This window comes from Mycobacterium sp. DL440 (genome assembly GCF_011745145.1).
Lineage (GTDB): Bacteria > Actinomycetota > Actinomycetes > Mycobacteriales > Mycobacteriaceae > Mycobacterium.
Genome location: NZ_CP050191.1, coordinates 5186147 through 5243589 on the forward strand (window position 1 = coordinate 5186147; position 57443 = coordinate 5243589).

The 57443-nt window shown below is 65.1% G+C and carries 57 protein-coding genes and 2 pseudogenes (1 of these 59 cut by a window edge); 32 read left to right on the top strand and 27 right to left on the bottom strand.

What is annotated here, in order from left to right:
• From HBE63_RS25305 to HBE63_RS25335, 7 genes and pseudogenes are all read left to right on the top strand, one after another.
• A pseudogene (locus tag HBE63_RS25305) lies at positions 1-459 on the top strand (hypothetical protein); the annotation flags it as partial.
• Positions 456-911 (top strand): roadblock/LC7 domain-containing protein, encoded by a 456-nt coding sequence (locus HBE63_RS25310; protein WP_243858276.1) that lies wholly within the window; start codon positions 456-458, stop codon positions 909-911. The pseudogene HBE63_RS25305 and the gene HBE63_RS25310, both read left to right, overlap by 4 nt.
• Positions 908-1285, top strand: coding sequence for a DUF742 domain-containing protein (locus tag HBE63_RS25315; RefSeq protein ID WP_166907310.1), 378 nt, complete (start codon positions 908-910; stop codon positions 1283-1285). The genes HBE63_RS25310 and HBE63_RS25315 overlap by 4 nt, the downstream gene beginning before the upstream one ends.
• Entirely contained in the window at positions 1266-1850 is a 585-nt protein-coding gene (locus HBE63_RS25320; RefSeq protein ID WP_208301208.1) for an ATP/GTP-binding protein, read from the top strand. The genes HBE63_RS25315 and HBE63_RS25320 overlap by 20 nt, the downstream gene beginning before the upstream one ends.
• Positions 1851-1890: 40 nt before the next feature.
• On the top strand, positions 1891-2673 hold the full coding sequence (locus tag HBE63_RS25325) for an MHYT domain-containing protein (protein WP_166907311.1): 783 nt from the start codon (positions 1891-1893) through the stop codon (positions 2671-2673).
• Between the two features lie 290 nt (positions 2674-2963).
• The gene (locus HBE63_RS25330; RefSeq protein ID WP_166907313.1) at positions 2964-3905 is read left to right on the top strand and encodes a hypothetical protein; all 942 of its coding nucleotides are present in this window, start codon (positions 2964-2966) and stop codon (positions 3903-3905) included.
• Positions 3902-4534 carry a DUF305 domain-containing protein gene (locus tag HBE63_RS25335; protein WP_166907314.1) on the top strand — a complete coding sequence of 211 codons (633 nt, stop codon included), beginning with the start codon at positions 3902-3904 and terminating at the stop codon, positions 4532-4534. Before HBE63_RS25330 ends, HBE63_RS25335 begins: the two co-directional genes overlap by 4 nt.
• 10 nt (positions 4535-4544) lie before the next feature.
• Here HBE63_RS25335 and HBE63_RS25340 read toward each other — a convergent pair whose 3' ends face one another.
• The 3 genes from HBE63_RS25340 to HBE63_RS25350 all read right to left on the bottom strand — a co-directional run bounded on the left by HBE63_RS25340 (position 4545) and on the right by HBE63_RS25350 (position 5915).
• Complete coding sequence (locus HBE63_RS25340; RefSeq protein WP_166907315.1) at positions 4545-5003, bottom strand: hypothetical protein; 459 nt, start codon at positions 5001-5003, stop codon at positions 4545-4547.
• Between the two features lie 84 nt (positions 5004-5087).
• Positions 5088-5573, bottom strand: coding sequence for an SRPBCC domain-containing protein (locus HBE63_RS25345; RefSeq protein ID WP_166907317.1), 486 nt, complete (start codon positions 5571-5573; stop codon positions 5088-5090).
• Between the two features lie 3 nt (positions 5574-5576).
• Positions 5577-5915 carry a helix-turn-helix transcriptional regulator gene (locus HBE63_RS25350; protein WP_055119049.1) on the bottom strand — a complete coding sequence of 113 codons (339 nt, stop codon included), beginning with the start codon at positions 5913-5915 and terminating at the stop codon, positions 5577-5579.
• A gap of 171 nt (positions 5916-6086) precedes the next feature.
• Here HBE63_RS25350 and HBE63_RS25355 point away from each other — a divergent pair, with 171 nt between their 5' ends.
• On the top strand, positions 6087-7940 hold the full coding sequence (locus HBE63_RS25355; protein ID WP_166907318.1) for a hypothetical protein: 1854 nt from the start codon (positions 6087-6089) through the stop codon (positions 7938-7940).
• On the opposite strand, the gene HBE63_RS25360 is transcribed toward HBE63_RS25355, so the two are convergent.
• A complete protein-coding gene (locus HBE63_RS25360) occupies positions 7930-8349 on the bottom strand; it encodes a nuclear transport factor 2 family protein (protein WP_166907319.1) in 420 nt (139 codons plus the stop codon). The two genes, HBE63_RS25355 and HBE63_RS25360, sit on opposite strands and share 11 nt — an antisense overlap.
• A 103-nt stretch (positions 8350-8452) precedes the next feature.
• Between HBE63_RS25360 and HBE63_RS25365 the strand changes: the two genes are divergently transcribed.
• Positions 8453-9028, top strand: a complete 576-nt coding sequence (locus tag HBE63_RS25365; RefSeq protein WP_166907321.1) for a PadR family transcriptional regulator — start codon at positions 8453-8455, stop codon at positions 9026-9028.
• 281 nt (positions 9029-9309) lie between these two features.
• Here HBE63_RS25365 and HBE63_RS25370 read toward each other — a convergent pair whose 3' ends face one another.
• On the bottom strand, positions 9310-9630 hold the full coding sequence (locus tag HBE63_RS25370) for a hypothetical protein (protein ID WP_166907322.1): 321 nt from the start codon (positions 9628-9630) through the stop codon (positions 9310-9312).
• Between the two features lie 170 nt (positions 9631-9800).
• Between HBE63_RS25370 and HBE63_RS25375 the strand changes: the two genes are divergently transcribed.
• Positions 9801-10832: a fused (3R)-hydroxyacyl-ACP dehydratase subunits HadA/HadB gene (locus tag HBE63_RS25375; RefSeq protein WP_166907323.1), complete on the top strand. Its 1032-nt coding sequence runs from the start codon at positions 9801-9803 to the stop codon at positions 10830-10832.
• Positions 10833-10842: 10 nt separating this feature from the next.
• Here the strand turns inward: HBE63_RS25375 and HBE63_RS31195 are convergent, their stop codons facing one another.
• The 5 genes from HBE63_RS31195 to HBE63_RS25395 form a co-directional block, all read right to left on the bottom strand.
• Positions 10843-11652 carry a peptidoglycan-binding protein gene (locus tag HBE63_RS31195; protein WP_208301209.1) on the bottom strand — a complete coding sequence of 270 codons (810 nt, stop codon included), beginning with the start codon at positions 11650-11652 and terminating at the stop codon, positions 10843-10845.
• Between the two features lie 210 nt (positions 11653-11862).
• Complete coding sequence (locus HBE63_RS31200; RefSeq protein WP_208301210.1) at positions 11863-12822, bottom strand: peroxidase family protein; 960 nt, start codon at positions 12820-12822, stop codon at positions 11863-11865.
• Positions 12823-12915: 93 nt separating this feature from the next.
• Complete coding sequence (locus HBE63_RS25385; protein ID WP_166907325.1) at positions 12916-13563, bottom strand: maleylpyruvate isomerase family mycothiol-dependent enzyme; 648 nt, start codon at positions 13561-13563, stop codon at positions 12916-12918.
• Between the two features lie 12 nt (positions 13564-13575).
• Entirely contained in the window at positions 13576-14334 is a 759-nt protein-coding gene (locus tag HBE63_RS25390; protein WP_166907326.1) for an evbL, read from the bottom strand.
• 22 nt (positions 14335-14356) lie between these two features.
• A complete protein-coding gene (locus tag HBE63_RS25395) occupies positions 14357-15136 on the bottom strand; it encodes a DUF1906 domain-containing protein (protein ID WP_166907327.1) in 780 nt (259 codons plus the stop codon).
• A gap of 143 nt (positions 15137-15279) precedes the next feature.
• Here HBE63_RS25395 and HBE63_RS25400 point away from each other — a divergent pair, with 143 nt between their 5' ends.
• A complete protein-coding gene (locus HBE63_RS25400) occupies positions 15280-17331 on the top strand; it encodes an AMP-binding protein (protein ID WP_371814815.1) in 2052 nt (683 codons plus the stop codon).
• Positions 17332-17534: 203 nt separating this feature from the next.
• Positions 17535-18458 carry a serine hydrolase gene (locus HBE63_RS25405; protein WP_166907330.1) on the top strand — a complete coding sequence of 308 codons (924 nt, stop codon included), beginning with the start codon at positions 17535-17537 and terminating at the stop codon, positions 18456-18458.
• A gap of 40 nt (positions 18459-18498) precedes the next feature.
• Here HBE63_RS25405 and HBE63_RS25410 read toward each other — a convergent pair whose 3' ends face one another.
• A complete protein-coding gene (locus HBE63_RS25410) occupies positions 18499-19095 on the bottom strand; it encodes a hypothetical protein (RefSeq protein ID WP_166902205.1) in 597 nt (198 codons plus the stop codon).
• A 6-nt stretch (positions 19096-19101) separates the two neighbouring features.
• The gene (locus tag HBE63_RS31575) at positions 19102-19281 is read right to left on the bottom strand and encodes a hypothetical protein (RefSeq protein WP_243858278.1); all 180 of its coding nucleotides are present in this window, start codon (positions 19279-19281) and stop codon (positions 19102-19104) included.
• 121 nt (positions 19282-19402) lie between these two features.
• Between HBE63_RS31575 and HBE63_RS31585 the strand changes: the two genes are divergently transcribed.
• The 3 genes from HBE63_RS31585 (at position 19403) to HBE63_RS25425 (ending at position 22328) form a co-directional block, all read left to right on the top strand.
• Positions 19403-21436 (top strand): cellulase family glycosylhydrolase, encoded by a 2034-nt coding sequence (locus tag HBE63_RS31585; protein ID WP_305848711.1) that lies wholly within the window; start codon positions 19403-19405, stop codon positions 21434-21436.
• A gap of 13 nt (positions 21437-21449) precedes the next feature.
• A complete protein-coding gene (locus tag HBE63_RS25420; RefSeq protein ID WP_371814816.1) occupies positions 21450-21617 on the top strand; it encodes a hypothetical protein in 168 nt (55 codons plus the stop codon).
• Between the two features lie 159 nt (positions 21618-21776).
• Positions 21777-22328 carry a YaeQ family protein gene (locus HBE63_RS25425; protein ID WP_166907332.1) on the top strand — a complete coding sequence of 184 codons (552 nt, stop codon included), beginning with the start codon at positions 21777-21779 and terminating at the stop codon, positions 22326-22328.
• 101 nt (positions 22329-22429) lie between these two features.
• On the opposite strand, the gene HBE63_RS25430 is transcribed toward HBE63_RS25425, so the two are convergent.
• A complete protein-coding gene (locus HBE63_RS25430; protein WP_243858280.1) occupies positions 22430-22999 on the bottom strand; it encodes a TetR/AcrR family transcriptional regulator in 570 nt (189 codons plus the stop codon).
• 153 nt (positions 23000-23152) lie between these two features.
• Here HBE63_RS25430 and HBE63_RS25435 point away from each other — a divergent pair, with 153 nt between their 5' ends.
• Positions 23153-24853, top strand: coding sequence for an NAD(P)/FAD-dependent oxidoreductase (locus HBE63_RS25435; RefSeq protein ID WP_166907335.1), 1701 nt, complete (start codon positions 23153-23155; stop codon positions 24851-24853).
• 78 nt (positions 24854-24931) lie between these two features.
• On the opposite strand, the pseudogene HBE63_RS25440 reads toward HBE63_RS25435, so the two are convergent.
• The 4 genes and pseudogenes from HBE63_RS25440 to HBE63_RS25460 all read right to left on the bottom strand — a co-directional run.
• A pseudogene (locus tag HBE63_RS25440) lies at positions 24932-25030 on the bottom strand (MerR family DNA-binding transcriptional regulator); the annotation flags it as partial.
• Between the two features lie 534 nt (positions 25031-25564).
• Positions 25565-26746: an epoxide hydrolase family protein gene (locus HBE63_RS25450; protein ID WP_166907337.1), complete on the bottom strand. Its 1182-nt coding sequence runs from the start codon at positions 26744-26746 to the stop codon at positions 25565-25567.
• A 4-nt stretch (positions 26747-26750) separates the two neighbouring features.
• Entirely contained in the window at positions 26751-27926 is a 1176-nt protein-coding gene (locus HBE63_RS25455; RefSeq protein WP_166907339.1) for a carboxymuconolactone decarboxylase family protein, read from the bottom strand.
• A gap of 391 nt (positions 27927-28317) precedes the next feature.
• Entirely contained in the window at positions 28318-28794 is a 477-nt protein-coding gene (locus HBE63_RS25460) for a MarR family winged helix-turn-helix transcriptional regulator (RefSeq protein WP_166907341.1), read from the bottom strand.
• 126 nt (positions 28795-28920) lie between these two features.
• Between HBE63_RS25460 and HBE63_RS25465 the strand changes: the two genes are divergently transcribed.
• From HBE63_RS25465 to HBE63_RS25475, 3 genes are all read left to right on the top strand, one after another.
• A complete protein-coding gene (locus HBE63_RS25465) occupies positions 28921-29661 on the top strand; it encodes an SDR family NAD(P)-dependent oxidoreductase (protein WP_166907343.1) in 741 nt (246 codons plus the stop codon).
• 46 nt (positions 29662-29707) lie between these two features.
• On the top strand, positions 29708-30763 hold the full coding sequence (locus tag HBE63_RS25470) for an SDR family oxidoreductase (RefSeq protein WP_166907345.1): 1056 nt from the start codon (positions 29708-29710) through the stop codon (positions 30761-30763).
• A gap of 328 nt (positions 30764-31091) precedes the next feature.
• On the top strand, positions 31092-31295 hold the full coding sequence (locus tag HBE63_RS25475) for a hypothetical protein (protein ID WP_166907347.1): 204 nt from the start codon (positions 31092-31094) through the stop codon (positions 31293-31295).
• Positions 31296-32179: 884 nt separating this feature from the next.
• On the opposite strand, the gene HBE63_RS25480 is transcribed toward HBE63_RS25475, so the two are convergent.
• The 5 genes from HBE63_RS25480 to rpsF form a co-directional block, all read right to left on the bottom strand.
• Entirely contained in the window at positions 32180-35254 is a 3075-nt protein-coding gene (locus HBE63_RS25480) for a replicative DNA helicase (protein WP_208301211.1), read from the bottom strand.
• A 516-nt stretch (positions 35255-35770) separates the two neighbouring features.
• The gene (gene rplI / locus HBE63_RS25485; protein WP_166907349.1) at positions 35771-36226 is read right to left on the bottom strand and encodes a 50S ribosomal protein L9; all 456 of its coding nucleotides are present in this window, start codon (positions 36224-36226) and stop codon (positions 35771-35773) included.
• 11 nt (positions 36227-36237) lie between these two features.
• On the bottom strand, positions 36238-36498 hold the full coding sequence (gene rpsR, locus HBE63_RS25490) for a 30S ribosomal protein S18 (protein ID WP_135459648.1): 261 nt from the start codon (positions 36496-36498) through the stop codon (positions 36238-36240).
• A gap of 36 nt (positions 36499-36534) precedes the next feature.
• A complete protein-coding gene (locus HBE63_RS25495; protein ID WP_166907350.1) occupies positions 36535-37041 on the bottom strand; it encodes a single-stranded DNA-binding protein in 507 nt (168 codons plus the stop codon).
• Between the two features lie 69 nt (positions 37042-37110).
• Positions 37111-37401 (bottom strand): 30S ribosomal protein S6, encoded by a 291-nt coding sequence (gene rpsF / locus HBE63_RS25500; protein ID WP_166907352.1) that lies wholly within the window; start codon positions 37399-37401, stop codon positions 37111-37113.
• Between the two features lie 155 nt (positions 37402-37556).
• Here rpsF and HBE63_RS31590 point away from each other — a divergent pair, with 155 nt between their 5' ends.
• Complete coding sequence (locus HBE63_RS31590; protein ID WP_243858282.1) at positions 37557-38234, top strand: hypothetical protein; 678 nt, start codon at positions 37557-37559, stop codon at positions 38232-38234.
• Between the two features lie 44 nt (positions 38235-38278).
• Complete coding sequence (locus tag HBE63_RS25510) at positions 38279-38830, top strand: hypothetical protein (protein ID WP_166907353.1); 552 nt, start codon at positions 38279-38281, stop codon at positions 38828-38830.
• Between the two features lie 79 nt (positions 38831-38909).
• Here HBE63_RS25510 and HBE63_RS25515 read toward each other — a convergent pair whose 3' ends face one another.
• The 3 genes from HBE63_RS25515 to HBE63_RS25525 are packed head-to-tail and all read right to left on the bottom strand — an operon-like array spanning position 38910 to position 43541.
• Positions 38910-40571, bottom strand: coding sequence for a glycosyltransferase family 87 protein (locus HBE63_RS25515; protein WP_166910201.1), 1662 nt, complete (start codon positions 40569-40571; stop codon positions 38910-38912).
• 32 nt (positions 40572-40603) lie between these two features.
• Positions 40604-43126 carry a transglycosylase domain-containing protein gene (locus HBE63_RS25520; RefSeq protein ID WP_305848712.1) on the bottom strand — a complete coding sequence of 841 codons (2523 nt, stop codon included), beginning with the start codon at positions 43124-43126 and terminating at the stop codon, positions 40604-40606.
• Positions 43119-43541 carry a DUF5318 family protein gene (locus HBE63_RS25525; protein WP_166907354.1) on the bottom strand — a complete coding sequence of 141 codons (423 nt, stop codon included), beginning with the start codon at positions 43539-43541 and terminating at the stop codon, positions 43119-43121. The genes HBE63_RS25520 and HBE63_RS25525 overlap by 8 nt, the downstream gene beginning before the upstream one ends.
• 69 nt (positions 43542-43610) lie before the next feature.
• Between HBE63_RS25525 and HBE63_RS25530 the strand changes: the two genes are divergently transcribed.
• The 9 genes from HBE63_RS25530 (at position 43611) to HBE63_RS25570 (ending at position 52127) form a co-directional block, all read left to right on the top strand.
• Positions 43611-44483, top strand: a complete 873-nt coding sequence (locus HBE63_RS25530) for a DUF1707 domain-containing protein (RefSeq protein ID WP_166907355.1) — start codon at positions 43611-43613, stop codon at positions 44481-44483.
• 209 nt (positions 44484-44692) lie between these two features.
• A complete protein-coding gene (locus HBE63_RS25535; RefSeq protein WP_055120968.1) occupies positions 44693-45238 on the top strand; it encodes a PadR family transcriptional regulator in 546 nt (181 codons plus the stop codon).
• 57 nt (positions 45239-45295) lie between these two features.
• Positions 45296-46387, top strand: a complete 1092-nt coding sequence (locus HBE63_RS25540) for an inositol-3-phosphate synthase (RefSeq protein WP_166907356.1) — start codon at positions 45296-45298, stop codon at positions 46385-46387.
• Positions 46388-46477: 90 nt separating this feature from the next.
• Positions 46478-47380 (top strand): alpha/beta fold hydrolase, encoded by a 903-nt coding sequence (locus tag HBE63_RS25545; protein WP_166907358.1) that lies wholly within the window; start codon positions 46478-46480, stop codon positions 47378-47380.
• 38 nt (positions 47381-47418) lie between these two features.
• Entirely contained in the window at positions 47419-48249 is an 831-nt protein-coding gene (locus HBE63_RS25550; protein ID WP_166907359.1) for an LLM class F420-dependent oxidoreductase, read from the top strand.
• A 98-nt stretch (positions 48250-48347) separates the two neighbouring features.
• The gene (locus tag HBE63_RS25555; RefSeq protein WP_166907360.1) at positions 48348-49013 is read left to right on the top strand and encodes a GntR family transcriptional regulator; all 666 of its coding nucleotides are present in this window, start codon (positions 48348-48350) and stop codon (positions 49011-49013) included.
• 45 nt (positions 49014-49058) lie between these two features.
• A complete protein-coding gene (locus HBE63_RS25560) occupies positions 49059-50831 on the top strand; it encodes an ABC transporter substrate-binding protein/permease (RefSeq protein WP_166907361.1) in 1773 nt (590 codons plus the stop codon).
• A complete protein-coding gene (locus HBE63_RS25565; RefSeq protein ID WP_166907363.1) occupies positions 50831-51568 on the top strand; it encodes an amino acid ABC transporter ATP-binding protein in 738 nt (245 codons plus the stop codon). Before HBE63_RS25560 ends, HBE63_RS25565 begins: the two co-directional genes overlap by 1 nt.
• 76 nt (positions 51569-51644) lie before the next feature.
• The gene (locus HBE63_RS25570) at positions 51645-52127 is read left to right on the top strand and encodes a MarR family winged helix-turn-helix transcriptional regulator (protein WP_166907364.1); all 483 of its coding nucleotides are present in this window, start codon (positions 51645-51647) and stop codon (positions 52125-52127) included.
• 5 nt (positions 52128-52132) lie between these two features.
• On the opposite strand, the gene HBE63_RS25575 is transcribed toward HBE63_RS25570, so the two are convergent.
• Positions 52133-53473, bottom strand: coding sequence for an amylo-alpha-1,6-glucosidase (locus HBE63_RS25575; RefSeq protein ID WP_166907365.1), 1341 nt, complete (start codon positions 53471-53473; stop codon positions 52133-52135).
• Positions 53474-53550: 77 nt separating this feature from the next.
• Here HBE63_RS25575 and HBE63_RS25580 point away from each other — a divergent pair, with 77 nt between their 5' ends.
• Positions 53551-54234, top strand: a complete 684-nt coding sequence (locus HBE63_RS25580) for an SDR family oxidoreductase (protein ID WP_166907366.1) — start codon at positions 53551-53553, stop codon at positions 54232-54234.
• 50 nt (positions 54235-54284) lie between these two features.
• Here HBE63_RS25580 and leuS read toward each other — a convergent pair whose 3' ends face one another.
• On the bottom strand, positions 54285-57149 hold the full coding sequence (gene leuS, locus HBE63_RS25585; RefSeq protein WP_166907368.1) for a leucine--tRNA ligase: 2865 nt from the start codon (positions 57147-57149) through the stop codon (positions 54285-54287).
• Positions 57150-57360: 211 nt separating this feature from the next.
• Here leuS and HBE63_RS25590 point away from each other — a divergent pair, with 211 nt between their 5' ends.
• Positions 57361-57443: the 5' portion of an LpqN/LpqT family lipoprotein gene (locus HBE63_RS25590; protein ID WP_166910205.1), read on the top strand. 829 nt of this gene lie beyond the right edge of the window; 83 of the gene's 912 nt are visible here — the first part of the coding sequence; its start codon is at positions 57361-57363; its stop codon lies off the right edge, out of view.

Below are 57443 nucleotides of genomic sequence, written 5' to 3' on the forward strand. Positions count from 1 at the left end.
CAGCGGGGCAATCCGCTTTCGTACTTCAGCTCCGGGACTTCGGCCTCGGCTGCCGAGGCTGCACCCGAACCGGCTACCGAATCCGAGCAGCCGCGCATCGAGGCGGAGAGTTTGGAGAGTGCGCCGATCTTCGAGCGGATGGCCTCGGAGTGGCTGATGGATCCCACCGCGCCCGAATCCCGCAACCGGGAATGGTCCAGCGCCGCCGATGCCGGCTGGGCAGCTGCAGCAAAGGCTGTCGAACAGGAACCGAAGCGGCACACCGCATCCGGACTTCCGATTCGCGAACGCGGAGCGCGCCTGGTGCCCGATGAGGCAAGATCAGAACCCGAAACCAAGGCCAACCGGGGCAACGATCCCGCGGCGGTCCGCGACATCTTGAGCCGACAACTGGCCGGCGTTCGCAGGGGCCGAGCCGAAACTGACGCAGCACACCGCCGAATCGAAGGAGACCGATGAACACCGGCACGCAACCACACGATCGGTCCGCGGGCTCTGCTGCATCACCGTCAGGGACCTCCGGCACCCTCGACTGGTTCGTGTCCAACTTCGTCCGTGACGTGCCCGGTGTGTCACACGCGATCCTGGTGTCGGCCGACGGGCTGCTGATGGCCTCGAACTCCCATTTGCCGGCTGACCGCGCCGAGCAATTGGCCGCTGTGACATCGGGTTTGGCGAGTCTGTCGACAGGCGTCGCCCGGTTGTTCGAGGCCGGCAACGTGCGCCAGTCGATCGTCGAGATGGACGACGGCTTCCTGCTGTTGATGGGCGTCGGCAACGGCTCGTATCTCGCCACCCTGGCGTCGGTCGCGTGCGACATCGGACAGGTGGGGTACGAGATGGCCCTGCTCGTCGACCGCGTCGGCAAGACCGTGGAGGCGACCCCGCGCGCCACCCATGGAGCTCGATGACGCTCAGCATGGACAGACCCGAGCAGAAGCAGACCGCCAGCCGCGCCCGGCCGTACACACTCACCGGCGGACGAACCCGCGCTCGGGTCGAGATCCCGATCGAAGCTCCGGTGGAGGCATTGCTGGCGTCGAGTGAACTCGATTGCGCGCCAGGCGACATACCCGCCGTCATCGTCCGGCTGTGCGGCAGCCGACCGTCGATCGCCGAGATCTCGGCCCACGCCGGTCTGCCGATCGGGGTGGCCCGGGTGCTGGTGAGCGATCTGGTGGACAGCGGCCACCTCCGTGTTCACGCCACATTGACCGACCGCTCGACCGTTGCAGAACGGCGCCTATTGATCGAAAGGACCCTCAGTGGTTTACGCGCACTCTGACTCCGGCGCCACGGTGTCGTCGACGAAGATCGTGATTGCCGGCGGCTTCGGCGTCGGCAAGACGACGTTCGTCGGCGCCGTGTCGGAGATCGTGCCGTTGCGCACCGAGGCCCTCGTCACGAACGCATCGCAGGGCCACGATGACCTCGAAGCGATCCCTGGCAAGGAAACCACCACGGTTGCCATGGATTTCGGCCGCATCACAATCGCAGACGACCTCGTGCTGTACCTGTTCGGCACACCGGGGCAACGGCGGTTCTGGTTCATGTGGGACGACCTGGTCCATGGCGCGATCGGCGCTGTGGTGCTGGTCGACACCCGCAGGCTCGAGGACAGCTTTGCCGCCGTCGACTTCTTCGAGGCCCGCAGCCTGCCATTCCTGGTCGCCGTCAACGAGTTCGACGACTCCCCGATCCACACCATCGAGGAGCTACGCGAGGCGATGTCCGTGTCGCCGAACGTACCGATCATCAATGTGGATGCACGGCAACGCGATTCGGCGAAGAACGCCTTGATCGCCATCACCTCGTTTGCGCTGGAACGCCTTCCGAGCACAGCGCCCTAGATCCACAGCCCGTCAGTCTCACAGTCTCGAGGAACCCGTCATGAACCACCAAGTACATCACTTCGACATGGGCCTCTGGCTGCTGTTTCTGGCATACATCGTCTCGGTGACCGGATCGGTCGTCGGCCTGGCGTGCACCCGGTGCGGTGCAACGGCCACCAATGAACGCGACCGCCTCCGCTGGCTGCTCATGGCCTCGGTCGCCATCGGCGGGGTGGGCATCTGGCTCATGCACTTCATCGCAATGCTCGGCTTCGCGATCCCCAACAGCATGGTCCGCTACCACCTCGGTTGGACGGTCGCATCGGCTGCGATCGCCATCGCGGCGGTGTTCGTCGGGCTGATCACCATCGGCCGCACCTTCGATCTGCGGCGGCTGCTCGCCGGCGGCGTCATCACCGGCCTCGCCGTCGCCCTGATGCACTACACCGGCATGTGGGCAGTCCAGATGCAGGGCACGATGACCTACGACACCACCCTTGTCGTCCTGTCCTTCGTGATCGCCGTGGTCGCCGCCACGGCCGCGCTGTGGTTCACCCTCGTCCTCGAATCGCGCGGCCTCCGATTCGTCGCCGGCCTCGTCATGGGCGTCGCTGTCGTCGGCATGCACTACACCGGAATGGCGGCCGTGCGCGTCGATGTCGATCACACGATGCCGGTTCCCGGTGGGCCCGAAGTGTTCTCGTTCCTGTTCCCGGTCTTCGTGATCGGCCTGCTCGCGCTCGTGGTCCCGATCACCGCGGTGATGCTGGCACCTGATCGCAGCGCCGAGCAGGCCGAAGCCGATTCCCACCCGGTGGCTGCGGCCGGACGGCACCGGTAGGACGGCTCCCACAGGCGCAACACTTCGCCGCCTGACTGTAAAAACTGTCCGAATCTGACAGTTTTTGTCCGCCGCGACGCTCCGCAATGCCATGATGCGGTCGAGCCGGCGATGGTCGGCGGAACCTGGGAGTCCCTGAAGGTACACGCCCGCCGGGGTTTGCTGGTCGGAACGGGCGTTCCCCTGTTGTTCGGGGTGGCTACATCTCCGTCTACGACATCTCACAGGACTGTCGGCACCCCCGGCTGCTCAACGAGGGCGCCGGTTCCCTTCCCGGCGTACGGATCCCGATGCTGACCCACGAGGGCAACTTCTCGCCCGACGGCAACACCTACTGGGCCGGGGGCATCATCTGGAACAGTGCGGTCGACATCACCGATCCAACTGCTCCGCATGTGGTGTGGAGTGCGCCGGTCGGCTGGGCCTCACACGGCATGTGCTTCGCACCGGACGGGCGGACCATGTACATGTCGCAGTTCAGCGGCTTGACGGTGCTCGACACCTCTGCGGTGCAGGACCGGGTGGCACCTGATTTCACCATGCACCAACTGCTTCCGGCCTACAGCCACAAAGCCTGGGTGGACGGGCAGGAGGCGCAGCACAGCGTCTACGTCACCTACCGAGGCGTACCGCACATCTTCACCATCGACGAACTCGGTTCCGGGGGCGTCAAGCTGTTCGACGTCTCCGACCCAGCCGACCTCAAGCTGCGCAACATCATCAAACTCGAGATCAATCTGCCCGAGCACATGGACAATTGGACGAGCAGTGGTGGGTTCAACGGCGTGTTCGCCTACGACTCTCACTACTGTTCGGTGGACCGGCAAGACGATCCGACCGCTCTGGCCTGCGGCTGGATCCAGTCGGGTATCCGGGTGTTCGATATCCGCGACCCGGAGCACATCACGGAACTCGCCTATTTCAACCCACCGGTGCAGTCTGACAAGAAGTACGAGGACCTGCCCAATTCGATTCACGTCTACAATCTTTCGGTTCTTGCGACGCCCCCACTCACCGGAATTTTCGGGGTGGGACGGGCTGCCCTTGACGGGAAGATCCAGCTTTCCGACATCGTGCTCGGCAACCGTCCGGGCTGGGGCCAGCCGGCCGACTTCTCCGCCGACTGGTGCATGTCACCGCCGGAGTTCCGGGGAAACCTGCTCTACGTCACGTGTTCGGACAACGGATTCATGACCCTGAAGCTGGACCCGAGCGTCTACCCGCCACGATGAGCGCTTCCGTACCCGCCCGGATATTCGGCGCCGCAGTCGTCATCGCCGCTGCCGCGTTCCTCGGCGCATTCGGCGAATCCCACCGGCACGGCAGTGCACCGCCACTGATGTCCGAGGCCGACGTGACCTTCGCGCAGATGATGATGGCCCACCACCAGCAGGCGATTACCATCTGCGACTTGCTCAGCGCCGACGCCACCCCCGAAATACGCACGCTCGCAGACCAAATCAGACTTCAGCAGCAGGCCGAGGTCGGCACCATGGTCGGATGGTTGCAGCTGGCCGAGGAGCCCCTCAACCCCACGGCGCCCACAGCGGCCACCGGGCACGGCATGTCTCATCACCATGACACCGGACAGCCCACCGGCATGCAGATGGGTATGGCGTCCCCCGATGAATTGGGCCGCCTTCGGCGCGCAAGCGGCCGCGCCAACGAAGCGTTGTTTCTCCAGTTGATGACCCGCCATCACCAGGGCGGCGCCGAGATGGCCTTCGACGAAACCCGCGATGGCTCCAACAAGGCGATCCGGCGTACGGCTCTGGCTATGGTCAGCGAGCAGACGCAGGAGATCCAGCTCATGGAGCACCTGATGAAATCGCGGGAGGCCACACCGCTGCCGTATCCGTGAGGCGGAAGCGCTAACCCCAGTAGGAGAAGTTGCAGACGGGCTTCACCTCGGTCTTGAACGACACCAGTTTGTCGCCGTCCATCGTGATTGTGCAAGTGAGCGTGGCACTTCCGCCATCGGCGGCAACCTCTGACTCCACCTCCTCATAGACGGAGTACTGCTTTTCCCACGGCAGCGTCACGTTCGATTCGGTTTGCTCGGCACCGCCGTTGATCCGGTAACGGATCGTCACCGGGGCGGATCCACCGAGGACCTTCATGAACGCCGTACCCACCGGCGCCCCGGTCGGCTCCGCCGCCTTGGGCGACTCGGTCGTCGTACGAGCCGGTTCGGTCGAGGCGCTGTCGGACGCCACAGCGCTGGTGGTTTTCGCCACCGGGGTTCCTGCGGTCGTCGTGCATCCCGCGGCCACCGCCGCGGCCGACACGACACTGATGGTTACCCCGGCGAGACCCGTGAGCGGATGCATACCTGAGATTACGACGCGGGGGTGGGACCGGATCGCTTATCTCGACAAGTGATTCCCCACCGGGCCCGATCCCCGCCCAGTCGGTCAGGACGCGATCAGATCATCGATCTGGTTGATCGCCGACGAAGCGCCTTCGACCACACCCATGTCCAGGACCTGCTGAAGCGCTTCGGCGGACTCGTAGGTACTCACGTAGACGGCACGGGTCCCGCCGTTGTGCTCGGCAAAGGTATAGACGTTCTTGGAGACCGGCATCTCGGGGTTCGGGTTGAAGTCCTGGTCGGCGAATCCGTCGTCGAAGGCGAAGCTACTCGGTTCGTCGACGGCGGTGATCTCCCAGTAGCCCGCGTGCTTGTCGCCCTCCGGGCCGGTCATGAAGTAGGTGACGCGGCCGCCGGGTGTGAGGCTGTGGTCGACCACGGTGGCCGGGTAGGTCGGCGGCCCCCACACCTTTTCCAGCTGACGCGGGTCGGCGTACACCTGCCAGATGCGCTGCACCGGCGCCGCGAAGTCGGCGGTGATGGTCAGTGTCAGTTTGTCGAGGTCGTGTTGAACGTCGGTCACGGGCATGGGTCAGTCCTCCTTGGGATCGGATGCGATCAGTTCATCGATGCGTGCGATGCGTCCACGCCAAACCTGTTCCAGCTCAGTCAACATGGACGCCACCGACCGCACTGCCTCCACGTCACCGCTGGCCAGCTGCTCACGACCGTTGCGTCGCTTGGTGATCAGCCCAGCCTTTTCCAGCACGGCGACGTGCTTCTGCACTGCGGCGAAGCTCATGTCGTACTTCGCCGCAAGCACCGAGACCGAGTGCTCCCCCGCCAGGACCCGACGCATGATGTCCCGCCTGGTCCGATCGGCGAGCGCGTGGAACAGGGCGTCTGCCCGGTCCTCGTCGCTCTCGGTCACAGGTCCAACATACAACCATTTGGTTGTATGTTGTCAAGCGATTCGTTCAGAATTCGTGACTGGCATCACACGTTGTCATATATATTGAGCCGGCATGTGTTCGCTGCGGTCGGCCTTCCCGTCACCGGCGGATGCGGACAACGTCGGGGAATGTCAAGGGGGACATCGATAATGGCGCACGGTTTACGCTGCCCGAAAACCGCCACACGCCTGCCGCTGCGGTACAGCCTGTCCGTCATAGCCGTCGGTATCGGCGTCGGGATCGCAGGCACCAGCGCGCACACCGTTGCGTGGGCGGACCCCAGCGCCCCCGGGCCATCCGGCTCATCGGGCCAGTCGTCGAGTCATGCGGGTGCGGGAACCGGCCACGGCCCCAAGAAGCCGGCCGACCGTCGCGGTAACCGGCCGGGCAAGACGTCTCCGTCCTCACCGAAGACCCCGACCGCCGGCACCACGTCCCCCGCGACGACCTCGTCGGACGACGACGACACATCCGCCGTACGGTCCCCCATCACCTCCAAGGCGAATTCGTCAGCGCCGCAGCAGGAGTCGATTGCCGACTTCGTCCGCGGGAAGCTGCGCGACATCAGGCCCACCGCCCCGGTCCGGCCCGACGGCACGCAACCGGCCAAGTCCGACTTCTCGCCACGGGCCACCACGAAACGCCTGGCCGCGATCACGTCGTCCGCGCTCCCGGACGCCACGCCGTCGCGGGCGCAGACGTCGGCACCGACTCCGGCGTTGGCTCAAGCTCCGGCGAGCAAGGCCACCCTGCCGGATCTCACCGCGATCGTCCGGACTGCCCCCGACGCCGCCGCGAAAACAGTCCCGCTGACCGCCAAGGTCGCCGCGGTCACCACCACAACGAAGACGACACCGAAACCCCCCGAGCCGCTGTCGCCGATCGCGAAGATCGCCGAGTTGCCTGGCCGCATCGTCAACACGGTGCTGCAGGTGCTGGACATCACCACCTCCGCCAACGGCCCGAAGAGCCCGATCGACTTCGCGCCGATCAACAATGCCCTCTTCGCGGCGTTCCGCGAGATCGAAGGGCAGCTGGGGCTGACCAAAACTCCTGCTGCGCAACCGGTGCCGCCCACGATGACGTATGACGGGCCCACCACCGGCAAGACCCCGACGGTATCGCAGTTCCTCAACGCCGCGACCGCCGCGTACGTGTGGGGCGGTACCCCGGGCGATCTGAAGCCGTTCGTGGTCAACGGCAAACAGATGGAATCGACCAATGTGCTGACCGGCATGTCCGGCAAGGCGTGGGTGACGCCGGAGGGCCAGATCATCGTCGCCTATCAGGGCACGACGGGTGGCACGAACCTGCTGCACAACCCGCTGATCGCGATCTCCCAGGTGATCGCCGATACGCAGGTGATCTTCACCGACACCCCGCCCCAGGCTTTCCATGACTCAGTGGCCTTCGAGCAGGAGGTCGAGGCCGCGGCCATTGCGCAGGGCTACCGCAAGGAAGACATCTTCGTCACCGGGCACTCACTCGGCGGCTGGGAAGCCGCATACGTCGCGCAGCAGACGGGCGTGGGCGGCATCGGTTTCGAGAGCCCCGGTCTCAACACCACGGTGCCGGGCAACGGAGCTGACTCCGGCTTCGTCAACGTCCTGACCTACGGCGACACCGCGGCCTATTTCTCCACCGACCTGCCCGGACTGCAGCCGTTCATGCCGGAGTATGTGCCCGGTGGAGGCACCAAGCCGCACTACGGGTCGATCGTGATGGTCGGCAATCCCGACGCCGCCATCCCGCTGATGAACTCGGCGGCACTGTTGAACACCGGACCGATCGGTGCCGCCATCTTCGTCGCGGACATCCTGGTCAACTTCCTCCAGTACCACCTGCCCGGCGTCCAGGCCTATCACCTGGGCGTCAACCCGGATCCCGGCGTGGTGCCGTGGCTGGGCAACGCGTCGGGACCGGTGAACGCCGACTACGCCGACATGACGATTCCGGAACTGCAGAAGGCGGCTTCGGACGCGGGGACGCTGATCAGGCCGTAGCGGAAGCCTGTCGCTGAATCTCTTCTGCGGCTTCCTGTTTGATCCGCTCGAACTGCGCGGCCATGGCCTCGGACAGGGCGGTCGCGCCGGACAGCGGCCGGACCATCACCATGAAGTCGTCGATCTTGCCGTCGTCATCGTGATGCAGGAAGTCGCAACCGGTGATCTTCTTTCCGTCCACTGTGGCCTCGAAGACCAGAGCATGGTCGTGACCCGAAGCGTCGGCGATCTCCCGGATGTACCGGAAGTCCTCGAACACCCGCATCACCGCGCGCAGGATCGCAGCGGTGATCGGCTTGCCCGGATACGGCTTGAAGGCCACCGGACTGGTGAACACGACATTGTCGGCCAACAGTGCCTCGATCGCGGCCTCGTCGCGGGCCTCCACCGCTTCCCGGAACGGATGCATCTGAACCTCCATCACCCAAATTCATCGACTAGCCGCGATGCTAAACGCGGTGAGTTCCCATAGTCAATATTTTGATTAATCACTTCGCTGCTAGCATCGGCTCATGGCCCTCCGCGACGCTGTCCTGGCCGCCCTCCTCGACGGCGAAGCATCGGGATATGACCTGGCGAAAGGGTTCGACGCGTCGGTCGCCAACTTCTGGATGGCCACCCCCCAGCAGCTCTACCGCGAGCTGGACCGCATGGCCGCCGATGGGCTCATCGCTGCACGACTCGTTGAACAGGACCGGCGGCCGAACAAGCGCCTCTATTCACTTACCGCCGCAGGGCGGCAGGCGCTCCTCGAGTACACCGAGGTGCCGCCGAAACCCGGGGCGATCCGCGAAGACCTCCTGGTACAGGTCCAAGCGGTGGATTCCGGCAACATCGAAGCCGTCCGCGACTCGCTCACCCAACGACTGCAATGGGCCACGGCCAAGCTCGCACGCTACCGGCGGACACAGGACCATCTCCTGGCCGGGCGCACCGAAGACGCGTACCTGGCCGCGGCCGAGCGCATCGGCCCCTACCTGACCCTGCTGCGGGGAATCCGGTTCGAGGAAGAGAACATCGACTGGGCGGGCCGAGCCCTGGCAGTCATCGAACGGCGACTGGCCGCGGTGGACCGACCTCCTCGGTGACGGTCTCCTGCGGCTCGGTGACCCAGGCACTGAACACCGAACACACCGCGCCACGCAGCCGGCCCATCCGAGCGGTCCGCGCACGCCAGCACCGCGAACGGGCGGTTGAACCGGATCTCGATCCGGCAGCACCAACACCGCATGGAACTGCGGCACGGATCCGGCGGCCATGCCGATCGCCGTCACCGCGGCGGCCTTGAAACCTTCTCTCGTATAAGAAGCGACGGCAGACTGCCTGGCGCTGAACTCCACCGGAAGATCCTCGGGCCGCGCGAAGCCGGTCAGCGTGTCGAACACCTCCGGTACGCCGGGTGCGCTCGTGAAGTCGTGATCGCTCGTCGCCGACCAGGCCGGCAGATGGCTGCTCCACTCGGCGCGATCAGCTGGATTCCATCCCGGAACGTCAACGCCGTGCTGACCTCTTTGCCGAAGACCCCGCCAAGTTCTTTCGTGGTGCCCAGGGGCTGTGCCCAGCCGATGTCGGTGGCGAGCGCGGAGGCGAGCACCAACCTGGTCAATTCGTCGAGCTGAAGCGGGAATTGGTTGATCAATCCGTTCGAGCCGGCCCCCGCCCAGGCATTGGCCTGCGTCTGATCAGGCACCGGGCCGCATAGGCAGACACCAACTCAGGGTTACTCACGCCGGACATGGCCGAACCTTATCTGCGGAGGTCCCGCCGGGATACGCACCGATGTGGCTCGCGGTTGTCGCCAGACGTTAGTGTGTTTCGTCGGCTTCAGCGAACAAGCCGATAGAAAAGTTGAGCAAATCCATGACCGCAGCACCAGACGCAACGGCGCTCGAAGCCCGAGTCGGCCACTACTACGAGGCGGACGGCCTCTACTTGGTCGGCCGCGAGAAGGTCCGCGAGTACGCCCGTGCCGTGCAGGACTACCACCCCGCACACTGGGACGTCGACGCCGCCGCGAAGCTGGGGTACTCCGGACTGGTCGCGCCGCTGACCTTCACGTCAACCCCGGCCATGGCCTGCAATCGGCGCATGTTCGAATCGGTGGTCGTCGGGTACGACACCTACCTGCAGACCGAGGAAGTCTTCGAGCAGCACCGGCCGATCGTCGCCGGCGACGAGCTGAAGATCGACATCGAACTGACGGCGGTCCGAAGGATCGCCGGCCGCGACTTGATCACCGTCACCAACACCTTCACCGACACGGCCGGCGAGCGGGTCCACACACTGCACACCACCGTCGTCGGCGTCACCGCCGACGACATCAATCCGGCGACGATGACCGCCGTCCAGAACGCGATGATGCACGACGTCGACTTGTCCGGAGTCGGCGCATCCGACGCCGACTACCAGAAGACCGTGCGCCCCGAAGCCGCAGCGCCGATCTCCGAGGCAGGCGTCACCCGCACGCCCGGGACACTCTCCTTCGACGACCTGAAGGTCGGCGACGAACTCGGGGTGCACCACACCCGACTGTCCCGCGGCGACCTGGTGAACTACGCCGGCGTCGCCGGCGATGCCAACCCCATTCACTGGGACGAGGACATCGCCAAGCTCGCCGGACTGCCCGATGTGATCGCCCACGGCATGCTCACCATGGGGCTGGGTGCCGGGTTCGTCTCCGCATGGTCGGGCGACCCCGGCGCCGTTACCCGCTATGCGGTGCGGTTGTCCCAGCCGGCGATCGTGTCGGCCAAGGAGGGCTGCGACATCGAGTTCAGCGGAAAGATCAAGTCGCTGGACTCCGAGACCCGCACCGGCGTCATCCTGGTCGCGGCGAAGTCCGATGGCAAAAAGATCTTCGGCCTGGCGACGATGAACATCTGCTTCCGCTGACAGCCCGACGCTACGCCGGTCCGGACACGCACCGGCGCCACGTGATCGGGCCGACAATGCCGTCGTTGTCGACGCCCTGACCGACCTGGAACTCCCGCACGGCCTGCTCGGTGAGGAGGCCGAAGTCTCCGTCGACAGCGATCGGCGCAGCCTGACGCAGGTTCATCCGGACCTGCGCGCCTTTGACGGCCTCCCCCGTGCTGCCGCGACGGACCGTGATGAACAACCGCGTCCAGGTCACCGGTCCCACGATGCCGTCGACGACGATGCCCTGGTTGCCCTGGAACCGGCGCACCGCCTGTTCGGTGATCGGACCGAAGATGCCGTCGGCCAGCAGGTCGAACCGCCTCGCGCGCAACAGATGCTGCAGGATCTTGACGAAGGGCCCGTCCTCACCGCGGTTCAGTTCGATGATCTCGGGCTGCTGACCGGGCTCGTCCCCGAGTGGGTTGAGTAGGTCGGCGCGGCCCTCGAAAGCGAACAGCAATAGATCGACCATCCGGAAGGTCAACGGGTCAGGACCCAGCGTGGGACGCCAATGAGGGTCTCGCACAATGGAATACGTACTACCCTCCATGGCCCGATGGAACGTCTCGGCCACGATGCGGCCCCCGACGCCGGTGAGCCGGCCGCCGTTGAGCTCGGCCTCTCGCAGAATGTAGGTCCACAACGGTGTGTTGTCGACGAACTCGGTGCGCAAACCGGGAGCCAGCCCGGTGAAGTCGACTCCCCCACCGTCGCCCTCCACAATCTGCTTCTCGCTCAACGCGGTGACGCCGACGAATTTCGCCATCTGCTGGCCACTGGCGAGCTTCACCATGTTGCCGCGCAAGAGATTACGGAAGGCGAGATTGGCGTGCAGCGGCGGGAATTGAGCATTCGCGTCTCCGAACGAGCCTGCCGGCAGGTGGGCCAGCGGATCGGTGAGGCGGGTGTCGATATTGCGTGCCTTGTTGAACCTGGCCGCTGGGACAACGAGGTCGGGGCGCCCGGCCTCGGCGAAGTCATACAGCCGGCGGAAGTCGGCGATTCAGTTGGACGGCAACGGGAACTGGCCGGTCACCGAACCACTGGTACCCGAGAAATTGAACAGGAACCCCAGGGTTCCGCCGCCGTTGTCGAAGATCTTGTTCCAGTTGTACGCGTCTCGAACCATGCTGTGCCCGAGCCGGAATGCCGCAACGGAGAATTCGATGGGCATGGTCGGTGCGTCCCCTGGTACCACCGACGTCTCGAACAGGGTACGACCGTTGGTGAATACGTCCTCAACGATTCCGGGATCGACGATCCGCGGCAGGTAGTCGGTGCGCAGCATCCACTGGTAATGCTTGACCACCCGCTCCTGAGCTGCCTCGAACATCGCCGCGACGGGCCCGGGGGCAATCGTGCCCACCACCCGGTTGTGGAACCTGATGAAGGCGAGATGCGTCTGGGCCACGACCAGGTTCTCGTCGTTTCGGGGGTCGGGAATCAGCGCGGTGTTCTGCTGCGGGTCCCGTGGCAGATCGTGCCCGTCGAAGGCGGGCAGGTCGCCGATGGCCGCGGTGGTTCCCATCTTCAGATGCAGTCCATCGGTGTAGAACTGCGGATCGACAGCGGGTCCATGGCCATACAGCGAGTCGAGGTCGAGTGCCGGAGAACGGCCCTGGACGAGCTCATCCACGGTTACGTCCGATCCGAGGTCACCCACGGTCTTGTCCCTGGTCAGGTCGTGGTCGACGAACTGACCCAGGTACGTGAACCCGGCTGGGATCTCCCCATCGGTATCCGGCACCGCCGCGGTGATGGCCGTGGACAGCTCCGTCACGAGTTCCAGGCTCGCCGGCACGCCCGATGGACCGATGCGCGAGAACCGGAACTGTCTGAGTTCGTCCACATCCGAAAGATGCGGCACCGGATCCGCTCCTGCGATCGACGCCGTCTCAGCGGCGGTGTCGGCCGTCAGGATGCCCTCCCCTACGACGAAAAAACTTTCTCTTCCGTGTCGCATGACCACTCCCCCATCACATGCCGTGTCTGTGAAGGCAAGTCAATCGGCGTTGCGTCGGAGTGTCGTGAGTACCGCACTACCTGTGTTCGAGATTCAGCCCAGCCGCGACTGCAGGACGGGCAGTCCGGGACCCGACAGACGCTCGAAAGCGACGGTGCGGCCGCACACCGCCAGCATCACCGCGACGCCCGGACCGGCGACGGCCCGGCCCTCACCCCACTTCCGCCCGGTGTCTTCGTCGTGCAGTTCGATGCCGCGGAGGCGTCGCTGCGGGAAGAACCCGAATTGTGTTCGACTGGTGAGGAAATCGAGAACCCGCGCGACGTGCTGCGGATCGGGCTGATGCGGAAGTCCCAGGGGTATGCGCATGTCGGCGCCGTGCACCAACACATCCGTCAGGCCCGACAACGGACCGGTGATGGGCGGGCTGAGTCGATAATCGGCGCGACTAAGGAGCGTCCCGGCGATCTCGGCGGCTGAAGCCTGTGCCCGGCGGCGGGCCAGCGCGTCGATGCCGCGGTCGATGTTGCCATGGCGAACACCGCTGGCCAGAAACCCCCAGAACCCGTCGGTGAAATCGCTGATCAGGTGTGCCGCAACGGTCTTGACATCCCAGCCGGCGCACAAGCTCGGTGTGGCCAACTGGTCCGCATCGAGTCCCTCGACCAGCGCGGCGATCGACCGGCGCTCGTCGGCCACCACCGCGAACACCCGCTCGCGTTCCTCCCGGCTCAACTGCATCGATCGGCCTGTTCAGCCCGGGCTGCCGGCCTTCAACGACGCCAGCGCTTCGGTGCTCAGCCGGGCAAGTTCGTCGGCCTCGGCCGGATCGAGAGCGGCTTCGAAGATCTCGACCATCCGCCGGTTGGTCACCTGCTCGATCTCGGCGTACTGGTCCTTCTTGTCTTCACCGTCGGCGTATGGTTCGGGCCAACCGAACATCGCGGTGTACTGGGGTCCCTTGTTGAGCATGTGCGCCTCCACCGGCGCGATGCCCGAGATCGTGAGGGCGTTGAAGTGCACGCCCGCGCGCAGTTCGCGGAGCACGAACATCACCTGCAGCGCCCGCGCCGGGGCATCGTCGGCCAACGGCATCGCGCGCCACCCGGCGAACAGCGGCAGCCCCGCGATGGGAGTCGCCGCGATGATCTTCTCGCCCAACTCGGCGATACGGTCCAGCCCCTGGGCGCCGGCCAGGTACTTGCGTCCGAACTCCGCGGCCTGCTCCCAATACTGTTGTGCTGCACCGATAGCGCCGCGCACCGCGACACCCTCGTCCCACATCGCGGCGAGGCCAGTCGGCTCGAACACCGCGAAAACAGCGCTGACGGTGGCGCCGGTGGCGTCACCCAGAACGCCGCCACGTCCGGCGACGTACCCCGCCAAGGGGTTCTGATAGCCGGCCGCGCTGCTGGCAGCGAAGTTCTCCGGATGCAGCATGAAGATCGCGACCGCCTGCTCCATCGCCGTACCGGTGGCAGCGGCAGCGTTCAACATGTCGATGTTGGTCATCACAGTGATTCCTCCTGGTGCATTATCGGGCGAGATCCCATTGGCCGTAATCGGCTGCGAGAACGTCGTTCACGTCAACATGAATACCGTCGATCACGAAACCCGGGTCGGACGCGGTGACGACTTCCCGCTGGAACAGCACGGCAGCCGGCTCACGCTCACCCCGCGACCACGCCTTCGTCTGCCAGGCCCACCGGTGCCCCGGGCTACTCGAAGAGCCGACCACACCGTCAGCGATCGCCCAGCCACATTGTCGGCGGCCACCGTAGATTCCGGTGCGAGCCACCCCCAGGACCGAGTTGATTCCCCGAAACCATTGGACTGCCGGTCTTTTCCACGTCGCGGCGTCGATGTCCTCATCGACGCTGAAGAAGATCGGCGCGGACGCCGGACCGCCGGCCGCGGTATGCAGCCCCAACGCGGTCTGGGCGTCAGCCACGCCGCCGTCGTAGCCGCGGGTGAAGTCCGACGGCGTCGGCCACCCGGGCTTGCCGAACTGATAGCAGCTGACGATCTGCAGGCCTGTAGCCCGGAGCCGGTCCGCATAGTCACGGGTGACGGGCTTGAAATCGAACGTGGCGCCGGGCCGTAGTTCGGATACGTACACCAGCGCGCCGCCGAACCCGGCGGACTTGATCTGTTCGGGCTGCACGAGCCGGTCGGCGAAATCGACCAGTTGCAGACCGTCGGCGGCGGCCGTCGGGGTGCCGGCCGATGCGGCCAACGCACCCGGGACGGCCAGCGCGGGGGCGAGCACAGCGGCATATCTGAGGACTTCACGCCGCGAAGCGGATGGCGTCACGACAGGAAGCGTATCCCGTGATGCATTGGGTGGAGAGTCCCGGCGTTGGGGCCAGAACTGCTCCGCATCCGGGGCAGATGAACCACAATGTGTTCACTCAGCAGACAGACGTAAGGAACAGCAGAGGACCTGACAGGACCACCGTGCGACGTGACGTGATCGATTTCGAGGTGCTGCTGGATCACTCATGTCCGGACATCTGGGAGCTCCTGCAGTCACCCGACCGGTATCCGCGGTTCTTTCGGGGACTCGGGTCGTGCGAGCAGATCTCCGACCACGCCCAGCAGTTCGAGGTCCGTTTTTGCACCCCCCGCGGTGCGGTCGTCGTCCACGAGATGCATCTGGCGGTTCGCCGATCGGGCAGGGAGATGCTGCTCCAAGCCACCCAGACTCCTGACAGTTCCGTGTCGATTCGGCTGAGCCCCGCGGCGAGCGGCACGCGGGTCGCAGTGACAGCCTTCTCTATCGGCCTGCTCCACCCTGACCTGGCGAAGATCGACGACAGTGCCGTCGAGAACTGGGTCCGAGACGGCCTACAGCGAATTGCCGACTATTTGGCCGGCAAGCAATCATCGCTACTGGTGAACATGGGCGATATGCGTTCACTGCAGCTCAGCGTCGTCAAGACCATGGTCGTCAGTGGTGTGGTGCGGGCATCCCGACCGGATCGCGGACTACGACAGCTCAACTCGCTGTCCAAGTGGGGATTCACCCTGGCCGGCGGCCTCACCTCCGCCGCTGCGCGATCACCCCGCAACATTGCGTTGATCGACAGCCTCGGGCAGTCGACCTATGCGGAAGTGGCTGAGCGCACCACCAGCATTGCCTCAGGTCTCGCCACAGTTGGCTTCACCGCAAACAGCAAGCTCGCGACCCTCGCACGCAATCATTCGGCGATGGTGGAGTGCATGGTGGCGGCCAGCAAGCTGGGTGCCGACCTGGTGTTACTGAACACCGGCCTGGCCGCGCACCCGATCGAAGAGATCATCCGCCGCCATGCTGTCGACGCCATATTCGTCGACGAGGAGTTCGAGCCGCAGGTGCGCTATCTCCCCGCCGAGATTCCACGCATTGCGACGCGCCCCACTTCGGCGGTACTGCAGCGGCGTTCGATCGATGACTTGGTCCCGGCTGGTACCAACAACGGGCCGCTGACACCTCCGAAGCAGCCAGGGAAGCTTGTCGTTCTCACCTCAGGCACGACCGGCACACCGAAGGGCGCGCGCCGACCCACGCCCCAAGGCTTCGGCACCATCGCCGCGATGTTGTCACGGATGCCGCTGCGTCGCGACGAAGTGATGCTGGTGTCCGCGCCACTGTTTCATGCCTGGGGCCTGGCCGCGCTGCAGTTGAGTGCTGCGCTGCGCGCGACGGTAGTGCTGATGGAACGGTTCGACGCTGAAGAGTGCCTGAAAACCATTGCACAACAACGCTGCACCGTCCTGATCGTCGTTCCGGTCATGTTGCAGCGGATCCTTGAGCTGCCGGCCGCAGTGATCAATCGGTACGACACATCGTCGCTGAGGGTGGTCGCCAGCAGTGGGTCACCGATCCCCGGAGCCTCCGTCACCAAGTTCATGGACACCTTCGGCGACATCCTGTACAACTTCTACGGCTCGACCGAAGTGTCATGGGCAACCATCGCCGACCCGACCGACCTGCGCGCTGCCCCGACAACCGCCGGCCGACCACCGCTGGGTACCCGCGTCGCCATACTCGATCAGGCGGGTGACCCCGTGCCCGTCGGCGCTGTCGGTCGCATCTTCGTCGGCAACGACATGCTGTTCGACGGCTACACCAACGCAGCGTCACCCGCCATCAAAGACCAGCTCATGGACACCGGCGATGTCGGATACCTCGACGCCAGCGGGCGGCTCTTCGTCGCCGGGCGCGACGACGAGATGATCATCTCCGGCGGCGAGAACGTGTTTCCGCGGCCCGTCGAAGAAGCACTCGCGCTGTTGCCACAGGTCTCCGAAGTAGCGGTGATCGGCGTTCCCGATCCGGTATTCGGCCAACGCCTTGCCGCGTTCGTCGTCGTCGCCGAAGGGGCCTCGCTGGACCAAGAGATGGTCAAGAGCTATATCCGAAACCGACTGAGCCGCTTCTCAATTCCGCGTGACGTGACATTTCTCGGCAAGTTACCGCGCACGACTACAGGCAAGATAATCAAACGGAGTTTGCTCGACGGATAATGCCCGCAGATGTTGGGTGGGCACCGCCATCCAGCAACAGCGCATCACGGATCCCACCGATCACCGCGACTACTTGGCGGCGAGCATGACGATGGTGTCCCTCGTATCCGCTTCGCCGACGTCTGGGTGGCCGATTAAGCTGGGACGACCGGCGGGCGCAGAGTCCATCCCAGCTGCCCCGGCTATGGATCATTGGAGGACCTATGCGGAGGCGGCTGTCGAAGCCTGCGATGACGTGCATGGCGATCGTCAGCGTGGCAATGCTGGTCAATGGTTCAGCGGCACCAGCGTGGAGCATGCCATCAGCTCAGAACATCCCCCAGGCGCCCGCCATCGCCCCGCAGGTCCCGTTGACGCCATCGGACGAACTCGATGCCCAGCCCCTGGCGCCATTGGACGGACTCGATGCCCGCACCCGCCAAGCCACCGCCGACGCAGCCAAGTCCGGAGCCGACATCGAGGTCGTCGTGATGGACCGAAACACCGGCCAGGTCATCTCCAACGGCGCCAATCAACCCTTCCCGATCGCCTCGGTGGTCAAGCTGTTCATCGCCGACGATCTACTGCTGCAGGCATCCAAGGGCGAGACGAAACTTTCTGCTGCGGACCGCAAGTCGCTCGACATCATGCTCCGGTCCTCCGACGACGGCGCGGCCCAGACCTTCTGGGACCGCAGCGGAGGAAACGCGATCATCTCGCGCGTCGTGGCGCGATACGGGTTGTCGGGCACCACCGCGCCCTACAACGGACACTGGGACGTCACGCAGAGCACCGCAAGCGACCTGGTCCGCTACTACGACATGCTGCTGGACGGCAGCGGCGGACTGCCCCCTGAAGAGGCCGGCGTGATCATGACCAACCTCGCACAATCCACACCGACGGGAACCGACGGTTACCCTCAGCGCTTCGGCATCCCCGAGGGGCTCTTCGCCGAGGTGGTCGCCGTCAAGCAGGGCTGGTTCTGTTGCTGGAGCGGCGCCAACCAGTTGCACGTGTCCACCGGCGCGATCGGCCTCGACGGCCGGTATGTGATGGCGATCAGCTCCCTGGAACCGGGCGATGCCGCCGCCGCTCGCAACACCATCACTCAGGCCGTCAAGACGATGTTCCCCGGAGGCCACGTCTAAAGGTTGGCATTTGACCATGCAAATAGCCCGGGTCGTGTAATCAGGATCGCATGAACGCATCGGCGTATGTGGGTCGTGTTGGGGGCCTTGCGGTTGCACTGGGGATCGGGGCCGTGCTGGCCTCGGGCAGTTGGGTGGCGTCTGCAGACACCGGCAGCCCCGCGGGTGGATCGAGCGCCAGCAATGCCAAGGGTGAATCGAGCGCCGGCGTGTCGAAGCCGTCCAGCCCACGGGGCAAGTCGCTGAAGACAAAGCCCTCGGACAAGCTGGCGGCCGCTGGAATCGCGGCGGGCGACGCCGACCGCTCGACGCGCAGGTCCTCCGGCGTGGGTGCCCATGACTCGAACACCGGCTCATCCCCTCGCCGTGGCAACCGGAAGGACCCGAATCGGAGTGGCGCCGGCAGAAAGTTGAGCACGCGTTCCGCCACTGCCACGGGCGGCGCCGACTCCTCGGCCAAGCCGTCACAACGGGTGAAGTCGACGCTGCCACCCAGCGCCGAGACGGCGACGGCACGCCGCCACCACTCCACCGCGGCACCGACCGCCGGCACCAGCCAGACCGCCCAAACTCCCTCGACGGCAATGACAGTCGCGGTTTCCGCACGCAACACCGTGCCGACGAACCCGCCCGCCACGGCGCATCAGGTGGCGGCGCCGGTCAACCCGGTCCTGCAGGTGATTGCGGCGGCCAACGTGTTCGGGAGTTTCGGGGCTGCGTCGCCGGTCAACCACCCGGCCACACCGTCGGATTCCAATCCGTTGACGTGGGCGGCATTGGCTGTCGCCAGCCGCAGGACGACCGCTGCCGAGTCGAAGGCCATAGTTCAAGCCCCAATTGTGAACGCGCAGCAGACATCCTCGCCCGCCGCCGTGGTCGGAATCGTTGTTTACGATCCCCTTCACGACGCCGCGCAAGTGTGGATCACCAGTCCTGTCGGTCAAGTGGTCGATGGGCTCATCAATACCGTGGCCGGGTCTTATGTGATCGGTAACGGCTCAGCCGGCACCTCCGAACATCCGGATGGAGGTGCTGGTGGTTGGCTGTTCGGCGACGGCGGCGCTGGTTGGAGCAGTACCCAGTTGGGCGAGGCCGGCGGGGACGGCGGGTCGGCCGGACTCCTGGGCAACGGTGGGGCCGGCGGCTCGGGAGGCGCAGGGGCTGCCGGTGGTAGTGGGGGTGCGGGCGGGTTCCTGGCGGGCATCGGCGGTCTGGGCGGCGACGGCGGTGCCGGCACCCCTGGCGCGCGCGGAGGAGCAGGCGGTTTCGGTGGTGGCGGGCGCGGGCTGTTCTTCGGTCTTGGCGGCGACGGCGGTGACGGCGGTGACGGCACGGTCGGTGGCATCGGCGGTGACGGCGGTGACGGCTCGAAGCTCTTCGGCATCGGCGGCGACGGTGGTGACGCCGGCGACAGCGGTGTCGGCGGTCCGGCGACCGGCTTGGTCGCTCTCGGCGGCGCGGGCGGCATCGCGGGGATCTTCGGTACCCACGGCGACGTCGGCGGTTTCGGCACCATTGCGGGATCTCCCCCGAGCGTGGGCAACACCGACAAGCTGGCGACCACCGGCAACTGGTTCACCAACAGTGACGGACAGGTCGTCATCATGCACGGCGTCAACGTGGTCTACAAGGTGGCACCCTACGACCCCGCAGCCATGGGCTTCAGTGATGACGACGCACAGTTCCTGGCGGACAACGGGTTCAACGTAGTCCGGTTGGGAATTGATTGGGCCGCAGTCGAACCCGAACCGGGCGTCATCGACATGAACTATCTGGCCGGAATCGACCAAACCGTCCAAACGCTCAGCGACCACGGCATTTACACTTTCATCGACATGCATCAGGATCTCTACAGCACCGAACTCCACGGCGAAGGTGCGCCGGACTGGGCGACCCAGACCGGCGGGTTGCCCAATCCCGACTTGGGTGCACTGCTGGGCCAATTCGTCGTCAACTACTATCTGAGCCCCGCTCAGAACCACGCCTGGGACGCGTTCTGGGCCAACTCCGACGCACCCGACGGCGTCGGGTTGCAGAACCACTATGCGCTGAGCTGGCAAGCCGTCGCCAGCTACTTCGGCGACAACCCCAACGTCATCGGCTACAACATCATCAACGAACCCTGGGTCGGATCCGGTTGGCTCGCAACGATCGTCAACGGTTCCTTCTTCGGTACCGAGCAACTCACCCCGATGTACAACCAGACCATCGCCGCAATTCGGTCAGTCGACCCGAACACCCCTATATTCATCTCGCCGGCGAGCCCGGCGGTCGACGAGATCAGTGCCCTACTCTTCAGCCAGCCCGTGCAACTGGGCACGATCTCCGACCCGAACACGGTCCTCGAGTATCACGGATACGGCAACGTCGCCGGCCTCAACTTCAGTTCCATCGTCGGACCGATCATGTCGGGGCGTGCCGCCTTCTACGGCGCAATCAACGAAATGCCCGCCTTCATGGGTGAATTCGGGGCCACCAGCGACCCGGAAACACTCGCGGCCGAGACGCAAGCCGCCGACGCGAGGCAGATCAGTTGGGCCAACTGGGCATATTCGGGTATCGGCGAGATCACCAGCAGCGCCGATCCGAGGGATCAGTCTTTGGTGTACGACCCGTCATTGCCGCCGGTCGGCGACAACGTCAACACCAGCAACCTGCAGGTGCTCTCGAAGCCGTACCCACAGGTGATCTCCGGAACGCCTCAGGGCTGGACAGTCGGCGACGACGGCACGTTCCGATTCACCTACTCCACTGCCAAGGTTGACGGATCAGGTGATTTCGCGGCCGGTTCCCAAACCATCATCTCGACACCTGCCGGCCAATACCCGAACGGCTACCAGGTTGCCGTCACCGGTGGTCACGTCGTCTCCGCTCCGAACGACCCCAGGCTCGTCATCGCATCCGACCCAGGCGCAACCACCGTCACCGTCACAGTCACCGGTGTCGCTGCCGCACCAGGGTCGCTCATTTCTACCTGAGGCAATTAGGTTCATGGCTTGGGACTACCAGTTCAACCTCGACGGTTACCCCAAGTTCCAGGAGTATTTCCGAACCCATCAACCACCCCTACTGGTCACCTGGGGCCGCAACGACGAGATCTTCGGCGCCGCAGGCGCGGAGGCCTACAAGCGTGGCTTCCTCGACGAGGTGACTCACTAGTAAGTGCTGCTGCGGAGACTGGCAGGGCCGTTGTTCGCACCGCAGGCAGGTTGCGCAGTGAGCGCAACGGCCCGAAGGTGTACCGCCGGTAGCGCGGCGGCCTGACCACTCGAAGTGGCCTGACTGATCGGTGAACACCACGAGGGTGGACACTATGACGTGGCTCTTTCTGCAACAGTTTTCAAAGTCGAACTTGGCGTCTCCGATGTCGATCACGGTTACTACGCCGATCACACACTGACCGTGGCCCGCCATCCCAGTGAGACCGATGAGCGAATGGTGGTGCGGTTGTTGGCGTTTGGGCTGCGCGCACACCGGCTCAGCGACGTCGAAGGTGAGTTGGCGTTCGGGGCGGGCCTGTCCACCCCTGGCGTACCGGACTTGCGGCTCGCCGACTACACCGGCCGGATCCTGGAGTGGATCAACGTCGGCCAGCCCGACGGACGCGCCTTGGGCAAGGCGGCCAGCCAGGCCGAACAGGTGCTGCTGTTCCCGTTCGCCGCCGGCGTGACCACCTGGTGGCGCACCGTCGGCCCCAAAGTGGCGGGGCTGCCGAACCTGTCTGTGGTGCAGATACCGCACGCACCGGTCCAGCAACTGGCCCAGACTGTCGATCGACGTGTCGCGGCGCAGGTGATGGTGATGGAAAGTCAGGTGACGATGACCGTGGGCGGAGTCGACGTCACCTTCACGCCCGAGCCATTGAAGTGAACGTCTGAGACCAGCTACCGGCGACGGTGATCGCCGAGCGGGTCGGCTGGACGGGTTTGATCTCGTGGTTTCCGTCCGCTTGTCGTTGACCCGCGGTGATTTCAACTCCGCCGCGCCGGCTTGTCGGGAGTGCGATCAAGGTGGAATCCAACGAGGACGTCGAGTTGACGGTGAATATCGTCGAGAGGACTCAGAGATTTTTCTGCGAGAGCCATGATGACGGCGCCCTCGACGGCCGCGAGGACGGTGTTCGCGACAGCCTGTGCGGTGTCCTCCGCAATGCCGTGATCACCCAGGGATCTGCCGATCGCCTCTCGCCACCGGGTAAAGGTTGCACCGGCGATGTCGGCAATCTCGGGTTCGGAAGACCGCGCCAGTCCGGCAGCGGCGACGGGGCATCCCGCCGCGAAGTCGCTTTCTGCAACTACCTTTTTCCATTCGGCGATGAAGGCATCCAGCGACTGCTGCGGTGTGGGCATTTCAAGGGCAGTAGCGATCTGGTGATCGATGAAGCTCCCTGCCAATCGTGTTGCTTCCTGTACCAGTTCGGTCTTGCCGTCGGGGAAGTTGAGGTAGATCGACCGGCGGGAGACGTGCCCGCGTTCAAGGATGGCGGCGATCCCGGTTCCGGCGACTCCGTGCCGACGCATGAGGTCAATCGTGCTGAGCACCAGTCTTTCTCGCGCATTCACGCACTATCCTCCTGCTCTCTGCGTCTCGGCGGTTGCCAGTATACCGATCGATGTACTAGCTTGGCCCCTGCAGCTGGTAGATCGATCGGTATAGCGTCTCGTGGTGAGCCGCTCGGGAGGAGTCCGGTACAGATGAGCAAGCAGTGGGACGCGATCGTGGTGGGATCCGGACTCGGTGGCCTGTCAGCAGCGGCGTACCTGGCCGCGGCAGGTCGCAGAACGTTGTTGCTGGAGCGCTACACGACGCTGGGCGGCTCGTCGCACGTCTTCGGTCGGCGCGGTCAGTGGGAGTTCGACTGCGGTGTGCACTACGTGAGCCATTGTGGGCCGGACGGCATCGTCACGGCGATGATGCGCGGGATCGGGATCGACGACCGGATCGCCTGGTTGCCGATGGATCAGAGCGGTTTCGATCGCATCATCGGACCCGGCTTCGAACTGGCCACCCCCGTGGGCTGGGATGCGTACGAGGCCAATCTGCTCGACGCCTTCCCCGGCGAGCGTAAGGCGGTGCGCCGTTTTCACAGTCTGATGCGACGGATCGGAGAGGCTCACGACCGCAACGACATGGCCACCGCCGGCGGAATGATCCGATGGGCAGCCCGGGCAGGACGGGGCGCCGCGTTCATGGCGTTGCCGTACGGCGCGACGTTGGCCGCGCTCGGGCTGTCTCCACGAACGGCCTACGCACTCTCGGTGCAGTCCGGCGCGTTGGCGTGTAGTCCCACCGTGCTGCCCACCGCGGCGATGGCTGCGTTCTTCCAGGACTACATCGGAACCGGGTCCTACTACCCCCATGGTGGAGGACAGATCCTGGCTGCTGGGTTCGCCGCGGTCATCACCGCGCACGGTGGCGCGATCCGGACCAACAGCGAGGTCGCCGAGATCCTGCTCGACGACGGCCGTGTCCAGGGCGTCCGGTTGTCCGACGGCGAAGTGCTCTTGTCGGCGGCGGTAGTATCCGACGCCGACATCATCAAGACCTACACCGATCTGATCGGAGTGCAGAGGCTTCCACGACTGTTCCGGCGCCGTGTCGCCGGGTGGAAGATGTCGCAGCCGTTGATCAACGGATTTTTCGGAGTGGAACTCGACCTCGCAGATCGCCCGAACAGTAACTACTTCGCGATTCCGGATTGGGGGCCCTCAACGTCGTATGGGGCGATGGCGGCATTCGGTCATAACACACTCAACGGCAACGGTTTTGATGTCGGCTCCGAGTGGGCGCGCGATATGGCGCAGCGGCAACCGATGTTCGTCCAGTCCTCGTCGCGGCGCGACCCCGGAAACCACCGCGCCGCGCCGCAGGGACACGCCACCATCGAGGTGCAGACCGTCACACCATCGGACCCGAGACTGTGGGGGTTCAACGGTTACGACGTCACCAGGGGTGATTACAGCCAGGACCCCGGCTACCTGGAGGTCAAGAAGATCATCGTCGACGGAATGCTCGACCGGATGGAGCAGGCATTCCCCGGCGCGTCTTCGAAGGTGAAGTTGAGTGAACTCGGGACCCCGGCAACGCAAACGCGTTTCGTCAACAACACCGCCGGCGCCCCGTTCGGACTGCAACTTCGACTCTCCCAGTCCGGCCCGCTCCGCCCGAAAGACACCACACCGATTCCCGGGCTCTACACCGTCGGAACAAGCACCGCCTGGGGACCTGGAACAGTCGGATCCATGCTCAGCGGCGTCAACGCCGCCGGCAGCATCCTCGGACGCGACCTCGTGCCCTTCATCCGCAGCGGCGGACAACTCGCCGACTCCTCGTCCCTGCCCGCTTGGGACGACGATTTCGACCCCTTCACCACCACCCGGGCACTCCATAGCTGACGGCGGCCTCAGCACCCGCTTTCGGATGGCCGGCCAAGTAGATCGCGACCTGTTGAGGATCTGAATGCGTTCAACGAGCGCCAGGTCGATTGTGCCGAACTCGCGATATCCGCTGGCTCGTCGTTGCGGGTGTAGAAGTCCCTGCTTTTCGTAATAGCGCAGCGATCGAACGCTCACGCCGGTGCGGCGCGATAGCTCACCGATTTTCAACCTGGCGACATCCCATGACTCGACTTGACTCTCACACCCACGTCAGAGTTTGGCGTCCGAGGCGACCATGGGGAGTCGCCAACGGGCGCCGCTACCCGCTGGAGCGACGATGTAGGTTCTCAAGTTTGGTTGCATCTGGACGCAGCTCCGACCTGCGACGGTTTCATTTGTCTCACCGCGACTGCACTGGAGTTTGTCTCACGAAGTGCTTCATTTCCTACGCTGCGGATCGCCTGGCCGCTACTCCCACGACGCCGAGGATACCTTCGGTGCATGACCGATGACTGGCGCAGAGTGAACCTCGCCAACTGGGAGTCGCGAGTACCCGTCCACACCGGCCCCGACGGATATGAGGTCGCAGGCTTCGATGACCCTGGGCATTTTCGCGAAGGCGACGACGGCAAAGGCAATCACGTTGGACTACAGCGATATTCAGGGTCCAGCACTGCACGGCAACTGCCGGTGTACCTTACTGCCGGTCATACTTGAGTTCTAGCAGGGCTACCCGACCAAAAGTTTGGAGAAGTCCTGTATGTCGCCGATCAAAGCCGTCGGCTGTTCTAGGGCGGGAAAGTGTCCGCCTTGGGGCATGTCGGTCCAGTGGATGACATGGTGTGATCGCTCGACGATGCTGCGTGGTGGAGGTGGGCAGTGTGGGTCGGGGAACGCTGCGAATCCGGTGGGCACCTCGATGCGTCGCCCCGGCGGCAGGGTGCTGGGTCCCTCCTGCACGATCGCGGAGTACAGCGTCGTTGCGTCGAGGAACGAGTCGGTGACGAGGTAGAGCATAACCTCGGTCAGTAGTACGTCCCAGCTGAACGCTGACTCGGGGGCTCGGTGCCGGGTATCGGCCCAGTGCAGGAACTTGTCGGTTACCCATGCCGCCAGCCCGACCGGGCTATCCATGAGGGCGTAGCTCAGTGTGAGAGGGTCAAACGCCTGCAGCTGAAAGTAAACGAATTCCCTTTCGAAGATGGCCTTTTCGGCTGCTGCCCATTCCAGCTCCAGTGCGGTGGCGGGGCCAGCGCCTGTTTCACCGCTGCCGAATCCGCCACCGTCGTGCCGGGTGAAGGCCAGGTTGAGATGCAGTCCCGACACCCGCTCGGGGTGGCGGAAGGCCGTCCATTCGGCCACGATGCCTCCCCAGTCGCCGCCGTGCAGGAGGTAACTGTCGTAGCCGAGCACATCGGTGAACAATCGGTTCATCAGGTCGGCGGTCGCTCGCGGCCCCAGCGGGCGCTGCAATCGCCCGGAGAACCCGAACCCTGGCAGCGAAGGCACCACGACGTCGAAGCCGTCCTCGACGGTGCCGCCGAAGCGCTCCGGATGTGCCAGTCGCTCTACCAGCGGTAGCAGCCCGGCGTATGTGTAGGGCCATCCATGTAGCAGGACCAGCAGCTTGGAGTCCTTCGCGGAGCCGCGCTCATGCACGAAATGCACGGTATTGCCGTCAATGTCAACCGTGTACTGCGGGAGTTGGTTGAGCTGCCGTTCCTGTTGCCGCCAGTCATAGTTGGTCGACCAGTACTGGGTCAGTCGAAAGAGAAGGTCAGGATCGACCCCGTTCGTCGCAGCGCCGGCGGGGACGGGAAACCACTGGTAGGTGCGGACCCGCTCCAGGATGCGGTCGAGTTTGTCCTGCGGTACGTCGATCCGGAACGGCACGGGCAGATTGGTATTCATGTGTTCACACCTCGCGCGACGAGTGGGCCGCACTGGTCGAGTCACGACGGTCCAAGACGGCCTGAGTTATCGCCTCGGCGTTCTGCGCAACGGCGTAACCGCCGATTGCGGACGAAAGCCGAACGGCTTCGAGCAGTACTGCGCGGGATACGCCAGCCTTCAGCGCAGCCTCGATCTGCAGTTGCAGCTGGTCGGGCTCTGCACCATGGGCCGCCAGTGCCGAAACGAGGGCGATATGGCGGGTAGCGGAGTCGATTTCGGGTCCATCCAGGGCTACGCCGAAGACCAATGTCGCGGAGAGCTCGAATAGTCGGGGGGCCACGGTGCGCGCCGTCTCCCAGCTCTCGCCCGACCCGACGCGGTCGTGATGCAGGTCTTCGAGGGTGCTCCGCTCAGATGGGTCGAGTGCACCCGAAACCTCGGCGACCGTTCGTGTTTCGTGAGATTTTGTCACGCCACGGGCGTCCCGATCACTGAACACCTCTTGGGCCAGACGTGCGGCCGCGAGCGCATTGGGTACGCCGACTACCGGCGTCAGCTGGGTGATGATCTCGAGCACCTCCTGCCGCGTCCAACCGGTGTTCAGAGCGCCGTTGGTGTGCCATTTCATCTGCAAGGCCGTGCTGTTCAAGGCGATGTAAGTGCTCATGACGAACAATTCGCGATACTTGATGTCCACGCCTGGATGGTTGAACAGGTCGTTGTAGAACACGGTGGCGGCGTCACGCCAGAAGTGCGGTGCGCGGGTGGCCACAGAGGTGTAGGTGTCGTCCGTGGGACCGGCCGGGTATACCTGCTGGATGGTCGACAGCGACCGCTCTGCTCGTTCTTGCACGGTGCCGCCGGGCGCATCGCCGTGGTCCCAGATACGTTCGGCATCCGAAGACATGCCATTGGCGTCGCGCTCTTTGAAGACCTGGTCTGCGATCGCGATCGCGTTCACCGCAGTCGGTGTTCCCGTAGCCTGCGAGATGGTCGCCAGTCCTTCGACGATTTCCTGCTGGGTCGCCCCGGCGTCGAGGGCACCGTGGAGGTGTTCGGGTAAGTGCGATACGGCTTTTCGTCCCATCGCTGCCAGCGCAGCCACGGTCGCCAACTCGCGGTCCTTCACGGCCAGGACAGTGGTGGCCTTCAATGCCGTGAGTACCGTGCCGGCGGCTGTCGACTTCTGAGCGTTCATGGGGATCTCCTTCTCTCTGCCGACGTGGCGGGGCCGTCTGGGGCGGCTGCCGTGTTCGGCTCCTTGTGCGTTGAAGGAACCTTCAATATCAGGGTTTTGTTCCGGCGTCCCCATACCTCTCGGGGAACCTGCCCGCATCCGCCGCATCTGCGGTCCACGACCACCCGGCCAGGCCGTGCATTCGCGCGCGGGTCCGACGAACGCGGTCGACCTCGGGAAACCGTGGCGCCGCCGGGTCAGGCGTTCCGATACGCGCGCACTGCGACGGCAGTCCGCCAGATCTCAGTTTCTTGAATTCGCCCGAAAGAGCATTCGACTGTCGCTGCGGATCAAGCATCCTGAACGGCCCGCGCCGGCGCAAGAACGGCCAGCGCGCCCTTACCAGTTGCCGCTAGGCGATATCGAGGCCGGGCACCAGGTCGGCTGCACGTTCGAGCAGCAGCAGAAGGTGTTGATAATCGTTGCCGGACATCGCTTGTCGCAGCGCGGATTCCACGTGGCGTGCCAGTTCGTGGGCCTGGGTGGCCTTCGTGACGCCCGACTCGGTCAGGGACACCAGCATGACCCTGGCATGGTCCGGTGACGAGTGCCGGGTGACCAGGCCCTTGGCTTCGAGATTCTTCACGATGCCGGTCATGGTTTGTGACGTGACTAGGGCTTCGCGGGCGAGATGGGTGGCCGACTTGGGGACGCCATCGGCCAGCAGCGTGAGCACTTTGCACTGAGATTCGGTTAGGTCCAACGCTTTTACCGCGGCGGCCTTACGCAACACGAGGGCGTTGTCAGCCAGTTTGAGTCGGTAGGCCAGTGCTCCCACGGATTCGGGGTCGCCGACGGCGACGTCTGTGTCTTCGATCGTCGCGTCCACGTCACCACCAGTTTCTCGCCACTCTCAGGATCCTACATCGATGACGGTACCCGAGGCCGGAATATGTCGCGCTTATTGATGGTTCCTTCATCACAACAGTAAGTTGTTACTGGCAAGGAGACTGAGATGCAAGCATTGACCGGGAGAACGGCCCTCGTCACCGGCGCTACTGCCGGAATCGGCCGTGCCATCGCCTTACAACTGGCCGCCGAAGGCGCCGACGTCGTCGTCCACGGACGCAACACCGATCGCGGGCGCGCATTGGTCGCCGAGATTCACGCAGCGGGTGGGTCCGCGCGCTTCATTGCAGCGGACCTCGTCGACAGCGGTGACGTCGAACGGCTCGCACGTGAAGCGGGCGCTGTCGACATCTTGATCAACAACGCCGGCGTCTACCAGTTCCTAGCGACCGACCAGATGAGCGACGAAGGGTTCGCCCTGCACATGGATCTCAACACCCGCGCACCGTACGTACTGGTCAAGACGCTCGCGCCGGGAATGGCGCGCCGCGGCCGCGGGTCCATCGTCAACATCAGCACCCTAGCTGCGGCCGTCCCCACCGCCGGCACCGGCATGTACTCCGCATCGAAGGCAGCCCTGGAGCAGCTGACCCGAGTCTGGGCGGCCGAGTACGCCGAGGCTGGCGTGCGAGTCAACGCCGTGGCTCCCGGACCGACCCGTTCGGCCGGCACGGACGACATGGATCCCGCGACCGTCAAGGCGGTCGCCGACACCACGGCCCTTGGACGCATCGCCGAGCCCGAAGAGATCGCAGAACCCGTGGTGTTCCTGGCGTCCGATCGGGCCAGCTACATCACCGGTGTCGTCCTCGAGGTCGCCGGAGGCCGCCGTGCCATCGCCAACTAGATCTCCACAACTCACCACGAACACCAACCCGGAAGGGACCCAACCCATGACCACCCCCAACAAGACTGCCCTCGTCATCGGCGCCACCGGCGTCGTCGGCACCAAGCTCGTCGAAGAACTGCAGGCCCGGAGTGACTGGAACATCATCGGGCTGTCGCGCCGTGGCGGCACCGACAGCGCCAACACCCGCTACATCTCCGTTGACCTGCTTGACGCCGAGGACACCCGAAAACAACTGCAGCACCTCAGGGGGGTGACACACATCTTCTTCAGTGCGTTTATCGAAGGACCGACCTGGGCCGAGATGGTGGCACCCAATCTGGCGCTGCTGGTCAACGTCCTCGACGTCATCGAGCCCGTGGCCACCAACCTTCAACACATCAGCCTGATGCAGGGCTACAAGGTCTACGGGGCGCACCTCGGGCAGTTCACCACCCCGGTCCGCGAATCCGACGGCACACACGCCTCGCCCGAATACAACGTCGTCCAGCAACGGTTCGTCGAACAGCGCCAACAAGGCAAGACCTGGACCTGGTCGGCGATGCGGCCCTCCGCAGTTGGCGGATCCTCCATCGGCACACCGATGAACCTCGCGCTCGTGATCGCCGTGTATGCCTCGATCTCAAAGGAACTCGGCGTGCCGCTGCGCTTCCCAGGCAAGCCGGGCACCTACGACACGCTCATGGAGATGACCGATGCCACCTTGCTGGCCAAGGCCACGATCTGGGCCGCGACCAACCCCCGCACCGGTGCCGACGAGTACAACATCGCCAACGGTGACCTGTTCCGATGGACCAGGACGTGGAAGGCCATCGCGACCTACTTCGACATGGAAGTCGGTGACCCGATCCACTTCTCATTGGAGGAGTCCATGCCTGGTCACCGGGGGCTGTGGGAGGACATGATGCAGCGATACGGGTTGAACTACTCGTACGACGAGGTGTCGACGTGGTGGTTCGGTGACCACGTGCTCGGCTACGACTATGACTTCTTTGCCGACACATCCAAGATTCGCCGCGCCGGCTTCCACGAATACGTCGAGACCGAAGACATGTTCCGCCAGATCTTCGACGATTTCCGTGCACAGAAGATCATCCCGTAACAGCCGATCGCACGGGCAATACAGTGGTGCCCACCTTTCACCTATACGCCGCCACCGCAGGTCATTTGGCTGCCCAGCCCGACCCCGCCTGCAGCTGTAGACCACGGCCCGCTGCGGAGAGCGAACATCAAGTCGTCGTGGCGCAAGCACGAGTGAACCGGCGGCTGCAGATCGCGGCCGCACGCTGGGCTGGGTACTCGAGCAGATCGGAGCTGGCCTCATCTTCGATCGGCTCTTCGGCATCGCGCCACCGCGACATACGCTCGACACACTCACCGCAAAGTAGTCAACAAGCGGGCAGCACACTCGTTTCGGAATCGCGAAGCGTATGCAACCAGCCGAGCACGACATCCTGCATATCAATGATATTCAGGCCTTGGAGTGCTGGGAGCGCGTCAATCGCGGCTCGACGGCCTACGCAGTAGGCGCTATGAGCGTGAATGACTACCTGATCATCCGGCGCGGGCGAGCTTGGCTCCACATTCTGCAATTCGATGACAGCCGCCAGGACTCCCAGCTGATCGGCGTCTAGACCGATTACGGACACCAATGTCGCGTTCCCACTCAGACTGTCGCGGGCGAACTGTGCGGGCACGGAAGTCTGCCGAATTGCTCCGGGAGAGTATGCAGCATCGGCACGGCGCTGGTGCTCAAGCAGTTTCGTATACGCCGATTGGCCGACCTCTTGGCGTTCCGGCTCCGTTAGGACGACATCCCACAGATACGCTCGTCGTGACGCGTGGAACGATGCACCATCGGGATACCGGACATAGAAGACGCGTTCAACGTTCCAGCGCGTTGCGAATAACACCCCAGGCGATCGCGTCAACGCCTAGATAGTCAAGAATCTCACCTTCGGGCAGCGGGTCAGTGAATGCGGATAGTCGTCGTGCAGCGTGGTGAGCCTCAGTGGGCAATCGCACCAACGCGTCAGCCAAGCACATCGTTGAAAAGCGTTGGTGCCGAATAGTGGTCGACTCGTCCACCACTTTCAAGATGCGCGACCAAGCCCTCAACCAGGAGCGGATAGCCCGCGGTGAACGTGCCCGATTGGTGCTTCTGACCCGTGACCCAGCGGAACGTCTGCCACGGGGCCGCGAGAGCGGCGCAGGTTACATCCCCCAACTCGCGTGAGCTCTCATGGCCATCACTTGCGCTCCGGTACGACACGCTGGTCTGGCCAAACGCGATCTGGGATGGCGCTGAGGGCATTCGATGAAGCGGACTTCGTAGGCACAATCGCGGCTCCCGGCACTCGGGGGAATCACCACGATCTTCAACCCGCGCCCCGGACCGAGGCGATCGACACGCCGGACCGAGCGGCCGCGAATCTCACTGGCCTGTCATACATGACATCCACATGACATCGCGGATGAGGATATGACATCAGGAGTGAAAACCTACAAGACGAACTGGCTACCGCGCCATATTCGTGAACCGCGAGAAGTGAAGCTGGTGCGCCACAGTAATATTCGCCGTCGGTCCGTTACGGTGCTTGCCCAGGATGATGTCGGCTTCACCTCCGCGGGGATCTTCGCGGTCGATCGCGTCGGGTCGGTGCAGCAGGAGGACCATGTCCGCATCTTGTTCCAGCGAATTATGAAGACTAACTAAGTTTGCAACGAAGTTGTGTGTCCCGCTTACGGTTCCGTCGTACACGTCTTGCGTACCGACGCTGGTGACCTCGACGATCTTGTCCCATAACGCGTCGTTCGTTGCGAGATCAGGAAGTTCCTGATCTTCGAAGATGCTCGCGATTCGATGCAAACGCTTTCGACCTGGCGCATGCGTCCACATCTTGGGGCCTTCGGACCATGTGCCAGTTGCGAGTGCGAAGTCCTGCTCAGTCCACTTCCTCTTAGCAAGAATTGCCTTGACCCGGTCCCATACTTCAACTGGGACGGTATCCGAATGTGCCCGGGCTTCGACCGACTGAAGTTGTGTGAGCACCTCGCGGACGGCGAAGAACTTCTCGCCGTGGCCGTCCACGCTGCTGAGGAAATTGCGTTGATTATCGGCGCCGAAAATATTCAGATGCCAAATATCGCGATGCCCAGATTTGCGCGCTCGGTAGATCCGAGTGTTGATGTCCAACCGCAACAGCAACAGGGCAACATCGTCCACCAATCGGCGGCTCGTCGACGCATAGTAGATGCGCCCCTGCTTGACCTTGTAATCCCACCGTACGGACCCGTCGGTGGCCCACAGATGCCGCAGGAACAACGCCACCTGATCATTCGGCAACGCGAAAACCACTTGCGGAACAAACTTCTCGTAGCTGCGCTTACCGAATAAGCCGAGCTTGTCCAGCCACGCGGCAATCGGATTCCGCTTGCCGTGCGTCAACCGGTACGGCGCAGGCAGTCGGAGTGTGGTGACACGTGCCGCCGGGTAATCGTCGCGGACCGCTGTGACACCGAAGTGCTTGGCCGCCTTGGTGACCGCAGGCAGGTTCTGCTCATCAATCGATGCGTAACGAATCGGCTGACGCTTCACGCAAGGGCCGTCGCCGATCATGTTCGCTAGAAGAATGATTTCGGACTCGTCCATCCGCGCGGTGCCAACAGGCTCCGGAACGCGTCGGGGCACCGCAACCCGACTTCCAACTGCCAATTCCCCCAACGGAACCCAGCCGTCCAATGTCATAAACGGGTGGTTGGCCGTGGCCTCGACCTCGCGCCCCGAGGCCAGCCGGACTTTGAAGACTTCCTTGTGCCCGCTGTAGAACACGTTGGTCATCGGACGAGCCACCATGTTCTTGTGCTCGTCGAGCGACCACACCAACGGCCGCTCCCCGGTCGCCATCAGCTCACCGAAGGTAACCTCAGCACCGTTGTCGGCGCGCAGAATTCGCGTGTTCGCGGTCAGGCAGCCCGACTCACGAAGGTCTGAGACCTGCGGACGCTTGTCGGTGCGCTGCTCGGGGCCACGGTTCAGCTGGCTGATCGCGATCACCGGCACTTCAAGTTCTTTGGCCATCAGTTTGAGGCTTCGGGAGAAGTCCGACACCTCTTGCTGGCGTGACTCGTACTTCTTGCCCGAGCTCATCAGCTGCATGTAGTCGACGACCACAAGCTTCAGATCCGCCTTCTGGGCCAACCGTCGTCCCTTGGCCCGGATTTCCATCATGGTCAGGTTCGGCGAATCATCGATGTAGAGCGGCGCCTCGCTGATCTCGCTCATCCGGCGGGCTAGCTTGGTCCAGTCGTCGTCGCTCATCCGGCCCGAACGCATATCGGCCAGTTTGATTTTCGCCTCGGCCGAGAGCAGGCGCATGACGATCTCGGACTTGCTCATTTCCAGCGAGAAGATGACGCTGGCCATCCGGTGCTTGATCGAGCAGGACCGCATGAAGTCCAGCCCCAGTGTCGAGTTGTGGGTCGGCACCATGGCCGGGCCGGCGAGGTATAGATGCGCCGGGTTGTCCACCTCGACGCACCGCACCGGCACACTGGGCAGCCGTCGCACCGCGACCACCTGGCATACCGGCGCCAGCACGGCGGCTCCCCCGGCCGAGGTCGGTGCTGCAATGGTGTGCAAACCCGGCCGCAGGTGCATGGTGGTGCGGACGCCGTCGCCTGTCGGCCACTGATGCTGCGCATCGGCGACAATCGTTGTCCCGTCGGAGAACTCAACCTCGAAGCAGGGCCGGTCGAGCATGATCTCGGTGGCCGCGACAACGCGGGTGGGTTCACCATCGGCACCGATGAGGTAGTCCCCCACCGCGACATCACCCATCGAGGTCCACCCGTTGGGGGTGGGCAGCGGGGTGTCGAGCGCGAGCGCCTTCCCGACACCGGGCCGCGCGGCGATGATGACCATCTGCCCGGGGTGCAGGCCGTTGGTGATCTCGTCGAACTCGGTGAACCCGGTCGGCACACCGCGCGAGATGCCGCCCTGCGAAGCGATCGCATCGATCTCGTCCATGGTGGGCTGCAGCAAGTCTTCGAGCGCGACGAAGTCCTCGGAGGCGCGCCGTTCGGTCACGTCGTAGATCTCAGCCTGGGCCCGATCGACCACATCGGCGACATCGGCGCCGTCGGCCCCGGCGTAGCCGTACTGCACAACCCGGGTGCCCGCCTCCACCAACCGGCGCAGCAGCGCCTTCTCGGCCACGATGCCGGCGTAGAAACCGGCATTGGCCGCGGTCGGCACGGTGGAGATCAGCGTGTGCAGATAGGGCGCCCCGCCGATACGACGAAGCAGGCTGCGGCGATCGAGTTCGGCGGCGACGGTGACGGCGTCGGCGGGTTCACCCCGGCCGTAGAGATCCAGGATGGCGTCGTAGACGTTCTGGTGCGACGGACGGTAGAAGTCCCCGGGACGCAACCGCTCGAGCACGTCGGCGATCGCGTCCTTGCTCAACAACATGCCGCCGAGGACTGCCTGCTCGGCCGCCATGTCCTGCGGCGGCTGCCGGCCGAAATCCTCCCCAGGCGGAGGGCCATCCGTCTCCGAATCCGGATGCCCCAGGTCGTCCACCACCGCCACGGACTCCCCACCCCCTTCCGAGACCTGCCTCACGACGGGCTCGAACACTTATTCGAATCGGTACTGCGACTGTAGAACAGGGCTCCGACAACAGCTCGTGACGGGCACCGCGACGCATCACGGTAGACCGTTGCTGGCGCCGCCCGAAACCACCCCTGTTGATGAACCTGTGGATGGTCTGGGGATAGGTCTCGGTCGCAGTGTTGAGCCTCTGGGGAGAACCTGTGGATCATTCCAGGACAATCTGTTGTTTTACCAGGTCAGAGTCCCATAGCGGTTGTCAGTAATTGTGTATGGAAAGTTCTTCGGCGTGTCGTCCCGGGTTGCTGTCCCGGGCGTGTTGTGTTGCGCCCAGGGACCGCGCGGGTTAACACCGAGTTAGGTTCGCTGTCCAGAGTTTCCCGCAACGAGTTCGCCAGAGATGCAGCAACGCCCGGGTGGAAACCTCTACAGGTCCCCACCCGGGCGATTGAGTGCTGGCGGATTGACTCCGCTACGGATTACTCCGCGACGGGATTACTCCGCTACAACGTGCAGCGACACCTTGGCCTCGACCCCGGTGTGCAGCCGGACGGTAACCGGATGCGTGCCGACCGACTTGATGTGCGCCTTGGGCAGCTGCACAGTGCGCTTGTCCAGGTTCGGGCCGCCGGCCTTCTTGATCACGGCCACGACATCAGCAGCGGTGACCGAACCGAACAGCTTGCCGGTGTCGCCAGCAGCCTGAACCGGCAGCGACACCTCGCCCAGACCCTCGAGCGCGATCTTGAGCTCGTTGGCATGCTCGACGCCACGAATCGACTTGGCTTCGCGCGCCCGACGGATCTCGTCGGCCTGGCGCTCGGCACCACGGGAGGCCACGATGGCCAGCCCGCGGGGCAGCAGGTAGTTACGGCCGTAGCCGTCCTTGACCTCGACGGCGTCGCCTGGGACACCCAGGTGTTCCACCTCAGCGGTGAGAATCAGCTTCATTGGTCTACCCCCTACCGCGTCGACGAACCGAAGGGCAGCAGAGCTACCTCGCGGGCGTTCTTCACGGCGATGGCGACATCGCGCTGGTGCTGGACGCAGTTGCCGGTCACCCGGCGAGCGCGGATCTTGCCGCGCTCGCTGATGTAGGTGCGCAGCAGCGCAGTGTCCTTGTAATCGATGATCTGCCCCTTGCCCTTCTTGGAGCAGAACACGCACTTCCGAGTCTTGACCGGCTTTTCCGGTGCCGGCCGCCTCTTAGTGGTCTTGGCCATTGGTTATCTCTTCCTTGCAAAAATTTTCGATGTTGATCAGAACGGCGGCTCGTCGTCGGCCCCGCTGAAGGAGCCCGACGCGGGCGCACTGCCCCACGGATCGTCTTTGGGCTCGGCTGGGCGCGAAGCCCCGCCGCCACCACCGCCACCGCCGAAGCCACCGCCTCCGCCGCCACTGCGGCTGGCCTTGTTGACCTTGGCCGTGGCGTAGCGCAGGGACGGACCGATCTCGTCGACCTCGACCTCGACAACGGTGCGCTTCTCACCCTCACGGGTTTCGAAGGAACGCTGCTTGAGCCGACCCGTGACGATCACCCGCGAACCCCGGGTGAGGCTCTCGGCCACATTCTCGGCCGCCTCACGCCAGATGTTGCACCGAAGGAACAGCGCCTCGCCGTCCTTCCACTCGTTGCTCTGCCGATCGAACATCCTCGGCGTCGAGGCAACGGTGAAGTTGGCGACAGCTGCGCCGGACGGAGTGAAACGCAATTCCGGGTCAGCGGTCAGGTTTCCGACAACTGTGATGGTGGTGTCACCAGCCACGAGATCCTCCTGGGATAGGCATGTCCGTTTGCGCGAAGCCTACGTAGCCCCGCCGACGACTGACAGCCTTTAGTGCTTGTCGGTCCGCATCACCTTGGTCCGCAGCACGGACTCGTTCAGGTTCAGCTGACGGTCGAGCTCGGACACGGTGGCCGGTTCAGCCTTGACATCGACGATGGCGTAGATGCCCTCGGCGTGCTTGGCGATCTCGTAGGCCAGCCGGCGGCGGCCCCAGATATCGACCTTTTCGACACTGCCACCGTCCTTGCGGATGACGTTCAGGAACGCCTCCAGCGAGGGAGCTACGGTGCGCTCGTCGAGTGTCGGGTCGAGAATGACCATGATTTCGTATGGACGCATAAGGAACCCATCACCTCCTATGGTCGTTGCGGCCACGGCGTGTCCGTGGCAGGAGGGTCGCCTGCGTCGGCAACCGGCCTAGGCTACCCGAAAGCGCCCTGATCTGCGAAATCCGTATAGGGTGAGCCCGTTGATCTTCGAGGATGGGGGACTCTGTGACCTTTCCCAACGGGCCCTATGGTCAGGGCTTTCCCGACCAGCCCGGTTATCAACAACAACCCGGCTATCCCCAGCACCCTGGGTATCTCCAACAGCCTGGATATCCGCAGCACCCTGCTTTTGCACAGCAGCCGAGTTACCCACAGCAGGGCTACCCGCAGCAGCCCTACGGAATGCCGCCCGCATCGCCTGCGTCACCGAGTGGGGTGACCGGCATCATCGCGGGGGTTCTTGCCGGGCTCGGCGGCCTGACGAACTTTGTCGGCGGCCTCTTCATGGCCTTCGGGCTTTCCGTCCTGATCGGCGAGACGTCCGATGCGGCCGGTTCTGCCGGGGGCGCGTGGACAGCACTGATCGCCATCACGATATTGAACGTCGTTGCCGGGGTGTTGCTACTGATCGGAACGGTGACGTTGTTGTTGCACAAGATGATTGGTCGCTGGCTCGTGGCGGCGGGATGCGCGGTATCTATTCTGAGTACCCTGATCAACCTCACGGTGACGCCCTCGGCCATCGCAGACTACGAGTACAACCGCGGCGTGGGTGCGGACCTCGTGGGTGTCATTTTCCCCATCGTGACGCTCGTGCTGGTACTGCTGCCGTCGACCGCTGCGTGGATCCGGGCGAAGCAGAATCCGGTTGCGCCCCAGTTCTATCCGCCGTACCCGGGCTGATCGACTATGTACAGACGCGCCACCCATCCACGATCGGAGCAGCAGTGACCTCTCCCCCAGGATCCGAGGGTCAACCCGAGCACGCGCTCGGCGAATCCCAACCGGACGGACCATTGGCCGCGCCTGGGGCTTCGCCGAGCGGGGTCGCAGCGATCATCACGGCTGTCCTGGCCGGGATCGGCGCCCTGTTGACCCTCAGCAACGGCATCGCCGGCCTGTCCGGACTCGTCGCGCTGGCCGGTGACGCGGGCTTGCGAACTCTGGCCCTCAGATCCCCCGGGGCGCTGACGCTGACCGTCCTGGCGACCCTGCTGAGCGTCGCCTGCGGACTCCTGCTCCTGGCCGGCACGGTGGCGCTGTTGCGCCGCAAGATGATCGGCCGTCACCTCATCGTCAGCGGCTGCGTCTTGATAATCCTCGGCAGCTTGATCAGCCTCGGGCTGAATCTCGCCGCGGCCGCCCGCTACGGGTCCTTCGGCATCAGTGGGCTGGCAATCTTGAGTCTCGTGCTGCCGGTCGCCACGATCGTGGTGGCGTTGCTCCCGTCGACCAGGGCGTGGATCCAGGCGAAACAGGATTTGGTCGCAGCTACCTGAGACCGGCCAACTCCGGTATCCGCCACGTCACGGCTGATCCCACCCGTTGTCACGCCAGCGTGGCCGTCGGCATCGAACGTCACTCTGGCGTGACAACCGAGGCGGCGTCCGCCAACTCCGGCTCGGGGTCAGGCCTAGGTTCGATCCGCACCCGGTCAGCTGAGGGCCGCAGCCAGTCCGGCAGCCAGCGCGGCGGGGCGTCGGACGCGCGGTCGAACACTCCGCCGGTGGGGTCGTCGATGCGGCCACCGTGCCGAACCAAATCCAGTTCCGGACGATAGATCTGGCGAATGATCAACGCGCACAACATGATCACCGCGAGGTCACGCAGCAACACGGTGGTGGTGAACCATTGCTCAGGTAGGCCCTTGTTGGCCTCGCCGTACAGATACAGCATGCGTGGCACCCACACCAGAGCGTCGATCGTCATCCACGCCAACAGGATTCGGCGGTGCGGCAGGGCCAGTACCGCCAGCGGAACCAGCCACAGCGAGAACTGCGGGCTCCACACCTTGTTGGTCAGCAGGAAGGCAGCGATCACCAGGAACGCCAGTTGCGCCAACCGGGGCCGTTGCGGCGCCGTCAGTGCGATGTAGCCGATCGCGATACAGCACGCCGCGAACAACACTGCGGTCACAGTGTTGAGCACCGTCGGCGGCTGCCAGAAACCCAGGTCCGGATCGAAGCCCTGCCAGTCGCTGAACGACTTCACCACGTTGTACAGCGAATCCATGTCGTCACCGCGACGGGTATTGAGCCGGAAGAATTCGGACCACCCGCGCGGGAACAGCACCATCATCGGCAGGTTGATGACCAACCACGTCGCGACCGCGGTCAGCGCCGTCTTGCCGACCTCCCGCAGACGCCCGGTGCGCAACCCGAGCAGGACCAGCGGAACGAACAACAGCAGCGGATACAGCTTGGCCGCCACGCCGATCCCGATCAGTGCCCCGGCCCACACCGGTTTTCGCCGGGCCCACGCCAGCATCGCGCCTGCAGCAGAGGCTGTCGCGAGCGCGTCGAAGTTGGTGAACACCTGGAAGATCACGATCGGTGAGCCGGCCACCAACGCGGCATCCCACACTCGCCTGCCGGCCAGTCGCGAGGTGGCCCAGATCGTCGCCAACCAGGCCAGCGCCAAACCGAACGCGGAGATGTTGAAGAACATCACCACCTCGGCCACCAGCGGGACCGACACCAGCTTCGTCAGCGCGGTGTAGGTCTTGGCCAGTGACATCGACGTGTACTGGTAAAGCCCGGTCAGCACCGGATACTCCATGTAACGGATCGCCGGACTGCCGTCGTACTGCAGGCGCGGCTTACCGGTTGCGTCGTTCTCGACCCAACTGGACTTGTAGGGAAACTTGCCCTGGTTCAACAACTCTGCGGTGTAGAGCGGAACGGTGTCGGAGTAGCACAGCTCGTAATAGGCCCGGTTGTTCTCCCAGTTGGCCACCCGCTCGCCTGCGCCGCCTTTGCCCGTCGTCTGCAGGCACGCGGTCTTGGAGGTATAGCCCAATGCCAGGAACACCACGGCGATGACGAACATCACCCGCAATGGGGTCATGAACCGCGACCGACCGATCAACGCATGTCGGCCGACGGGTCCGCCCACGGTCTGCGACAGCGCCTCGGCCAGCGGGTCGTTGCGGCTGGGGAGGTCGCGTTCGTTGGCGCTCCGCTGGTCTTCTGCCGGCGGAGCCGGCGAGTCGAACCCGACCGGCGGGGCCGGCGAATCCAGCCCTCCCGACCGAGCCGGCGATACCCGGTCCGTCACGGAGGCGGCGGTGGCACCGGAACCCCCGGCGCGCCGGGCACAACAGGTGCTCCCGGCGGCGGTCCGATCGGCACGGTCGTCGGGGGGCCGATCGGGATCGTGATCCCCGGGGCCACTTCGATGGTCGGCTGAATCACGGTCTCCGAAGGCATCACCGAGACCTGCGGACCGTTCGGGAGCGTCCCGGGCGGCGGCGCCGCCGGGGCCTGAGGCACACCCGCATAGCCACCGATCTCAGTCGGCTTCGGGAACGTCTCGTTGTCGGTACCCTTCAGCGCACCGTCCATGGTGCTTTTCCAGATGTCCGACGGCAGACCCGATCCATAGACCGGCCCACCCGCCGGTGTCTTCAACGGGTTCACACCGTCGGAGGTACCCACCCAGACCGCAGTCGAAAGCGACGGCGTGTAGCCGACCATCCAGGCGTCACGATTGTCACCGGTATCGCCGAGCTGGTTGGTGCCCGTCTTGGCGGCCGAGGCGCGCCCGCCGGCCAAGTTGTGCCCGCGCGACCAGCCGGCGATCGGCTGCATCGCCGACGTGACGTTGTCGGCCACCGCCTTGTCGATGCGCTGCTCGCCGTTGTCCTGGCTGGAGGCGTCGAACAACACCTGGCCCGAGGAGTTCACCACCTTCTGCACGAAGTGCGGCTTGTGATAGACACCGGAGGCTGCGAGCGTCGCGTACGCCGACGCCATGTCGATCACCCGGGACTGGTACTGGCCCAACACCACACCGTTGTTCGGTGGGCCGCCCTTGCCGTCCTCGGACAGCGTGTGCTCGACGCCGGGGAAACTCTCGGCCACACCGGCATCGTGCGCAGCCTTCGCCACATCCTCGGGGCCGTGCTCCAGTTTGAGCATCAGCCGGTAGTAACTGGTGTTCAGCGACCGCTTGAGCGCTTCGGCGATCGAGCAGGTGCCACACCCTTCACCTTCGACGTTGCTGATCTTGATGCCATTGACCGTCACCGGCCCACTGTCGACCTGATAGCCCAGGCCGATGCCCTGCTGCAGGGCAGCGACGAGCGCGAACACCTTGAACGACGAACCGGTCGGCAGGCCCGCCTGGGCGAAGTCGAAGCCATTGGCATCCGAGCCGCCGTAGTAGGCCTTGACCGAGCCATCCTGCGGATCGATGGAGACCACCGCAGTCCGCATGTCGGACTCCTGGCCATCCATGTACTTGGTCACCGCGGCCTCGGCGGCCTGCTGGGCCTGCGGGTCGATCGTGGTGGTGACCTGCAGACCCTCGGTGTTGAGCGCCTGCTCACTGATGTCGAACAGATCCAGCAGTTCCTTGGTGACCTGCCGCTCGATCAGTCCGTTCGGGCCGGTCGTCTGGTTGGCCTGGCGGGCCTGGTCCGGCGGCACCGTCGGCGGGAACACCTGTCCGGCGCGGTCCTGGGCCGACAGCGCGCCCATGTCGACCATGCCGTCGAGCACCCAGTTCCACCGCTCGGCGGCGCCCTCCGGATCCACGGCGGGGTCCAACGTCGACGGGCGCTGGATCAGCGCGGCCATCAGTGCGCCCTCGGCGACAGTGAGCTGCTCGACCGGCTTGTCGAAGTACGCCTTGGCCGCCGCCGCGATCCCGTACGAGCCGCGACCGAAATAGATCATGTTCAGATACGCCTGCATCACAGCGTCTTTGGACCATTCGCTGGCCATCTTGGTCGAGATGACCAGCTCCTTGGCCTTACGGATCAGACCGCCGATGCCGGAGCGCTCGTCACCGACGAGTGCGTTCTTGACGTACTGCTGGGTGATGGTCGATCCGCCCTGCAGATCACCGCCCACCAGGTTGTTCTTGATCGCGCGCAACAGCGCTGTGAACGAGAAGCCCGGATTCGTGTAGAAGTCGCGGTCCTCGGCGGCCATCACCGCGTTGCGGACGTGCTCAGGGATCTTGTCGATGCCGACGTCGACCCGGTTGCCTTCCGGCGGAACGATCTTGGCGATCTCGCTGCCGTCGCTGGCCATGATCGTCGACACCTGATTGGTGCGGATGTCGCCGGGCTGCGGGACGTCGACGATCATGTACGCCATACCGAAGGTCACCAGCGGAAGCAGGACCATCGCCACCACTGCGGCTATCGACAGGCGTCGGACCAGCTTCCAGTTGATGTGGAACTGCCGGGTCGGCCCCGGACCCGACGGACCTGAAGACCCCGCCGCACGGCCGCCCCCCGGCGGCGGAGGGGGAGATTTAGGTGGCGGCGGTTTCGGCGGCGGAGTGCCGTCCATCGCTGCTCTGACGACGTCCAACGGGCCCGGCCCGCCGTCGCGCACCGGAGGCAGCACCGTGGTGAGCCGGTCGTCGGGCGGTACCGCCGGACGACCGGGACGACCGGTGGGACCATTCGGCCGTCCCGTGGACGCACTCTCGGCCGGTGGCCGCGGATCCCGGGCCGGCGGCCGCTTCTCGCGAGCGGGCGGCGGATTCTCGCGCGCGCCAAGGCGGTCAGCCGCACTCCGGATGTCGTTGGCTGACCGGCTATGGCGCCCTTCGTTATTCACTGGCCGTACGCGCCGATTTGCGCGTGCCTCGAGTGCCACGTGCCTTCGGCGGCCGAGGCGCGCCCAGGACATATGACTTGACCAAATGATTCCAACTGCAGGTGCGGCATACCTCAACCACATGGACTGCGAACTCGTCGTAACGAGTTGCCAACATCACCAGCTCCTCCGCGGTGCGCGCCGAGCCCGATACCGGGCCCAGATGTTCACCGAAAACCCACGACACCAGCGTGAGCTGCTCTTTACGGCAGATCGGACACATCACCGAACTTTGCTTGCCGTGAAACTTTGCCGCGCGCAGCAGGTACGGGTTGGCATCACAGACCTCCGAGACGCCGGTGCGCCCCGAATAGACCTCAGCCAGCAGGGACCGCCGCCGAAGCGCGTAGTCCACCACCTGTCTCTGCAATCGCACGATGACCAGAGTACGTCGACCCCCTCGACACCGAGGCGCGACCGCGTCACACCTCCTACGATCATCGGCGTGGCAACTCGGCAGACCTCGACCACCAGGGCCAAAGACAGCGATCGCGACGACACCTGCAAGGTGCTCGACAACGCGCTCGGCGAGGGCCAGTTGTCCATGGAAGAACACCGCCAACGGGTGTCGGCGGCCACCACCGCCACGACCCTGGGAGACCTGGCCCGCCTGGTCGATGATCTGCAGAACTCCAACGCGTCGGTGCAGATGCCGACGCTGACCGAGCCCCGCCTGCCCCGCATTCGTAAGCCCGCCGGTTCCGGGTGGGGGCTGCGGCTGGCCTCGGCCGCCGTACTTGTGGTGCTCGGCATCGGCATCGGCTGGGGCCTGTACGGAAACACCTCCTCACCACTGAGTTTCAACCCCGACCCAGGGGCGGTGCCGGACGGCGTCGACCCGGTGGTGCTGACCCCGCCGACACAGCTGCAATCGCTCAACGGGGTCAAGGGCCTGTTCGAGCAGATGCGCAAGAAGTTCGGCAACACCAGCGGCTTCGAACTGCACATCGATCCGGACTCGGCCCTGTTGTATCGCCCGGATCCGCAGGACAGCCGCAAGAAGGTCTACTACCGGTACACCGGTGGCTGGGGCGACCCGAGCTCAGATCCGCGGAGCATCGACAAAGAAGATCGCCTCGTCGACCTGGCGGCTTTCGATTACGAAAAGGCGCTCGGTGTCATGCGGGGCGCGCCCGACACACTCAACACCAAACGTGCCGACGTGAAGAGCACGTGGCTGCGCATCACACCATCCGAGGATCCCTCGACCCCTGAGGCCATCAACATCGCGGTCATCGTCAGCAGCGACTTCGGCGGCGGGAACATCGACCTCTACCCCGACGGCACCGTCAAGGGGATGTACCGCAACAACGGGTGAACCGGGCTCCGGCCCGCCCGGAGCCGACCTTCGTTGCCCTCTGCACCGCTCGCGTCACTCTGGCGTGACACGCGTGCCCGGCAGCCGCTCCAGCGCGACAATCGACGGCATTCACTTGGCACCAAATATATCGGCGCGATACAGTTTGGCGAGGTGTTGATCCGTCGTAGCGATCAATCCCATCTGATCTGTCGAAAGGGGTGTTCTCGATGCTGGAGCTCGCAGTCCTGGGTCTTCTTCTCGAGTCACCCATGCACGGCTATGAGCTGCGCAAGCGATTGACGGGTCTGTTGGGGGCATTCAGGGCGTTCTCGTACGGGTCGCTCTATCCGGCACTACGTCGCATGCAGGCCGACGGCCTGATCGTCGAGGACGCCGCACCCTTGGGACCGACCAAGGTGCGCCGCGCTCGGCGCGTGTATCAGCTGACGGATGCCGGCAAGCAGCGATTCACCGAGTTGGTCGCCGACACGGGGCCACAGAACTTCTCTGACGACGGGTTCGGTGTCCACCTCGCCTTCTTCAACCGCACCCCGGCCGAGGCCCGGATGCGAATCCTGGAGGGGCGGCGCCGTCAGGTGGAGGAACGTCGGGAAGGTCTGCGGGAAGCCGTGGCGCGGGCCAGCAGTTCATTCGACCGCTACACCCGTCAGCTGCACCAGCTGGGCCTGGAGTCCAGCGAACGAGAAGTGAAATGGCTCAACGAGTTGATCGCGGCCGAACGTACGGCACAGGGGCGCTCGGAAAACATATGAGCACAGACCCGCACAAGGCCCCAGGCCGAGCACACAGAACGAGTAAGGAGATCGTCCATGTCTGAGCACGCAGGAGAAATCCGGGTCGCCATTGTCGGCGTCGGTAACTGCGCATCGTCCCTGGTCCAGGGCGTGCAGTACTACCACAACGCCGACGAGAACACGACTGTGCCGGGCCTGATGCACGTGAAGTTCGGCCCCTACCACGTGCGTGACGTGAAGTTCGTCGCCGCGTTCGACGTGGACGCCAAGAAGGTCGGCTTCGACCTGTCCGAGGCCATCTTCGCCTCCGAGAACAACACGATCAAGATCGCCGACGTGCCGCCGACCAACGTGACCGTGCAGCGCGGCCCGACGCTCGACGGCATCGGCAAGTACTACGCCGACACCATCGAGATCTCCGACTTCGAGCCGGTCGACGTGGTCAAGGCGCTCAAGGACGCCAAGGTCGACGTGCTGGTCTCCTACCTGCCGGTGGGCTCCGAAGAGGCCGACAAGTTCTACGCCCAGTGCTGCATCGACGCCGGCGTGGCCTTCGTCAACGCGCTTCCGGTGTTCATCGCCTCCGACCCGGTGTGGGCCAAGAAGTTCGAGGACGCCGGTGTCCCGATCGTCGGCGACGACATCAAGAGCCAGGTCGGCGCGACCATCACCCACCGCGTGATGGCCAAGCTGTTCGAGGACCGCGGCGTCACGCTGGACCGCACCTACCAGCTCAACGTCGGCGGCAACATGGACTTCCTGAACATGCTGGAGCGCTCACGCCTGGAGTCCAAGAAGGTCTCCAAGACCCAGGCCGTCACCTCCAACCTGACCGGCTCACTGGCCGGCAAGGTCGAGGACAAGAACGTCCACATCGGCCCGTCCGACCACGTCGCGTGGCTCGACGACCGCAAGTGGGCCTATGTGCGCCTGGAAGGCCGCGCCTTCGGTGACGTGCCGCTGAACCTGGAGTACAAGCTCGAGGTCTGGGACTCGCCGAACTCGGCCGGCGTGATCATCGACGCGGTGCGCGCCGCCAAGATCGCCAAGGACCGCGGCATCGGCGGCCCCATCGAGGCAGCGTCTGCCTACCTGATGAAGAGCCCGCCGAAGCAGATCGCCGATGACGTCGCCCGCATCGAGCTGGAGACCTTCATCGAGGGCTGACCCTCGTCGTTTTCACTCTGCGCCCAGGGCGTGTGCTTCTCGCACAACCACGCCCTGGGCGCAGAGTCGTTTCCGGGTTAGGGTCCCGGGGTGGCCAAGCCCCAGATCTCCGATGACGACCTGCTCACGCTCGACGAGTTCGGCCTCCTCGACGAGAACGCCGAACAGATCGGTGCCAGTGGCCCACTGCCGCCGGTCGAGCGCATCGAGCAGGGGCCGATCAGCGCGCTGAAGTTCGGCACCGCCACCCCACGCATCGTGTTCCTGCACGGCGGCGGCCAGAACGCCCACACCTGGGACACCGTCATCCTCGGACTCGGCGAGCCGGCCCTGGCGGTGGATCTGCCCGGCCACGGCCGTTCGGCGTGGCGGGAGGACGGCGACTACGGCCCGAAACTGAATGCGGCAAGCCTGATTCCGGTTCTGGAAACCCACGCCCCTGACCCGCGACTGGTGGTCGGGATGTCGCTGGGTGGATTGACCGCACTGCGGATCGCGGCAACCGAGCCCCGGCTGGTACCCGAACTCGCACTGGTCGACGTCACGCCGTCGGCACCCGAGCGTCACAACGAGATGACCAAGGCGCAGATGGGCACCGTCGCCCTGGTGCAGGAGAACCGCACCTTCCCGACGTTTCGGGCCATGCTCGACGTGACCGTCGCCGCCGCGCCACATCGGGACCGGAATTCGTTGCGGCGCGGTGTGTTCCACAACTCCAAGCAGCTTGAGGACGGCACCTGGACGTGGCGGTACGACACGTTCCGCAAGGGTGACGGGTTTGACGGGTTGTGGGACGACGTCCCGGCGATCACCATGCCCACCACCTTGATCCGCGGCGCCAACTCGTATTTCGTCAACGACGAAGACGCCGAGACGTTCGCAAATAACGCACCGGGCTTTCAGCGCACCCACGTTGTCGCCGACTCCGGCCACTCCGTGCAGGGCGATCAGCCGGCGAAGCTGGTAGAGCTCCTGCGCGGTCTGCTGGGCTGACCCGGCGGGAAAGTCCGAACCTCGACCACCCGATTCGCGTGAGTAGGCTCGGAAAAGTGAGCCATCCCATCCGCATCGGCGTACAACTGCAGCCGCAGCACTCCCCCACCTACAGCCACATCCGCGACGCAGTGCGCCGCTGTGAGGACATCGGCGTCGACATCGCCTTCAACTGGGATCACTTCTTCCCGCTCTACGGCGATCCCGAGGGTGCGCACTACGAATGCTGGACCATGCTCGGCGCCTGGGCCGAGCAGACCTCGCGCATCGAGATCGGCGCACTGGTCAGCTGCAACTCCTACCGCAACCCCGAACTACTGGCCGACATGGCCCGCACCGTCGACCACATCTCCGACGGTCGGCTCATTCTTGGTATCGGAAGTGGTTGGAAACAAAAGGATTACGACGAGTACGGGTACGAGTTCGGCACCGCGGGCAGCCGCCTGGACGATCTGGCCGAAGCGCTGCCGCGGATCGAGGCCCGGCTGGCCAAGCTCAACCCGGCGCCCACCCGCGAGATCCCGATCCTCATCGGTGGTCAGGGCGAACGCAAGACCTTGCGCCTCGTGGCCGAGCACGCCCACATCTGGCACGCATTCGTCGACCACACCACCTATCCGGGCAAGGCCGCGGTGCTCGCCGAGCACTGCGCCACGACAGGCCGCGACCCGTCGACTGTGCAGCGCTCGGCAGGCGTACAGGAGTCCGGGGGGATCGACGCCATGCTCGCCGAGGCCGACGCACTGGCCGATCTGGGGGTCAGCATCCTGACCGTGGGGGTCAACGGGCCGGACTACGACCTGACCGGCGCCGAGGCCCTCTGCCGCTGGCGCGACGACCGGGCGCGCAAAGGTCAGCGGATGAGCTGAGGCTACTTGCGCCACCCTTTACAGCCACCCGTGAGAAACTTGCGAAACGCAAACGCACGGGGGGTGTGCGTCCCGACAAAAAGGGGGAGTTAAAAAGGGTGCCCAAAAACTACGGGGTCAAGGAGAAAGATCAGGTTGTCACTCACATCATCAATCTGGTGATGACGGGCAAGCTGCGTTCCGGTGACCGCATCGACCGCAACGAGATCGTCCGTGACCTCGGGCTGAGCCGCGTCCCCATCCAGGAGGCGGTGGTGCAGCTCGAGCACGACGGAATCCTCTCGACGCGATATCACCGCGGCGCGTTCGTCTCCCGCTTCGACGAGGCCACCGTTGCCGAGCACCACGAGCTGTACGGGATTCTGAACGGCATCGCCTCGGCCCGCTGCGCCACCAACCCGACTCCGCGCATCGTCGCGCATCTCGATGACACGTTGCGCGTGATGCGTTCAGCAAAGGACACCAAGACCTTCCAAGAGGCGTGCTGGGTGTTCCGCGACTCGATCAACGACGAGTACGCCGGGCCGCGGCTGCACGCCACCATCCGCGCCGGGAAGAGCTTTGCGCCCTCGGAATTCTGGATCAGCTACCCGAAGGCCAAGGCCGAATTTCTCGCCGGCTACGAGGATGAAGCCGCCGCCATCAACGCCCGCGATCCCGGGGCGGCCCGCATGGCCTGCACCGAGCGGGCCGACAAGATGGCGCAGATCATGATCGGGGAGCTCACCCGGCGCGGGGTCTTCGGCGACTTGCGGTCCCCTTGAGCGGAATCCCTCATCACCGGGCGCCCGCCCACTAGGTTGCATCAAATGGACGCCAGACGATCGGCCGCGCTGCTGACCACGGTCCTGATGCTGTTCGGGCTGGTCTTTGCAGCACCCGCCGGGGCGGACGTCGACCAGTGCGCACCGCCCGGCGTGGACAGCGCCAGCGCACTGCCCACCAACCTGGCTGCCGCCGCCACGGGACCCGGCGCCGACAAGTACACCACCGCCACCGTCGTGCCCCTGGACACGATCCGGCCCGAGAACCTCGGCCTGGGCACCCCCGGCGTCCTCACCGTCGGGACGCTGTCGGACGCGCCGCCCAGCATCTGCATCAACTCGGCCGGACAGTTCACCGGTTTCGACAATGAGCTGCTACGCGCCATCGCCGACAAGCTCGGCCTGCGCATCAAATTCGTCGGCACCGACTTCTCCGGTCTGTTGGCCCAGACCGCCTCCCGGCGCTTCGACGTGGCCTCCTCGTCGATCACCACCACCGACGCCCGGCGGCGCACCGTCGGCTTCACCAACGGCTACGACTTCGGCTACTTCTCGCTCGTGGTGCCCAGCGGTTCACCGATCACGGGCTTCGGCCAGCTCGCCGCCGGACAGCGCATCGGCGTGGTGCAGGGCACCGTGCAAGAGGCTTACGTCATCGACACGCTGCACCTGCAGCCGGTGAAATTCCCCGACTACAACACCGTCTACGCCAGCCTCAAGACTCGCCAGATCGACGCCTGGGTGGCACCCTCACAACAGGCCTCGGGCACGGTGCAGCCCGGCGACCCGGCGCAGATCATCGAAAACACCTTCAGCCTGGACAATTTCGTGGCGTGGGCGGTGGCCAAGGAGAACCAGCCGCTGATCGATGCGCTGAACTCCGGACTGGATGCCGTCATTGCAGACGGGACGTGGGCCCAGCTTTATTCCGACTGGGTCCCGCGGGCACTGCCGCCCGGCTGGAAACCTGGCTCCAAGGCCGCGCCCGTTCCCGAGCTGCCCGATTTCGCCGCGATCGCCGCCGCCAAGGAAAAACCCGCCGCCGGGGGTCCGGTGGCAGCGAAATCGACACTCGCGCAACTGGCGGACTCGTTCCTCGACTGGGATCTCTACAAGCAGGCGGTCCCCGACCTGCTGCGCACCGGCCTGCCCAACACGCTCATCCTGACCGTGTGCGCCAGCGTCATCGGACTCGTGCTCGGGATGGTCCTGGCCGTGGCGGGCATCTCGCGGTCGCGGTGGTTGCGTTGGCCGGCCCGCGTGTACACCGACATCTTCCGCGGCCTACCCGAGGTGGTGATCATCCTGCTGATCGGACTGGGTATCGGCCCCATCGTCGGATCGCTCACCGGTAACAGCCCCTACCCGCTGGGCATCGCCGCGCTCGGGCTGATGGCAGCGGCCTACGTCGGGGAGATCTTCCGCTCGGGCATCCAGAGCATCGAGCCCGGCCAGCTGGAAGCCTCACGCGCCCTGGGCTTCAGCTACGCCTCGTCGATGCGCCTGGTCGTCGTTCCGCAGGGCATCCGGCGGGTGCTGCCCGCGCTGATGAACCAGTTCATCTCGCTACTGAAGGCCTCGTCGCTGGTGTACTTCCTCGGTCTGGTCGCCAGCCAGCGCGAACTGTTCCAGGTGGGCCGAGATCTCAACGCGCAGACCGGGAATCTGTCACCACTGGTCGCGGCCGGGCTGTTCTACCTGCTGCTCACCATCCCGCTGACCCACCTGGTCAACTTCGTCGACAACCGGCTGCGCAGGGGCCGCCCCCCGGCCGAGGAGGATCCCCTGCCCGCGGCGACCAACCAGGAGATGATCTGATGTCGGCACCTCAGCCAGTCGCGCTGGCCGCCAAGGACATTCAACTGTCTTTCGGGCCGAACACGGTGCTGCGCGGGGTGGACCTGGACGTGCCTGCCGGTACGACGACGGCAATCATCGGCCCGTCGGGATCCGGAAAATCGACGCTGCTGCGCACCCTCAACCGTCTGTACGAACCCGACCGCGGCGACATCCTGCTCGATGGACGGTCGGTGCTCACCGACAATCCCGACCAGCTGCGCCAGCGCATCGGCATGGTGTTCCAGCAGTTCAACCTGTTCCCGCACAAGACCGTGCTCGACAACGTCACCTTGGGCCCGCGAAAGCTCAAGCGGCTCAGCGCCGAGCATGCCCGCACCGTGGGGCTGGAGCAGCTGGATCGAGTTGGCTTGCGGCACAAGGCGGATGTACGTCCGATAACCCTGTCGGGCGGCCAGCAGCAGCGCGTGGCGATCGCACGCGCGCTCGCCATGGCCCCGCAGGTGATGTTCTTCGACGAGGCCACCTCCGCGCTGGACCCGGAGCTGGTCAAGGGAATTCTGGAGTTGATCGCCGACCTCGCCGCCGAGGGGATGACCATCCTGACGGTCACCCACGAGATGGGCTTCGCCCGTTCCACCGCCGACTCGGTGGTGTTCATGGATTACGGCAAGGTGGTCGAGTCGGGTACCCCCGACCAGATCTTCGAAGCGGCCGAGACAGATCGGCTGCGCCGCTTCCTGTCCCAAGTGCTGTGAGTGTGCCGTGAAACCCCTGGGTCAAACGCAACAAGCTGACAACCTGACAGCTTCAGACAGGTTAGACTAGCGAATTATGGTAGAGCCCGATCCGCAGGTCACTGAGCTGGCCGGAGAGTTGCAGCGCGTACTCTCCAAGGTTTTCTCGGTGCTGCGCCGCGGCGACACCCATAAGGGGACTGCCGGAGAGCTCACGCTGGCCCAGCTCTCGATCCTGCTCACCCTGCTCGACCAGGGCCCGATCCGGATGACCGAACTGGCCGCCCGTGAGCGCGTGCGCACCCCCACCACCACCGTGGCGATCCGCCGGCTGGAGAAGTTGGGGCTGGTCAAGCGGTCCCGCGACCCTTCGGACCTGCGTGCCGTGCTCGTGGAGGTCACCCCACGCGGCCTGGTTCAGCACCGCGAATCGCTGGCCGCCCGTCGGGCCGATCTCGCCGCCCGGCTGGCCAACCTGAGCCCAGATGACCTCGCCACCCTCGCCACCGCATTGGCCCCGCTGGAGCGGCTGACGGTCCAGAACGAGCGAACCCAGGCTGCCCACGCCAAGTCCGAGTAGCCGGGTCATCCCAACCAGTCCAACACCGCAGCCGCGGTCCACGACTGCTGCATGCTGCCCAGCGGCTCGCCGGTGAACGGTTCGTAGTACTCGGCGAAAGTCCCGTCGCTGGCCTGACGCAACCCTTCCCGGCGCAGCGTCGAGGCCCGCTCGGCCCAGCCCCGCCGGGCGAAGCACCACGAGAACAGCCACGTCATCACCGGCCACACCGGGCCGCGCCAGTATTCGCGCGACCGGAAGTCCCGCGACACCGGCGACGTCGACGGGATGAGCCCGTACTTCAGATCCGGATGCCCGCAGAACCGCGGGCCTTCCAGCAGTCTGAGCAGGGCCCGTTCGCGCTCGTGCGGCAGCCCGCCGCACAGCAGCGGGGAGAACTGCGCGACGGTCTCGGTGGCCACCCACTTCTTCGCTCGGACATCGTAATCCCTTGCTGCACCGCTGCGTTCGTCAGCGGTCTCGACGACGCCGACCCGGAAGCGCTCCGCCCACGAGTAGAGGTCACGGACATCGGAAAGCGGGCGCTTGTAGTCTTCCCCGATCTCGGCGAGCACCTGGCAGGCCACCGAGAAGATCGCCGAGACGAACACGTCCTCGACCGCGAAGCTCATCACCTTCGACAGCAGATCATCGTCGTAGCGAACGGATTTCATCTCCTCGAGCAGCCACAGGTACCGGTCATACTCGAGGTCGCTGGGCCGCTGCGTTGCGTCGGTGATGATGGCGTTGTCCTCGCGCTGATACTCCGGCACATTGCCGGGAATCACGTTGGCGTAGGAGCTGTCCCAGCGCGGCGAATTGTCCATGCCGGACTCCCACCCGTGATACAGCGTGATGCGGCCGCGGCTGTCCTGATCGCGCGACTCGGCCAGCCAGCGATGCCAGCGCACCAGGTCGGCCCACCGTCGATCGAGGAATGTCTCGGCCACCGCGCGGGTGGACCGACCCCGGCTGCGGGCGTGGTCGAGGATGCGCTGGACCGCGATCGCATGCACGGGCGGCTGTGTGATGCCCGAGGTGTGCCGGACCCGCGGCGCGTTGGCGGCCAGCGCCGAGGTGGCCCACCGGGCCGGGCCCGGAAAGTAGCCGTCGACGCCGTTGGCGAACACGATGTGCGGGATCATCCCGTTGCGCCACTGCGCCGAGAGCAGGGTGTCGAGCTCCACCACGGCGCGCTCCACACTCAGCGGGGCCAGGCCGATCGCCACGAATGCCGCATCCCAGCTCCACATGTGCGGATACAGCAACGGCGCGGCAGTGGTCATCACACCCAGGTCGTTGCCGCGCAGCAGGTAGGCGGCGCGCGCGGCGAGCTGGGTGGGAGCGAAGCTGGGATCCGGTGGCATCCCTACCATGATGCGACGTTGCGCCCCGGTCCGCAGGTCGGCCCCGTCGCATCGGGCGTCACAGTAACGTTGCAGTCGTGCCGACTGCATTGATCACCGGAGCCGCCGGCGGCATCGGCTCGGCCATCGCCGCCGCCCTTGCTCCCACTCACACCCTGCTCCTGGCCGGGCGCCCCTCGGCCCGCCTCGATGCGCTGGCCGAACGTCTGGGCGCGCCGACCTGGCCGCTGGACCTGACCGACGCCGATTCGATCGAATCGGCCACCGAGGTCCTCGCCGAACTCGACGTGCTCGTGCACAACGCCGGCGTCCTCTACCCCGGCCGGGTCTCCGAATCCATCGCCGAACAGTGGCGGGCATCCTTCGAGGTGAACGTCACCGGCGCGGTGGCACTCACCCTGGCCCTACTGCCCGCCCTGCGCGCCGCCCGTGGGCATGTGGTTTTCATCAATTCCGGTGCTGGACAAAAGGTTTCGCCGGGTATGGCGTCCTACTCGGCAAGCAAGTTCGCGCTGCGGGCCTTCGCCGACTCACTGCGTGCCGACGAACCGTCGCTGCGGGTCACCTCGATCTTCCCCGGGCGCACCGACTCCGAGATGCAGCGCGACCTGGTGGCCTATGAAAGCGCGGTGACCGACGTGGCCAGTGATTACGACCCGGCGAAGTTCCTGAAACCCGACACGGTCGCCGGGCTGGTGGCAACCGCCGTCACCACCCCGCCTGACGGGCACGTCCACGAAATCGTGGTCCGCCCCGGGTGATTTGGGTGCGTACAGCGGCGGTGGGCGCCGCCGAACGCACCCAAATCGCTCTAGACGACGAGGTTGACCAACCGTCCCGGCACGACGATGACCTTTTTGGGCGTGGCGCCGTCCAGGAAGGCCTGCACCTTCTCGTCGGCCAGCGCCGCAGCTTCCAGCGCCGCCTTGTCTGCGTCGGCGGCCACCGTGATCTTGCCGCGCACCTTGCCGTTGACCTGAACGGGGAACTCGATGGTGTCGTCCACCAGGTACTGCGGATCGGCCACCGGGAACGGCCCGTGCGCCAGTGAGATGTCGTGGCCCAACCGCTTCCACAACTCCTCGGCCAGGTGCGGCGCCAACGGGGCCACCATGAGCACCAGCGGCTCGATCGCGGCGCGCGCCGACACCCCCTCCTTGGTGAGGTGGTTGGTGTACTCGATCAGCTTGGCCGCGGCCGTGTTGTTACGAAGCGCCGCATAGTCTTCCGTCACCCCCACGATGGTGCGGTGCAGGATCTTGAGCGTGTCGGTGTCGAGTGCCTCATGCGCGGCGACCCGCACCGCGCCCGTCGACTCGTCGACCACCGCGCGCCAGACCCGCTGCAGGAAGCGGTGCGCACCGACGACATCCTTGGTGGCCCACGGACGCGAAGCCTCCAGCGGACCCATCGACATCTCGTAGACCCGAAGGGTGTCGGCGCCGTACTCATCGCAGATCTCGTCGGGTGAGACGGAGTTCTTCAAGCTCTTGCCGATCTTGCCGAACTCCTGGTTGACCTCGATCTCACCTTCAGGGGCCGGCCAGAAGAACGCGCCCTCACGTTCTATGACCTCCGCCGCCGGGACATAGCTGCCGCGGGAGTCGGTGTAGGCGAAGGCCTGGATATAGCCCTGGTTGACCAGACGGCGGTACGGCTCGCTCGAGCTGACATGGCCGAGGTCGAACAGCACCTTGTGCCAGAACCGCGCGTACAGCAGGTGCAGTACCGCATGCTCGACACCGCCGACGTACAGGTCGACCCCGCCCGGATCGTTCGGCCCGTGCTCGGCCGGCCGCGGGCCCATCCAGTACGCCTCGTTTTCCTTGGCGCACAGCTCTTCCGAATTGTGCGGGTCGGTGTAACGCAGCTCGTACCAGGAGCTTCCCGCCCACTGCGGCATCACGTTGGTGTCGCGGGTATAGGTCTGCAGGCCGTCACCGAGATCCAGCTCGACGTGCACCCATTCGGTGGCCTTGCCCAGTGGCGGCGACGGTTCGCTGTCGGCATCGTCGGGGTCGAACGACACCGGCGCGTAGTCCGGGATATCCGGAAGTTCCACCGGCAGAGCTGATTCCGGTAGTGGGTGGGCGCGCCCCTCGGCGTCATAGACGATCGGGAACGGCTCACCCCAGTACCGCTGCCGGGCGAACAGCCAGTCCCGCAGCTTGTACTCGATCCGGGCCCGGCCGCGGCCGTCGGCCTCCAGGTGTTCGATGACGGCCTGCTTGGCCTCGGCCACCGACAACCCGTTCAGGTAGTCGGAGTTGACCATCGCGCCGTCGCCGTTGTAGGCGGCCTCGGAGATGTCGCCGCCGGTGACCACCTCGACGATCGGTAGGCCGAACTGGGTGGCGAAGTCCCAGTCCCGCTGGTCACCACCGGGCACCGCCATGATGGCGCCGGTCCCGTATCCGGCCAGCACGTAATCGGCGATGAAGACCGGAACCTGTGCTCCGTTAACCGGATTGGTGGCGTGCGCGCCGAGGAACACGCCGGTCTTGGTCTTGTTCTCCTGGCGCTCCAGATCCGACTTGGCGGCGATCCCGGCACGGTAGGCGGCCACGGCCTCGGCCGGAGTCGCCGCACCGAAGGTCCACCGTGAATCGGTGCCCTCGGGCCAGGACTCGGCCGCCAGCGCGTCCACCAGATCGTGCTCGGGAGCCAGCACCAGATAGGTGGCACCGAACAGGGTGTCCGGGCGGGTGGTGAACACCTCGACATCGCCCGCCGCGGTGCCGAACTCCACCGATGCACCGGTGGAGCGGCCGATCCAGTTGCGCTGCATGGCCTTGACCTTGTCTGGCCATTCCAGCAACTCCAGGTCGTCGAGCAGCCGGTCTGAGTAGGCGGTAATACGCATCATCCACTGCCGCAAGTGCTTCCGGAACACCGGGAAGTTGCCGCGGTCGCTGCGGCCGTCGGCGGTGACTTCCTCGTTGGCCAGCACGGTGCCCAGGCCTGGGCACCAGTTCACCATCGAATCGGCGTGGTACACCAACCGATAGCTGTCCACCACATCGGCGCGCTCGGCTGCCGACAGCCCGCCCCATGTCCGACCGTCGTCGAGAGTCCGTGCCCCGGACTCGAATTCGGCCACCAGCTCGGTGATGGGCCGGGCCTTCTTGGCCACGGTGTCGAACCAGGCGTTGTAGATCTGCAGGAAGATCCACTGTGTCCACTTGTAGAAGTCCACATCGGTGGTCGCGAAGCTGCGCCGCGAGTCGTGGCCCAGACCCAGCCGACCCAGCTGCCGACGGAAGTTGACGATGTTGGCCTCGGTACGGATGCGCGGGTGCGTCCCGGTCTGCACGGCGTACTGCTCGGCCGGCAGTCCGAACGCGTCGAAGCCCAGCGCGTGCAGCACGTTGCGGCCCGTCATGCGGTAGAACCGGGCGTAGACGTCGGTGGCGATGTAGCCCAGCGGGTGCCCGACGTGCAGACCGTCGCCGGACGGGTACGGGAACATGTCCTGTACGAACATCTTGTCGGCAGGCAGCGGCGAGCCGTCCGCCGGTGCCAGCGAGCCCACCGGATTGGCCACATTGAAAGTCCCCAGCGCGTGCCACCGCTCCTGCCAGGTGTGCTCGATCTGACCCGCCAGTTCCGCGGTGTAACGGTGGTGCGGGGAGTCCTCTGACTGCCCTGACTGGGAGGTGGTGGCGGGTTCGATCACGCCGTTCAGGGTATAAGGCCACGGTTTGAGCAGCTCACCGCCCGTCTTTCGACGGCGAAGGCCACAGGTTGGTATCGGTTGCATCGCGGCCCTGTCAGGGGTTGGTTCCAGGTCGGTTGAGGTGCTGGTGGCCGACCGTGATCGCTGGATAGTCTCGGCCCCTAGTGGATGAGGTCCCCAGGTGGGGGCACGGTTGCGGGAGGCACAAGCGATGATCGAGTTGACCCGCCGGTGGCGGGTGCTGGCAGCGGGCACGGCCGTCGGCGTGGCCGGGGTTGTCGGTTTCGCCGGTCA

What these genes read in the sequence shown, in the direction of transcription:
- HBE63_RS25450 (WP_166907337.1), bottom strand. Translation starts at nt 26,746, where the DNA reads ATGAATACCAATCTGCCCGTGCCGTTCCGGATCGACGTACCGCAGGAC.
- HBE63_RS25565 (WP_166907363.1), top strand. Translation starts at nt 50,831, where the DNA reads ATGTCGGCACCTCAGCCAGTCGCGCTGGCCGCCAAGGACATTCAACTG.
- HBE63_RS25330 (WP_166907313.1), top strand. Translation starts at nt 2,964, where the DNA reads ATGCTGACCCACGAGGGCAACTTCTCGCCCGACGGCAACACCTACTGG.
- HBE63_RS25535 (WP_055120968.1), top strand. Translation starts at nt 44,693, where the DNA reads ATGCTGGAGCTCGCAGTCCTGGGTCTTCTTCTCGAGTCACCCATGCAC.
- rplI (WP_166907349.1), bottom strand. Translation starts at nt 36,226, where the DNA reads ATGAAGCTGATTCTCACCGCTGAGGTGGAACACCTGGGTGTCCCAGGC.
- HBE63_RS25475 (WP_166907347.1), top strand. Translation starts at nt 31,092, where the DNA reads ATGCAACCAGCCGAGCACGACATCCTGCATATCAATGATATTCAGGCC.
- HBE63_RS25375 (WP_166907323.1), top strand. Translation starts at nt 9,801, where the DNA reads ATGACCGCAGCACCAGACGCAACGGCGCTCGAAGCCCGAGTCGGCCAC.
- HBE63_RS25345 (WP_166907317.1), bottom strand. Translation starts at nt 5,573, where the DNA reads ATGCCCGTGACCGACGTTCAACACGACCTCGACAAACTGACACTGACC.
- HBE63_RS25385 (WP_166907325.1), bottom strand. Translation starts at nt 13,563, where the DNA reads ATGCAGTTGAGCCGGGAGGAACGCGAGCGGGTGTTCGCGGTGGTGGCC.
- HBE63_RS25390 (WP_166907326.1), bottom strand. Translation starts at nt 14,334, where the DNA reads ATGACCAACATCGACATGTTGAACGCTGCCGCTGCCACCGGTACGGCG.
- HBE63_RS25310 (WP_243858276.1), top strand. Translation starts at nt 456, where the DNA reads ATGAACACCGGCACGCAACCACACGATCGGTCCGCGGGCTCTGCTGCA.
- HBE63_RS25560 (WP_166907361.1), top strand. Translation starts at nt 49,059, where the DNA reads ATGGACGCCAGACGATCGGCCGCGCTGCTGACCACGGTCCTGATGCTG.
- HBE63_RS31575 (WP_243858278.1), bottom strand. Translation starts at nt 19,281, where the DNA reads ATGGCCTTCGACTCGGCAGCGGTCGTCCTGCGGCTGGCGACAGCCAAT.
- HBE63_RS25420 (WP_371814816.1), top strand. Translation starts at nt 21,450, where the DNA reads ATGGCTTGGGACTACCAGTTCAACCTCGACGGTTACCCCAAGTTCCAG.
- HBE63_RS25335 (WP_166907314.1), top strand. Translation starts at nt 3,902, where the DNA reads ATGAGCGCTTCCGTACCCGCCCGGATATTCGGCGCCGCAGTCGTCATC.
- HBE63_RS25465 (WP_166907343.1), top strand. Translation starts at nt 28,921, where the DNA reads ATGCAAGCATTGACCGGGAGAACGGCCCTCGTCACCGGCGCTACTGCC.
- rpsF (WP_166907352.1), bottom strand. Translation starts at nt 37,401, where the DNA reads ATGCGTCCATACGAAATCATGGTCATTCTCGACCCGACACTCGACGAG.
- HBE63_RS25325 (WP_166907311.1), top strand. Translation starts at nt 1,891, where the DNA reads ATGAACCACCAAGTACATCACTTCGACATGGGCCTCTGGCTGCTGTTT.
- HBE63_RS25435 (WP_166907335.1), top strand. Translation starts at nt 23,153, where the DNA reads ATGAGCAAGCAGTGGGACGCGATCGTGGTGGGATCCGGACTCGGTGGC.
- HBE63_RS25355 (WP_166907318.1), top strand. Translation starts at nt 6,087, where the DNA reads ATGGCGCACGGTTTACGCTGCCCGAAAACCGCCACACGCCTGCCGCTG.
- HBE63_RS31195 (WP_208301209.1), bottom strand. Translation starts at nt 11,652, where the DNA reads ATGGTGAAGCTCGCCAGTGGCCAGCAGATGGCGAAATTCGTCGGCGTC.
- rpsR (WP_135459648.1), bottom strand. Translation starts at nt 36,498, where the DNA reads ATGGCCAAGACCACTAAGAGGCGGCCGGCACCGGAAAAGCCGGTCAAG.
- HBE63_RS25360 (WP_166907319.1), bottom strand. Translation starts at nt 8,349, where the DNA reads ATGCATCCGTTCCGGGAAGCGGTGGAGGCCCGCGACGAGGCCGCGATC.
- HBE63_RS31200 (WP_208301210.1), bottom strand. Translation starts at nt 12,822, where the DNA reads ATGCGACACGGAAGAGAAAGTTTTTTCGTCGTAGGGGAGGGCATCCTG.
- HBE63_RS25575 (WP_166907365.1), bottom strand. Translation starts at nt 53,473, where the DNA reads ATGCCACCGGATCCCAGCTTCGCTCCCACCCAGCTCGCCGCGCGCGCC.
- HBE63_RS25315 (WP_166907310.1), top strand. Translation starts at nt 908, where the DNA reads ATGACGCTCAGCATGGACAGACCCGAGCAGAAGCAGACCGCCAGCCGC.
- HBE63_RS25455 (WP_166907339.1), bottom strand. Translation starts at nt 27,926, where the DNA reads ATGAACGCTCAGAAGTCGACAGCCGCCGGCACGGTACTCACGGCATTG.
- HBE63_RS25405 (WP_166907330.1), top strand. Translation starts at nt 17,535, where the DNA reads ATGCGGAGGCGGCTGTCGAAGCCTGCGATGACGTGCATGGCGATCGTC.
- HBE63_RS25340 (WP_166907315.1), bottom strand. Translation starts at nt 5,003, where the DNA reads ATGCATCCGCTCACGGGTCTCGCCGGGGTAACCATCAGTGTCGTGTCG.
- HBE63_RS25570 (WP_166907364.1), top strand. Translation starts at nt 51,645, where the DNA reads ATGGTAGAGCCCGATCCGCAGGTCACTGAGCTGGCCGGAGAGTTGCAG.
- HBE63_RS25470 (WP_166907345.1), top strand. Translation starts at nt 29,708, where the DNA reads ATGACCACCCCCAACAAGACTGCCCTCGTCATCGGCGCCACCGGCGTC.
- HBE63_RS25365 (WP_166907321.1), top strand. Translation starts at nt 8,453, where the DNA reads ATGGCCCTCCGCGACGCTGTCCTGGCCGCCCTCCTCGACGGCGAAGCA.
- HBE63_RS25540 (WP_166907356.1), top strand. Translation starts at nt 45,296, where the DNA reads ATGTCTGAGCACGCAGGAGAAATCCGGGTCGCCATTGTCGGCGTCGGT.